55 protein-coding genes and 1 pseudogene (2 of these 56 cut by a window edge) are annotated in these 57,671 nt (G+C 33.5%); 13 read left to right on the top strand and 43 right to left on the bottom strand.

Annotated features, from left to right (window positions below; all coding sequences use genetic code 11):
- Both DQN38_RS02130 and DQN38_RS02125 read right to left on the bottom strand, forming a co-directional pair.
- Positions 1 to 460 carry the 5' portion of a YebC/PmpR family DNA-binding transcriptional regulator gene (locus tag DQN38_RS02130; RefSeq protein ID WP_002848636.1) on the bottom strand. The gene continues 248 nt to the left of window position 1, outside the view, so only the first 460 of its 708 coding nucleotides appear in the window; it begins with the start codon at positions 458 to 460; its stop codon lies off the left edge, out of view.
- A 51-nt stretch (positions 461 to 511) separates the two neighbouring features.
- Positions 512 to 1,708 carry an aromatic amino acid transport family protein gene (locus DQN38_RS02125; RefSeq protein ID WP_197711711.1) on the bottom strand — a complete coding sequence of 399 codons (1,197 nt, stop codon included), beginning with the start codon at positions 1,706 to 1,708 and terminating at the stop codon, positions 512 to 514.
- A gap of 337 nt (positions 1,709 to 2,045) precedes the next feature.
- Here DQN38_RS02125 and DQN38_RS02120 point away from each other — a divergent pair, with 337 nt between their 5' ends.
- The 9 genes from DQN38_RS02120 (at position 2,046) to DQN38_RS02080 (ending at position 11,282) form a co-directional block, all read left to right on the top strand.
- The gene (locus tag DQN38_RS02120) at positions 2,046 to 2,603 is read left to right on the top strand and encodes a GNAT family N-acetyltransferase (RefSeq protein WP_111738148.1); all 558 of its coding nucleotides are present in this window, start codon (positions 2,046 to 2,048) and stop codon (positions 2,601 to 2,603) included.
- Entirely contained in the window at positions 2,600 to 2,803 is a 204-nt protein-coding gene (locus tag DQN38_RS02115) for a heavy metal transport/detoxification protein (protein WP_011731810.1), read from the top strand. The genes DQN38_RS02120 and DQN38_RS02115 overlap by 4 nt, the downstream gene beginning before the upstream one ends.
- Before the next feature lie 8 nt (positions 2,804 to 2,811).
- Positions 2,812 to 4,971 carry a heavy metal translocating P-type ATPase gene (locus DQN38_RS02110; RefSeq protein WP_111738147.1) on the top strand — a complete coding sequence of 720 codons (2,160 nt, stop codon included), beginning with the start codon at positions 2,812 to 2,814 and terminating at the stop codon, positions 4,969 to 4,971.
- A gap of 2 nt (positions 4,972 to 4,973) precedes the next feature.
- Positions 4,974 to 6,116 carry a Y-family DNA polymerase gene (locus tag DQN38_RS02105; protein WP_065844023.1) on the top strand — a complete coding sequence of 381 codons (1,143 nt, stop codon included), beginning with the start codon at positions 4,974 to 4,976 and terminating at the stop codon, positions 6,114 to 6,116.
- Positions 6,117 to 6,173: 57 nt separating this feature from the next.
- Entirely contained in the window at positions 6,174 to 6,725 is a 552-nt protein-coding gene (locus DQN38_RS02100; protein WP_011731808.1) for a hypothetical protein, read from the top strand.
- Complete coding sequence (gene lgt, locus DQN38_RS02095) at positions 6,718 to 7,548, top strand: prolipoprotein diacylglyceryl transferase (protein ID WP_081014975.1); 831 nt, start codon at positions 6,718 to 6,720, stop codon at positions 7,546 to 7,548. Before DQN38_RS02100 ends, lgt begins: the two co-directional genes overlap by 8 nt.
- A 260-nt stretch (positions 7,549 to 7,808) precedes the next feature.
- Positions 7,809 to 8,585 carry a fumarate reductase cytochrome b subunit gene (locus DQN38_RS02090; RefSeq protein ID WP_011731807.1) on the top strand — a complete coding sequence of 259 codons (777 nt, stop codon included), beginning with the start codon at positions 7,809 to 7,811 and terminating at the stop codon, positions 8,583 to 8,585.
- Positions 8,582 to 10,570: a fumarate reductase flavoprotein subunit gene (locus DQN38_RS02085; protein ID WP_002848620.1), complete on the top strand. Its 1,989-nt coding sequence runs from the start codon at positions 8,582 to 8,584 to the stop codon at positions 10,568 to 10,570. Before DQN38_RS02090 ends, DQN38_RS02085 begins: the two co-directional genes overlap by 4 nt.
- Positions 10,563 to 11,282 carry a fumarate reductase iron-sulfur subunit gene (locus DQN38_RS02080; protein ID WP_024305382.1) on the top strand — a complete coding sequence of 240 codons (720 nt, stop codon included), beginning with the start codon at positions 10,563 to 10,565 and terminating at the stop codon, positions 11,280 to 11,282. The genes DQN38_RS02085 and DQN38_RS02080 overlap by 8 nt, the downstream gene beginning before the upstream one ends.
- A 94-nt stretch (positions 11,283 to 11,376) precedes the next feature.
- On the opposite strand, the gene DQN38_RS02075 is transcribed toward DQN38_RS02080, so the two are convergent.
- From DQN38_RS02075 to thiC, 4 genes are all read right to left on the bottom strand, one after another.
- Entirely contained in the window at positions 11,377 to 12,960 is a 1,584-nt protein-coding gene (locus tag DQN38_RS02075; RefSeq protein ID WP_011731806.1) for an ABC-F family ATP-binding cassette domain-containing protein, read from the bottom strand.
- A 12-nt stretch (positions 12,961 to 12,972) separates the two neighbouring features.
- On the bottom strand, positions 12,973 to 14,163 hold the full coding sequence (locus tag DQN38_RS02070) for a 2,3,4,5-tetrahydropyridine-2,6-carboxylate N-succinyltransferase (RefSeq protein ID WP_002848614.1): 1,191 nt from the start codon (positions 14,161 to 14,163) through the stop codon (positions 12,973 to 12,975).
- A 220-nt stretch (positions 14,164 to 14,383) separates the two neighbouring features.
- The gene (locus DQN38_RS02065; protein ID WP_002848612.1) at positions 14,384 to 15,460 is read right to left on the bottom strand and encodes an Mrp/NBP35 family ATP-binding protein; all 1,077 of its coding nucleotides are present in this window, start codon (positions 15,458 to 15,460) and stop codon (positions 14,384 to 14,386) included.
- Positions 15,457 to 16,809 carry a phosphomethylpyrimidine synthase ThiC gene (gene thiC / locus DQN38_RS02060; RefSeq protein ID WP_011731805.1) on the bottom strand — a complete coding sequence of 451 codons (1,353 nt, stop codon included), beginning with the start codon at positions 16,807 to 16,809 and terminating at the stop codon, positions 15,457 to 15,459. Before thiC ends, DQN38_RS02065 begins: the two co-directional genes overlap by 4 nt.
- A 151-nt stretch (positions 16,810 to 16,960) precedes the next feature.
- Between thiC and DQN38_RS02055 the strand changes: the two genes are divergently transcribed.
- From DQN38_RS02055 to DQN38_RS02040, 4 genes are read left to right on the top strand one after another with little or no spacing between them, the layout of a single operon-like run.
- Entirely contained in the window at positions 16,961 to 18,079 is a 1,119-nt protein-coding gene (locus DQN38_RS02055; RefSeq protein WP_038452889.1) for a bifunctional 2-C-methyl-D-erythritol 4-phosphate cytidylyltransferase/2-C-methyl-D-erythritol 2,4-cyclodiphosphate synthase, read from the top strand.
- The gene (locus tag DQN38_RS02050) at positions 18,076 to 18,966 is read left to right on the top strand and encodes a response regulator (protein ID WP_002848607.1); all 891 of its coding nucleotides are present in this window, start codon (positions 18,076 to 18,078) and stop codon (positions 18,964 to 18,966) included. Before DQN38_RS02055 ends, DQN38_RS02050 begins: the two co-directional genes overlap by 4 nt.
- On the top strand, positions 18,944 to 20,122 hold the full coding sequence (locus tag DQN38_RS02045; RefSeq protein ID WP_065843992.1) for a sulfate adenylyltransferase: 1,179 nt from the start codon (positions 18,944 to 18,946) through the stop codon (positions 20,120 to 20,122). Before DQN38_RS02050 ends, DQN38_RS02045 begins: the two co-directional genes overlap by 23 nt.
- Before the next feature lie 20 nt (positions 20,123 to 20,142).
- Entirely contained in the window at positions 20,143 to 20,595 is a 453-nt protein-coding gene (locus DQN38_RS02040) for a phosphatidylglycerophosphatase A family protein (protein WP_002848603.1), read from the top strand.
- On the opposite strand, the gene DQN38_RS02035 is transcribed toward DQN38_RS02040, so the two are convergent.
- From DQN38_RS02035 to DQN38_RS01860, 37 genes and pseudogenes are all read right to left on the bottom strand, one after another.
- Positions 20,585 to 21,025 (bottom strand): hypothetical protein, encoded by a 441-nt coding sequence (locus DQN38_RS02035; RefSeq protein WP_002848601.1) that lies wholly within the window; start codon positions 21,023 to 21,025, stop codon positions 20,585 to 20,587. The genes DQN38_RS02040 and DQN38_RS02035 overlap by 11 nt on opposite strands.
- 66 nt (positions 21,026 to 21,091) lie before the next feature.
- Positions 21,092 to 24,166 (bottom strand): cytochrome c biogenesis protein CcsA, encoded by a 3,075-nt coding sequence (locus DQN38_RS02030; RefSeq protein ID WP_002848599.1) that lies wholly within the window; start codon positions 24,164 to 24,166, stop codon positions 21,092 to 21,094.
- A 70-nt stretch (positions 24,167 to 24,236) separates the two neighbouring features.
- A complete protein-coding gene (locus tag DQN38_RS02025; protein ID WP_002848598.1) occupies positions 24,237 to 24,932 on the bottom strand; it encodes an ABC transporter ATP-binding protein in 696 nt (231 codons plus the stop codon).
- Positions 24,929 to 25,693: an ABC transporter ATP-binding protein gene (locus DQN38_RS02020; RefSeq protein ID WP_002848597.1), complete on the bottom strand. Its 765-nt coding sequence runs from the start codon at positions 25,691 to 25,693 to the stop codon at positions 24,929 to 24,931. The genes DQN38_RS02025 and DQN38_RS02020 overlap by 4 nt, the downstream gene beginning before the upstream one ends.
- Positions 25,690 to 26,748: a branched-chain amino acid ABC transporter permease gene (locus DQN38_RS02015; RefSeq protein ID WP_372682840.1), complete on the bottom strand. Its 1,059-nt coding sequence runs from the start codon at positions 26,746 to 26,748 to the stop codon at positions 25,690 to 25,692. The genes DQN38_RS02020 and DQN38_RS02015 overlap by 4 nt, the downstream gene beginning before the upstream one ends.
- Positions 26,748 to 27,644, bottom strand: a complete 897-nt coding sequence (locus DQN38_RS02010) for a branched-chain amino acid ABC transporter permease (protein WP_065843993.1) — start codon at positions 27,642 to 27,644, stop codon at positions 26,748 to 26,750. The genes DQN38_RS02015 and DQN38_RS02010 overlap by 1 nt, the downstream gene beginning before the upstream one ends.
- A gap of 274 nt (positions 27,645 to 27,918) precedes the next feature.
- Complete coding sequence (locus DQN38_RS02005; RefSeq protein ID WP_002848592.1) at positions 27,919 to 29,037, bottom strand: ABC transporter substrate-binding protein; 1,119 nt, start codon at positions 29,035 to 29,037, stop codon at positions 27,919 to 27,921.
- A 144-nt stretch (positions 29,038 to 29,181) separates the two neighbouring features.
- A complete protein-coding gene (locus DQN38_RS02000; protein WP_002848590.1) occupies positions 29,182 to 29,751 on the bottom strand; it encodes a c-type cytochrome in 570 nt (189 codons plus the stop codon).
- Positions 29,752 to 29,874: 123 nt separating this feature from the next.
- Entirely contained in the window at positions 29,875 to 31,095 is a 1,221-nt protein-coding gene (locus DQN38_RS01995; RefSeq protein ID WP_111738146.1) for a major outer membrane protein, read from the bottom strand.
- 276 nt (positions 31,096 to 31,371) lie between these two features.
- Entirely contained in the window at positions 31,372 to 32,592 is a 1,221-nt protein-coding gene (locus DQN38_RS01990) for a major outer membrane protein (RefSeq protein ID WP_111738145.1), read from the bottom strand.
- 217 nt (positions 32,593 to 32,809) lie between these two features.
- Positions 32,810 to 33,238, bottom strand: a complete 429-nt coding sequence (locus DQN38_RS01985) for a hypothetical protein (protein ID WP_024305331.1) — start codon at positions 33,236 to 33,238, stop codon at positions 32,810 to 32,812.
- Entirely contained in the window at positions 33,225 to 33,836 is a 612-nt protein-coding gene (locus DQN38_RS01980; protein WP_065844130.1) for a hypothetical protein, read from the bottom strand. The genes DQN38_RS01985 and DQN38_RS01980 overlap by 14 nt, the downstream gene beginning before the upstream one ends.
- A gap of 26 nt (positions 33,837 to 33,862) precedes the next feature.
- Positions 33,863 to 34,423, bottom strand: a complete 561-nt coding sequence (locus DQN38_RS01975; RefSeq protein WP_002848580.1) for a DUF5416 family protein — start codon at positions 34,421 to 34,423, stop codon at positions 33,863 to 33,865.
- Positions 34,424 to 34,534: 111 nt separating this feature from the next.
- Positions 34,535 to 38,089, bottom strand: a complete 3,555-nt coding sequence (nifJ, locus tag DQN38_RS01970; RefSeq protein ID WP_011731797.1) for a pyruvate:ferredoxin (flavodoxin) oxidoreductase — start codon at positions 38,087 to 38,089, stop codon at positions 34,535 to 34,537.
- 189 nt (positions 38,090 to 38,278) lie between these two features.
- A complete protein-coding gene (locus DQN38_RS01965; protein ID WP_065844129.1) occupies positions 38,279 to 38,929 on the bottom strand; it encodes an HAD family hydrolase in 651 nt (216 codons plus the stop codon).
- 8 nt (positions 38,930 to 38,937) lie between these two features.
- Positions 38,938 to 39,762: a mechanosensitive ion channel family protein gene (locus DQN38_RS01960; RefSeq protein ID WP_038452872.1), complete on the bottom strand. Its 825-nt coding sequence runs from the start codon at positions 39,760 to 39,762 to the stop codon at positions 38,938 to 38,940.
- Positions 39,763 to 39,767: 5 nt separating this feature from the next.
- On the bottom strand, positions 39,768 to 40,805 hold the full coding sequence (locus tag DQN38_RS01955; RefSeq protein WP_011731796.1) for an OmpA family protein: 1,038 nt from the start codon (positions 40,803 to 40,805) through the stop codon (positions 39,768 to 39,770).
- 299 nt (positions 40,806 to 41,104) lie between these two features.
- Positions 41,105 to 41,494 (bottom strand): 30S ribosomal protein S9, encoded by a 390-nt coding sequence (gene rpsI, locus DQN38_RS01950; protein WP_002848569.1) that lies wholly within the window; start codon positions 41,492 to 41,494, stop codon positions 41,105 to 41,107.
- 2 nt (positions 41,495 to 41,496) lie between these two features.
- Positions 41,497 to 41,922, bottom strand: a complete 426-nt coding sequence (gene rplM / locus DQN38_RS01945) for a 50S ribosomal protein L13 (RefSeq protein ID WP_002848567.1) — start codon at positions 41,920 to 41,922, stop codon at positions 41,497 to 41,499.
- Between the two features lie 78 nt (positions 41,923 to 42,000).
- Positions 42,001 to 44,766 (bottom strand): RecB-like helicase, encoded by a 2,766-nt coding sequence (locus DQN38_RS01940; protein WP_065844107.1) that lies wholly within the window; start codon positions 44,764 to 44,766, stop codon positions 42,001 to 42,003.
- On the bottom strand, positions 44,763 to 47,123 hold the full coding sequence (locus DQN38_RS01935) for a PD-(D/E)XK nuclease family protein (protein ID WP_065844106.1): 2,361 nt from the start codon (positions 47,121 to 47,123) through the stop codon (positions 44,763 to 44,765). The genes DQN38_RS01940 and DQN38_RS01935 overlap by 4 nt, the downstream gene beginning before the upstream one ends.
- Positions 47,104 to 47,637: a FixH family protein gene (locus DQN38_RS01930; protein WP_038452866.1), complete on the bottom strand. Its 534-nt coding sequence runs from the start codon at positions 47,635 to 47,637 to the stop codon at positions 47,104 to 47,106. The genes DQN38_RS01935 and DQN38_RS01930 overlap by 20 nt, the downstream gene beginning before the upstream one ends.
- Before the next feature lie 3 nt (positions 47,638 to 47,640).
- Positions 47,641 to 48,240, bottom strand: coding sequence for a hypothetical protein (locus DQN38_RS09190; RefSeq protein WP_029662426.1), 600 nt, complete (start codon positions 48,238 to 48,240; stop codon positions 47,641 to 47,643).
- On the bottom strand, positions 48,237 to 48,338 hold the full coding sequence (locus DQN38_RS09035) for a hypothetical protein (protein ID WP_002848561.1): 102 nt from the start codon (positions 48,336 to 48,338) through the stop codon (positions 48,237 to 48,239). The genes DQN38_RS09190 and DQN38_RS09035 overlap by 4 nt, the downstream gene beginning before the upstream one ends.
- 2 nt (positions 48,339 to 48,340) lie before the next feature.
- Complete coding sequence (locus DQN38_RS01920; RefSeq protein WP_002848559.1) at positions 48,341 to 48,559, bottom strand: DUF4006 family protein; 219 nt, start codon at positions 48,557 to 48,559, stop codon at positions 48,341 to 48,343.
- Position 48,560: 1 nt separating this feature from the next.
- Positions 48,561 to 49,423, bottom strand: a pseudogene (locus DQN38_RS01915) (cbb3-type cytochrome c oxidase N-terminal domain-containing protein).
- Complete coding sequence (locus tag DQN38_RS01910; protein ID WP_002848554.1) at positions 49,420 to 49,650, bottom strand: cytochrome c oxidase, cbb3-type, CcoQ subunit; 231 nt, start codon at positions 49,648 to 49,650, stop codon at positions 49,420 to 49,422. Before DQN38_RS01910 ends, DQN38_RS01915 begins: the two are co-directional and overlap by 4 nt.
- 10 nt (positions 49,651 to 49,660) lie before the next feature.
- Positions 49,661 to 50,326 carry a cytochrome-c oxidase, cbb3-type subunit II gene (ccoO, locus tag DQN38_RS01905; RefSeq protein ID WP_002848552.1) on the bottom strand — a complete coding sequence of 222 codons (666 nt, stop codon included), beginning with the start codon at positions 50,324 to 50,326 and terminating at the stop codon, positions 49,661 to 49,663.
- Positions 50,327 to 50,336: 10 nt separating this feature from the next.
- Positions 50,337 to 51,803: a cytochrome-c oxidase, cbb3-type subunit I gene (gene ccoN / locus DQN38_RS01900; RefSeq protein ID WP_002848550.1), complete on the bottom strand. Its 1,467-nt coding sequence runs from the start codon at positions 51,801 to 51,803 to the stop codon at positions 50,337 to 50,339.
- A 159-nt stretch (positions 51,804 to 51,962) separates the two neighbouring features.
- Positions 51,963 to 52,643, bottom strand: coding sequence for a response regulator transcription factor (locus DQN38_RS01895; RefSeq protein WP_002848548.1), 681 nt, complete (start codon positions 52,641 to 52,643; stop codon positions 51,963 to 51,965).
- The gene (locus tag DQN38_RS01890) at positions 52,636 to 53,874 is read right to left on the bottom strand and encodes a PAS domain-containing sensor histidine kinase (protein ID WP_011731792.1); all 1,239 of its coding nucleotides are present in this window, start codon (positions 53,872 to 53,874) and stop codon (positions 52,636 to 52,638) included. Before DQN38_RS01890 ends, DQN38_RS01895 begins: the two co-directional genes overlap by 8 nt.
- The gene (locus DQN38_RS01885; RefSeq protein ID WP_038452860.1) at positions 53,871 to 54,536 is read right to left on the bottom strand and encodes a sulfite exporter TauE/SafE family protein; all 666 of its coding nucleotides are present in this window, start codon (positions 54,534 to 54,536) and stop codon (positions 53,871 to 53,873) included. The genes DQN38_RS01890 and DQN38_RS01885 overlap by 4 nt, the downstream gene beginning before the upstream one ends.
- Positions 54,536 to 55,654 carry a glutamine-hydrolyzing carbamoyl-phosphate synthase small subunit gene (gene carA, locus DQN38_RS01880; RefSeq protein WP_002848544.1) on the bottom strand — a complete coding sequence of 373 codons (1,119 nt, stop codon included), beginning with the start codon at positions 55,652 to 55,654 and terminating at the stop codon, positions 54,536 to 54,538. Before carA ends, DQN38_RS01885 begins: the two co-directional genes overlap by 1 nt.
- Positions 55,654 to 56,205: a DUF507 family protein gene (locus tag DQN38_RS01875; protein ID WP_065843873.1), complete on the bottom strand. Its 552-nt coding sequence runs from the start codon at positions 56,203 to 56,205 to the stop codon at positions 55,654 to 55,656. Before DQN38_RS01875 ends, carA begins: the two co-directional genes overlap by 1 nt.
- A gap of 126 nt (positions 56,206 to 56,331) precedes the next feature.
- On the bottom strand, positions 56,332 to 56,865 hold the full coding sequence (locus DQN38_RS01870) for a MotE family protein (protein ID WP_002848540.1): 534 nt from the start codon (positions 56,863 to 56,865) through the stop codon (positions 56,332 to 56,334).
- Complete coding sequence (locus DQN38_RS01865) at positions 56,862 to 57,287, bottom strand: flagellar export protein FliJ (protein WP_002848538.1); 426 nt, start codon at positions 57,285 to 57,287, stop codon at positions 56,862 to 56,864. The genes DQN38_RS01870 and DQN38_RS01865 overlap by 4 nt, the downstream gene beginning before the upstream one ends.
- A protein-coding gene (locus tag DQN38_RS01860) for an adenylosuccinate synthase (protein WP_002848536.1) crosses the window boundary here: on the bottom strand, positions 57,284 to 57,671 show its 3' portion. Its footprint extends 863 nt past the window's final position; 388 of the gene's 1,251 nt are visible here — the last part of the coding sequence; the start codon falls outside the window, past its right edge; it ends in the stop codon at positions 57,284 to 57,286. The genes DQN38_RS01865 and DQN38_RS01860 overlap by 4 nt, the downstream gene beginning before the upstream one ends.

Genomic DNA, 57,671 nt, shown 5'->3' with positions numbered 1-57,671 from the left:
TGAGCTCAAGCTCAAGCTCTTCTATATCGCCGCTTGGTTTAACTACTTCAAAAATAGCTTTCCTAGAAAACATAAAATTCAAACTTCCGCTAGGCAGCATCTCTCCGCCGTTTTTACTAAATATCGACTTTACGTTTGCTACGGTGCGAGTTGGATTATCGGTTGCCGTTTCTACTATAATCTGAACTCCATGAGCTGCTTTTCCGTCATAAAATATAGTTTTTATATCGCTGCTATCTTTTCCGTTTGCTCTTTTTATAGCCGCGTCTATGTTGTCTTTTGGCATATTTTGAGCTTTTGCCGTTGCTATCGCTGTGCGAAGTTTAGGGTTCATATCAGGGTCGATTCCACCTTCTTTTGCCGCTACTGTAATTGCTTTTGATAGCTTTGGAAAAAGCTTACTCATTTTATCCCAACGAGCTTCTTTTGAAGCGCGTCTATATTCAAATGCTCGTCCCATTATAATCCTTAGAAATCTATTTTTTAAGCTTAAAATTATATCCAATAAAATTTAAAATATTTTGAACAAAACAGTTAGTACAGTCGCGCTTCCAAAAAGCACTATAAACAGATCCGCAAATTTACTTCTATATTTTTTAAGAGCAGGCACGTTATATATACCGATCATAGGCAGTAAAAACAGAACCGCCGCGATCACCGGACCTGCTAAAGTATCTATAATACCCAAAATGCTAGGATTTAAATACGATAAAACAAACATAACTATATAAAAAGATATGGCAGTTATCTTGGCGATCTTTTTCTTATTGGGTTCTTTTTTACCGAATTTAACGCAAGTTTTATGTACAAGCCCGTTTAATCCCTCTCTAGCGCCGAAATAATGTCCGAAAAAACTCGTAGCGATAGCTAAAATAGCGATAATAGGACCAAAATAGCTAATTACTGGTTCGTTTAGTTTATTTGCAAAATAACTTACTATAGGTATATTTTGCTGGGCAGCTAATAAGAAATCATTTCTATCTAGGCTCATCACGCAAGAAATCACGAAAAACATTACGAAAAATAACAAAAGTCCGGCGTTGTAAAATAAAATTTGATTGCATTTATAATCTTTATGACTATCTCCGTAATGCCTTTGCATACTAAGAGCAAACGTTGAAATAGCCGGCGTATGCTCAAAAGCAAAAGCTAAAACAGGAAGCGCAAACCATATAGTTATGCCAAAATCCGTTATGCTAGGAACATACGAAAAAACTTCAAATTTCCAGTGTGGTATAAGATACAAAGAAAACATAAGAAGCAAAGCACAAAGTGGATAAACCAGCCATTCGCAAACTTTTATAACCAAATCTTCATTAAAAATCATAACAAACATCATCAAAGTTATGACTACAAAACAGACTAAAAAACGGTTAATCTCACCAAATCCAAGCTGATAAGTCATAAAGCTCATAACCGTATTTGTTATACTCACTCCATACATTATACAAGCCGGAAAAAACGCAAAAAAATATAAAAAAGTGATGATATAACCCCACTTAAAACCAAAATACTCCTCGCAAACATCTGTTATATCACTCTGTTTTTTAGCAGAAGCATTGCAAAATCTAGCCAAAGCCCTATGGCTTAAAAAAGTCATGGGAAAAGCCAAAATAGCCATGATAAAAACAGGCCATATGCCGCCTACTCCGGCTTTTATAGGCAAAAATAAAATTCCAGCTCCGACCGCAGTACCAAAAAGCGACATCGTCCATCTAAGATCATATTTATTAAATTTATCAAACTTATACAAAATTTACCTTTTTAATTAAAAATTGCGCTATTGTATCAAAACAAAACTTTTAAAAATCAAAAATATCTATATGCTAAATTTAGTATCTGTTATATCGTCGTAGAACTCTTATAAAATTATCTTTATATATTTAATATTTTAACCAAACATAAAGCAAGTTTGTATAATTTTAATAAAAATAGCCCAAAAATCGCCTATTTGATGCGATATTAAACCATATTAAATTTAGTAATGTTTTATATTAATCATTAATTTAATCAAAAAAAATATAATACCGAATCAAGGATGAAGAATGATACGAAATGCTACGAAAAATGATGCGAAAAGAGTTATAGAACTACTAAATTTAGCAATGGACAATATAGCATTTACTCTTAGCGGAACTACAGATATTAAAATTTCAAATACTATTTTAGAAGAGTTTTTTAGATCAACAAATAATCGTTTAAGTTATGAAAATATTTTAGTTTTTGAGTTTAAAAATGAAGTTATAGGAGCTATTTGTATATATGAGTCAAAAATGGCAAAAGAACTTGATATCGCATTTATAAATAGATTAAAAAGTCTGGGAATTGAGCCAAATATTAAGGTTGAATGCGATACCCAAAACAATGAGCTGTATATAGATAGTATAGCAGTAGATGAAAATCATAGAGGAAAAGGAGTGGCGAAACAACTTATAGAAGCTAGTTTTTTACGAGCAAAAGAGCTTGGCATAAGTCTGTCTCTTTTAGTAGATGAAGCTAAATCAGATGTCAAAAGCTATTATAAAAGAGTTGGATTTAAACCTTGCGGAAATAAAGAAATTCTAAACCACAAATATATCTATATGATTAAGGAGATAAAATGAAATTTGTAGTGGATAATATAAATTGCGAAAAGTGTGCACAAACAATAAAAAATTCATTAGAAGACGATTTTGGCAAAATAGAAATAGATCTTAGCGTAAATCCGCGAATACTAAGTTGTGATTTGCAAAATAGCGATAAGCAAAAATTTAAATCCGAATTAGAAGACTTAGGATATAAAGTCATCAAAGAAATAGACTAGGAGTTATTTTGGCAAATAGTGTTAAATTAAACATTACTGGAATGACGTGTGTAAATTGTGCTAACGCCATAGAAAAAAGTACAAAAAAATTGGATGGAGTTATAAGTTCTAAAGTTAGCTTTGCAGAATCTAGCGCCGTATTTGAAATAGATGATAATAGCAGATTAGAGACTATAAAATCAAAAATAAAAAAGCTAGGATACGGGATCGTCGCAAATTATGACGAGCTTGAAGCCGTAAAACAAAAAGAAGTTCTAAATTTAAAAAATAAGTTAATTATAGCCGCGATTTTCAGCACAGTTACTATGGCTCTTGAAATGACCGGACAAGATAATTTTTTTAAATCTCTATTTTTGCTACTTTTAACAAGTATTGTTATATTTTACTGCGGAGTTGGCTTTTATAAACATGCGATCTCTTCGCTGAAAAATAGAAACTACGATATGAACGTACTTATATTTTTAGGTACTTTAATGGCTTATTTATACTCTATTTTTACATTTATAATACCCGAGGCAATACCGCAAAATATGAGATATTTATATTTTAGCGGAGCATCAATGATAATAACATTTGTACTGCTCGGTAAATTTTTAGAAGAAAGATCAAAAATCAAAGCCGGAAATTATCTAAAAACACTTATGGATCTTAGCCCAAAAACAGCTCTTATTCTAACAAAAGACGGAAGCAGCGTATCTATACCGACTAGCGAGCTAAAAATAGGAGATATAGTAGTAGTAAAAAACGGATACAATATACCTTGTGATGGAATCATAGTAAACGGAGGTGCAGAGATCGACACGGGAGCGCTAACAGGAGAGAGTTTGCCTGTCTATAAAAGTGTCGGAGATAACGTAAATGCTGGTACTCTCAACACAAACGGTTATATAAATATCAAAGTTACAAAACGAGATAGCGACTCTTTGTTATCGCAAATTTTAAATCTATTAGCAAATGCAAGTAGCCAAAAAATGCCTATATCAAGACTGGCTGATAGAGTAGCAAATATATTTGTTCCTTCGGTTATAAGCATAAGTATAGCGACTTTTTTGATATGGACGATGCTAGATACTCCTACTAGAGGAATTTTAGCCGCTATAAGCGTACTTATCATATCGTGCCCGTGCGCGCTTGGTTTAGCAACGCCTATAGCTATCATTTCTGGAATATCAGTAGGTGCAAAAAATGGAATTTTAATCAAAAATCCAGAAGTTATGGAAGTAATGAAAGATATAAAATACGCAGTATTTGATAAAACAGGAACTCTTACAAAAGGTGAGATTTCAGTGATAAATACAAATTTAAATAGCGATGATCTAAAAATAGCTATAAACGCCGAAGCTTTAAGTGAACATCCTATTTCAAAAGCTATAGTCAGATACGATCCTGATAAGGTAGATAAAAGCTTAAGTTTTGAATTTAAAAATATTCCGGGAATGGGAATAGACGCAAACAATGGGGAAATTTTAATAGGAAATATAAAGCTTTTAAACTCATTTGATATAGATATCAGCAGCGAACATCTAAATGAGATTAACAAGATTTTAGATAGCGGTTTTGGAATAGTATTAGTAGCGATAAACAAACAATACAAAGGTTATATAACTCTTAGCGATACCATAAAAGACGATGCGAAACAGAGTATAAAAGAGATAAAAGATCTTGGCATAATCCCAGTTATGCTAACAGGAGACAATGAAAAAACAGCGCTTGTCGTAGCAAAAGAACTTGAGATAGACAAAGTCATGGCGGGAGTTTTACCAGATGGTAAATTTGAGATTATAAACTCTCTAAAACAAGATGGCTCAAAAGTTATTTTTATAGGAGACGGTATAAACGACGCACCTCCTCTAAAAGCTGCAGATATAGGTATAGCTATGAGTAGCGGAAGCGATATAGCAAAAGACGTAGGCGATATCATACTTATAAAAAACGACTTGAAATCGGTTTTATTTTCTATAAATTTAGCCACAAATACGATGAAAGTAATAAAAGAAAATCTAGCATGGGCGTCTATTTACAACATACTTTGTATCCCAGTAGCCGCAGGAGTTTTATATCCGTTTTTTGGACTACTTTTAACTCCTATGTATGCGGCACTTGCTATGAGTATAAGCTCGGTTAGTGTAGTTTTAAATTCGCTTAGACTAAGAATTATGAAATTCTAATTATGTTTTTACATATAGATTTAGACTGTTTTTTTGTTTCCGCCTCCAGGACTGTAAATCCTGATTTAAACGGTAAAGTCGTAGCAGTAGCAGGAGGAAACAAAACAGATATATTTGGTGATTTTATAGAAAGCGGAGTTATAGTAAGTGCTAGTTATGAAGCTAGAAGACTTGGTATTGGTTGTACTATGCACTCAAGCATAGCTAGAAAAATATACCCAAATATAATTATACTACCTACAAATTTTAATCTATACAAAACTCTTTCAAATAACCTTTTTAAGTTACTTTTAGACTATACGGACGAGATTGAAAAATATAGCATAGACGAATTTTTTCTAAATTTGAAAGGAACTAAATTTGAAAACGATCCATTAAATTTCGCAAAAATTCTACAAAACAGAATAAAAAACGAGCTCAAACTTCCATCTAGCATAGGTATAAGCGAAACTAAATTTATAGCTAAATTTGCAACAAATTTAGCAAAACCGTCTAAAATCAAAATTATCAACGATATTTCTGAGATACAAAACTACGAGATAAAAATGTTTCCGGGAGTTGGCGCAAGTGCTGAAAATTTCTTAAAATCTCACGGCGTCATCTATATAAAAGATGTATTTAACGCCCAAAAAATATTTGCAAAACTAGGCAAAAACGGTTTGATATTATATAGTAGAATTTGCGGAAAAAGCAGAGATCAAATTCATAAAAACCGACCGCGAAAATCACTTTGCATAGCAAGAACTTTTAAAGAGATAAGAGATAGAAATATCATAGAAAAAAGACTAATGGTGCTTTGCAGATATGTTAGTTTTGAAGTATTTATGCTAGGTGTAAATCCGACTAAATTTGAACTCAAAATCAAATATAAAAACAACCGAAACATAAATGCAAGCGTTACAAAGCACACTATTTTCACGCAAAAACTCTTAGAAACAAGTATAAAAGAGTTATTTCTCAAGCATGATAAAACAAGTGATTTTGCTATAACATATCTTAGTGTCGGGGTAGGAGGTTTAAACGAAAAAGCGCAAATGTCTCTTTTTGATATTCAAAATAAAAAAGATAAAGCCATAAGCGATACTCTAGCAAAAATTCGGCTAAAGTACGGAGTAAATGCGATCAAAAGCGGTGGTGAGATTTAAGCAAGGTTTTGTATAATTTCATAAATAGAGTTTTAAATTTATAAAAAGGTGGCAAAAATGAAAGTATCACAAGCTTACTCTATCATAGCTCTTATCTTCGCAAATAATTTCGCAAAAGCTATGAATGAAGAAAATTTAAAAAAACTCACAAATAGCTGGGTTATAAAAACGGAAAATATCGAAAATGAAAAAGGTCTGGAACTTTGGCAAAAAGCACTGCAAACAGATGATGCTAATAGTATAGAAAGTGACCTTGCGTCATTTGGCGGAGCGTGTGTGCTAAAGTTTTTCAAACAAGTTAGCGAAGAAAAAGTAGATGAGTTTTACAAATCCATAAACTTCAACAAACCTTTTAAAGAGCTAAAATCATCTCATATATCAAATATGCTGGCCTTACTAAGCGCTATCTTAAAAAACGATACGAATGACAAATCTCACGCACTTTTAGGACTTTATTTAAGCGAATATCTATTGCCAAGTACTGTTTTATTTGCTAAATTTATAAGATACAACGCAAAAACATATTATTATAAGGCTCTTGGGGAATTTTTGATAGACTATTGCAAAATTTTAAAATCTACATTAGGCTTAAGGATGGAAATTGAATAATTTAAGTAGCTGGAATTTAATCTATCAAAATATGAATCCAGTGGCATTTGAGATATTTGGTCTAAGTGTTCATTGGTATGGCATAATGTACGTTTTAGCTCTCATAGTAGCTCTAATGGCAGCCAAATATTTTGCAAAAAAAGATAAATTAAATATATCAGACTCGCTTCTTGATAATTACTTCTTCTGGGTGGAAATAGGCGTGATACTAGGCGCGAGAATCGGATATATCTTAATTTATGATCCAAACAGCAGCTACTATCTATTTAAACCGTGGGAAATTTTTAATCCATTTCATAATGGCGAGTTTGTAGGAATTCGCGGTATGAGTTATCATGGAGCAGTTGTCGGATTTATCATAGCTACGCTATTATTTTGTAAAAAAAAGAGACAAAACATTTGGATGCTGCTAGATCTTGTGGCTATTTCTGTACCTTTAGGATATGTTTTTGGTCGAATAGGCAACTTTTTAAATCAAGAGTTATTCGGAAGAGTTACGGATGAACCGTGGGGGATAATGGTAGCTGGACAGTTAAGACATCCAAGTCAACTTTATGAAGCATTTTTAGAAGGCGCCATAGTATTTGCTATACTCTATTTTTATAGAAAATTTAAGAAATTTGACGGTGAATTGATAGCTATGTATGCGATGCTTTACACTGTTGCTAGATTTATTAGCGAATTTTATAGAGAACCGGATTTTGGTATAGGATTTGTTGCTTTTGGTATGAGTATGGGTCAAATTTTATCGATTTTTATGTTTGTATTTGGTCTTGTGGTATATTTAAATTTGAAATTAAAAAGAGTAAAAACTGAAAAATAAATTTTAGTTTATAAAATTTATTTTATTATGATACCGATTTTTTAATCTGAATTAATTATTTTCAACATTAAATAATTCTTTAAAATAAAATTAATTAAAATATATTATATTACGGTTTTTAAGCTCAATATAAAATTCAACTAAAAATACTATATAGCGGTAACTTTTAATAGATAAATTAAATAAATATTTAATTTTACTTCAAGTTTGCATAGAGTATAATTATCGCGATTAGATAATTTTTTCCAAAAGGGGAGCTTATGAGTAAGCAAATCGAAGGGTTTCTTGGTATAAGCGAGAGTGGCAAAAAAAGTAGAATTCCTGCCAGACTCGACCTTATCCAAAGTGGCACGGGATTATTTCTTGGGCTTTTTATGTGGTTACATATGCTTTTTGTATCTACAATACTGATTAGTGATAATGCGTTTAACACTATCGTTCACTTATTAGAGCTAAGATTTATCTCTGATTCTCCAAATATGAGCTATGTTACTAGCTTCATAGCAGCTGGTGTATTTGTTATATTTTTTATACACGCTGCACTTGGTATGAGAAAAATGCCGATAAACTTTAGACAGTGGCAAATTTATCGTGCTCATACTGTACGTATGAAACATGAAGATACGACGCTTTGGTGGATACAAGCCTGTACAGGTTTTATAATGTTCTTCCTAGCATCTGCCCACCTTATCATAATCATTACAAACTCTGACAAACTCAGTGCGGATCTTAGCTCACAAAGAGTGTTTAGTCACTTTATGTGGTTGTTTTATTTAGTACTGCTTTTTGCTGTTGAACTTCATGGAAGCATAGGTCTATATAGACTATGTGTAAAATGGGGTTGGTTTGAAGGAAACAACGCAAAAGAGTCTAGAAAAAAACTTAAAAAAGCAAAATGGATCTTAAGCGTATTTTTCATAGTCCTTGGGCTACTTAGTTTAGCAGCTTTCTTAAAAATAGGCTATAACAACTACACAACTGGAAATTGGAAAACAGCGCAAGTTTTTCAAATACCTAGCAACGGAGTAAGAGTATGAATGTAAAATATTATGATGCACTAGTAATCGGCGGCGGTTTAGCTGGTCTTAGAGCTGCTGTTGCAGCCGGAGAAAAAGGACTTAGTACGGTAGTTTTAAGTCTTTGTCCTGTAAAAAGAAGTCACTCGGCAGCCGCTCAAGGCGGTATGCAAGCGAGTCTTGGCAACTCAAAAATGAGTGAGGGAGACAACGAGGATGTTCACTTTGCAGATACCGTAAAAGGTAGCGACTGGGGCTGCGATCAAGAAGTTGCTAGAATGTTTGTTCAAACAGCTCCAAAAGCTATACGTGAACTTGCTAGCTGGGGAGTGCCGTGGACTAGAATCACAAAAGGCAAAAGAAGTGCTATTATAAACGCACAAAAAACAACTATTGATGAAAAAGATGAAGTTCATGGGCTTATCCATAGTCGTGATTTCGGTGGTACTAAAAAATGGAGAACATGTTTTACTGCTGACGCTACCGGACATACAATGTTATTTGGCGTTGCAAATGAAGCTTTAAAACATAATGTTGAAGTTCATGATAGAAAAGAAGCTATAGCTCTGATCCATGAAAACAACCGTTGTTATGGTGCTATAGTTCGCGATCTTGTGACAGGAGAGATAACTGCTTATGTTGCAAAAGGAACTCTTATAGCAACCGGTGGCTACGGTAGAATTTATAAACACACTACAAACGCGGTTATATGCGAAGGTATCGGTGCTGCTATCGCTCTTGAAACAGGTGTTGCAAAACTAGGAAATATGGAAGCAGTTCAGTTCCACCCGACTCCTATCGTCCCATCTGGTATCCTTTTGACTGAAGGTTGTAGAGGCGATGGCGGACTATTAAGAGATGTCGATGGATATCGCTTTATGCCTGATTACGAGCCTGAGAAAAAAGAACTTGCTAGCCGTGACGTTGTTAGCCGCCGTATAATGGAGCACATCAGAAACGGTAAAGGCGTAAAAAGCCCTTATGGTGAACACGTATGGCTAGATATCAGCATACTTGGACGTGAGCATATCGAGAAAAACTTACGTGACGTTCAAGAAATTTGCCAAATTTTCAACGGTATAGATCCTGCCGATGAAGGTCCAAAAGGCTGGGCTCCGATCCTTCCTATGCAACACTACTCTATGGGCGGTATCCGAGTAAAACCAAATGGTGAAAGTCAAACTCTAAAAGGTCTATTTAGTTGCGGTGAAGCGGCTTGCTGGGATATGCACGGATTTAACAGACTTGGCGGAAACAGCGTTGCTGAAACCGTAGTTAGCGGTATGATAGTCGGGGATTATTTTGCTCAGTATTGCGATGAAAATGAGATAGACATACAAACTCAAACATTAGAAAAATTTGTAAACAAAACAGAAAGCTACTTAAAAGAGCTTTTAAATAAAGACGGAAAATACAACGTATTTGAAATCAAAAATAAAATGAAAGATATAATGTGGGAACATGTTGCTATCTTTAGAACAGGCGACGGACTTGCAAAAGCTGTAAAAGAGCTTGAAGAGCTTTACAAAGAATCAACAAACGTAAAACTAAGCAACAAAGAGTTATTTGGCAATCCTGAGCTTGAAGAAGCTTACCGTGTTCCTATGATGCTTAAACTTGCGCTTTGCGTTGCGTACGGCGCACTTCTTAGAACTGAAAGTCGTGGTGCTCATTATAGAGAAGACTATCCAAAACGTGATGATCTTAATTGGTGTAAAAGAACTCTAACTAGTTGGAAAGAAGGCGATACTATGCCTACGGTCGAGTACGAAGAGCTTGATATCATGAAAATGGAGATGCCACCTGCATTCCGTGGATACGGTGCAAAAGGCAATATCATAGAAAATCCGTTATCGGCAAAACGTCAAGAAGAAGTAGATAGCTTAAGAGCAAAACTAGAAGCTGAGGGAAAATCAAGACATGAGATTCAAGAGGCTCTTATGCATTATGAGCTTCAACCAAAATATAAAGCATTAAATGAAAGAGCAGGAATTGGCTATGAGTAGGAAAATAAAAATAAGAGCATTTAAGTATAATCCGCTAAGCAAAGTCAGCAAACCGCACTTTGCTGAGTATGAGCTAGAAGAAACAGACGGTATGACGCTTTTTATCGCGCTAAACCAAATCAGAGAAAAATTTGATCCGGGTCTTAGCTTTGACTTCGTATGTCGTGCAGGTATCTGCGGAAGCTGCGGTATGGTCGTAAACGGTCGACCTCAACTTGCTTGTAGAACTCTTACAAAAGACTATCCAAGCGGCGTTATAGAGCTTATGCCTATGCCGGCATTTAAACTACTAAAAGATCTTAGCGTCGATACTGGAAACTGGATGAATGCTATGAGTAAAAAAGTAGAAAGCTGGATACACACAAACAAAGAAACCGATATCAGCAAAATGGAAGAGAAGGTTGATCCAGAAGCTGCTCAAGAAACTTTTGAACTTGATCGCTGTATAGAGTGCGGTATATGCGTAGCGAGCTGCGGAACTGCACTTATGAGACCTGATTTTATCGGTGCAGTGGGGCTTAACCGCGTAGCTAGATTTAAAGTTGATCCGCTAGACAACAGAAGCGATGATGACTTCTATGAGCTAGTAGGTGATGATAATGGCGTGTTTGGTTGTATGAGCTTACTAGGTTGTGAAGACAACTGTCCTAAGCACCTTCCACTTCAAAGCAAAATAGCATATATGAGACGCAAACTTGCAACTGTAAAATAATTTTCATTTATAAGGCTGGAGTTTCCAGCCTTATCGTATAAAGCTTTTTTAAATTTCCGTTAAATTTAAAAATCTTCACTAAACAAAGGTTTATTTAAGATTCTAAACTTAAGCGATACTCTTCATAAGTCCCTTTAAAATCAACTATATCGCCATTGCCTTTTATATGCAAAATTCTATTTGCAAATGCATCTATAAGCTCTCTATCATGGCTTACACAGATACAAGCTCCACTAAAATTATAAAGTGATTCGCCAAGAGCGATAATGGCTTCAAGATCAAGATGGTTATTTGGTTCATCAAGTACTAATACATTTGCCCTTTGCAACATAAGCTTAGAAAGCATGAGTCTGTGTTTTTCGCCACCGCTTAAACTACCGACTTCCTTTTCTTGTTCTAAACCGCTAAAAAGCATTCTGCCAAGACATTTTCTAATCTCATCAAGATCTTTGTTTTTCGCATCTTGCAGCCACTCGTATAGTTTTAAATTTCCGGTGATCTTATTTGAACTATCTTGAGCAAAATACCCAAGCTCTATAGTAGCGCCAATATGTACTTTGCCGCTTTGGGCAGCAAGTTCTCCCATTATGATTTTACAAAGAGTGGATTTTCCCACACCGTTGCTTCCGATAATGGCTACTTTATCACCTTTATTCATTTTAAAATTAAAATCTTTTAAGATTATCTTATCTTCAAAACTTTTATTTAAATTTGAAAGCTCTATCAGCTCATTTCCTATTTCGCGATTTGTACGAAACAGTATACTAGGGTCTCTTCTACTTGACGTTTTTATCTCGCCTATCTGAAGCTTTTCTAGCTGTTTAGAACGACTAGTTGCTTGTTTTGCCTTGCTGGCATTCGCACTAAAACGAGCGATAAATTTTTCCAACTCTTCTTTTTCTTTAAGCAACTTAGAACGCTCCATCTCTGCTTGTCGACTCATCAAATTTGCAGCAATATACCAATCGTCGTAATTACCTACAAACTCACGAATTTGTTTGAAATCGACATCTAAAATATGTGTACAAACTCTATTTAAAAAGTGTCTATCATGACTGATAACTACAAGTGTTCCTTCATGGTTTATAAGCTCTCGCTCCAACCATGAAATAGCATCCAAATCAAGGTTATTTGTCGGTTCATCAAGAAACAAAATATCTGGCTTAGGAAATAAAACTTGAGCCAAAAGCACTTTAAATTTATCCGAGCTTTCCACTTCGCTCATAAGCTTATCAAAATTATACAGTCCTAATGAACTCAAAATCTTTTCTATCCTCGTTTCATACTCATAAGTAGGATCTTCCTCAGCTGAGATAATTTCAAGTTCACTTAAACGTTCATTTACCTCATCGCTAAATTCCTCGCTCATATAGAGTTTTTCTTTTTCCTTCACTGCATCATAAAGTCTTTTATTACCATATAGTACGGCATCTTTTAGAGTAAAACTCTCAAAAGCAAACTGATCTTGGCCCAGTACGCCTACTTTTTTACCGTTTTCTATAACAATTTCACCGCTTGTATAATCAGTTTCGCCACTTAAAATTTTAAGAAATGTTGATTTTCCGGCACCGTTTGCACCGATAAGTCCGTAACGGTTGTGCGCATTGAACTTTAAATTTACATCTTCAAAAAGTAGTTGTTGACCAAATCTCTGAGTCAAACTTTTAACTTCCAACATATTCGCCTCGCTTTAATGCAAGTCAGCATTTAGCTTGATAGCTCTTTTGCTGATACTTGCTGTGATCTGACCGTTTTGGCTATTTTGACGATAATGAAGCCCATTTAAACCGGATAACTCTAACGCTTTATAAATTTCTTTTTCAAATTTAAAATCAGGGTTTATTTTAGCCAACTCGTATCTGTTTTTCTCGTCTATAAATACCTTAGTTCCTTCTAAAATAGCAACTCCGGCGTCCACTATACAATCATCGCCAAGTGGTACTCCAGTAACTGAATTTGCACCGAGCAGACATTTTTTACCGACGCTTATAGCATTTCCGTTTGTTCCGCTTAACACGCCTAAAATAGACGCGCCGCCGCCGACATCGCTTCCCTCACCTACGCTAACGCAGCTACTAACCCTGCCTTCAACCATAACTGCTCCAGTCGTTCCTGAGTTAAAATTTATATACGCAGCTCCTGGCATAACCGTTGTTCCTGGTGCTAACTGAGCTCCCATACGTACTTTTGCACTATCTAAAATCCTAGTGTTATCCGCCGGGATAATATGGCTTAAGTAGCGAGGAAATTTATCTACGCTTATTATATTTGGATACCAACCTTTCATCTTTAACCAAATTTCATTTTCTCTTAAATAGTCTAATTCATAAGGCTGAGAATGCGCGTCCCAAGCTAAATTTGGAAGTATTCCAAATGCACCGTTTAAATTTATACTTCTAATTTCAACCTTGTTTAGAGATAAAAGATACAGTTTTAAATATACACTTTCTACGCTTTTTGGCGCCGCATCCTCATATATAAACGTTACTACAAACTCGCTTTCTGAGCCGTTTTCTTCATTTAAAATTTCATCTAAAACTAGTAAATTTTGGATATTTCTATGTTTATCGCCCTCGCTCTGCGGCACTAAAAAGTCAAAAACTTCTAATGCATCGCTGATAGCAGGAGCTGTAAGTGGCACAGTAAACTCGGTATCGCTAAAGTCTATTTTAAGACCATTTTTTTCTATAGCCCATGTTAAAACTGCGGCACTTCCGTAATTTTCTTTGAAATTTACAACAGAGTAATTTACGCTTATTGTCTTGCCGCCCTTGCCTTTTTGTACTCTACCGATGGCAAAAGCAAACGGATCTTTATAGCCACTTTTAGAGCGAATCTCATCTGTAAATTTTTTAAGCTCATCTTGATTTTTGATACTCATAATGCCCCTTTAAATTTGTAATTTTTGGCTGATTATAGCTAAAAGTATATTAGAACTAAATTTAATAAATTATTTTGATTTTTTAACTGTCGTGGTCGGTATTTACAATATAAATAAATTTGAATAGTACTTTCAAAGTATCATTATAGGTAATTTTAAGGATTTTGAACCAAATTTATAATTTACAATTTCCTTAAAATTACTCAAAATAAAATGCCGTTTAATGACAAGCTGCTTTACCGCTATTATCTGGTTGAATAGCAGAATTATCGGCTCCACCATCTGCATTTATGGACTCGATTTTTTCCCAAAGTTTTGCGGCTGCTTCTTCATATCTTTTTGCGCAAACTGAGTTTGGCTCATAAAAACTTACCGGTTTTCCGCTATCTCCGCCTACTCTTATCGATGGCTCTATAGGTATCTGAGCTAAAATCTCAGTATCATACTGACTAGCCAACTCACTAGTTCCGCCTTTACCAAATATATCATACTCTTTACCGTTATCAGGGCAGATAAATCCGCTCATATTTTCAACAATTCCCGCTACTGGTATATGAAGCTTTTCAAACATATCAAGACTTCTTGCTGAGTCGTCAAGAGCAACGGTTTGCGGAGTACTTACGCATATTCCAGCAGTTACAGGAACACTTTGAGCTAAAGTTATCTGCGCATCTCCCGTTCCTGGAGGCATATCCAAAAACAAAACATCAAGATCGCTCCACATAACTTCATTTAGAAGCTGAGTTATAGCTTTCATTATCATAGCTCCACGCCACATAAGTCCTTGCCCAGCCTCAATAAGAATTCCCATACTCATCATCTCTATACCGTGAGTCAGTATAGGTTTTAATCTTTGGCCAACTACACTTGGCTGTTCATTTTGACATCCAAGCATTCTAGGTATATTTGGACCATAAATATCTGCATCTAAAAGTCCTACTTTTTTACCTTGTTTAGCTAAAGAGATAGCTAAATTTAAAGTTGTTGTTGATTTACCTACACCGCCTTTACCGCTGCTTACCATAACAAAATTTTTAATCTGAGGCGCTATATTTTTACCGCTTCTAGAATTACTTTTTTCTTCTTCTAGTTTTGGTGTTTGAATAATAATTTTTCTATCTAAATTTAAAGATTCTATATCTTGCTTTACTTTAGTTGCGATTTCTGGCTTAGCAGAAACTATCTCAACTACGATATCCGGATCAACTTCTTTTACAAAGCCAAACTCAACTATACTTTTTTTAAATCCAGGATATATTACTTTTTTTAACTCTTCTAAAATTTGTTCATTTGTCATTTTTTCTCCTTTGGATAGTCACTGCACTCTATTTTTGCTATTTCTTGACTAATTTTATAAGCACAAAACTTAGGTCCACACATAGAGCAAAACTCAGCTTCTTTAAATACGTCTTGAGGCAAACTCTCATCATGAAGTTCTCTTGCTTTATCAGGATCAAGAGCAAGCTCAAACTGCTTGTTCCAATCAAATTTATATCTAGCATCACTCATAGCATGATCTCGCTCTATAGCTCCTACTCTACCAAGAGCAATATCTGCTGCGTGAGCTGCTATTTTATGTGATATTATACCATCTCTTACATCTTTTGCATTCGGCAATCCAAGATGCTCTTTTGGAGTAACATAACAAAGCATACTAGCTCCATGAAATGCAGCCATCGTTCCGCCTATCGCACTCGTGATATGATCATAACCTGCTCCGATATCAGTAGGAAGCGGTCCAAGTATATAAAACGGCGCGTCGTGACAAAGGCGTTTCTCTTCTTTCATATTAAACTCGATCTGATTAAATGGAACATGACCTGGGCCTTCTACCATAACTTGAACGTTTTTCTCCCATGCTCGTTTAGTAAGTTCGCCTAAAACAGCAAGCTCACTCATCTGAGCTTCATCGCTAGCATCATGCAAACAGCCGGGTCTTAAACTATCTCCAAGACTTAGCGAAGCGTCATATTTAGCACAAATATCGCATATCTCATCGAAAGCTTCGTAAAATGGGTTTTCTTTATGATGCTTCATCATCCAACTAGCCATAAGACTTCCACCGCGACTAACTATCCCCATTTTTCTTTTTGCTACTAAAGGCATAAATTTAAGTAAAAATCCGGCATGGATAGTAAAATAACTAACGCCTTGCTTAGCTTGTTTTTCTATACATTCAAGCATAATTTGAGGAGTTAGATTATCAAGATCTTTTATATCATGAATTATCTGATATATAGGCACGGTTCCGATAGGCACGGTTGAGTTTGCTATAATAGCGCGTCTTATCTCATCTAAATCTCCGCCGGTGCTTAGATCCATAACAGTATCCGCTCCGTATTTTAAACATACTTTAAGCTTTTCTATCTCCTCGTTTATATCGCTAGCAAGTGCGCTTGAGCCGATATTTGCATTAATTTTACATTTTACGGCTCTACCTATTGCCATTGGAATTTGATTTGTATGATTTATATTAGCAGGGATAATGAGTTTTCCTTCTGCAACTAATTGTCTAATATACTCAGGTTTTAGCATCTCTACTTTTGCTACATACTCCATCTCAGGAGTTATAACTCCATTTTTAGCATAATACATTTGAGTTGGCGTAGGGTCGTTTTTACGGGCTTCGCACCAATCTTTTCTCATATTTTTTCCTTGCTTATTTTTAGATTTTGCTATTGTACTGAAATATAATTGAAAAGCAATTTAACTTACAATTTTAAATTTGAAAATAAAATAATTGCAATGTAAGATAAAAAAGTGTATAATTTCGTAACACTTTACTAAAGGAAAAGCTTTGCTTGATCTCTCTTTGATTATGCTTGGCGCCGGAAATTCCACTCGTTTTGGTTTGCAATCAAAAAAACAGTGGCTAAGAACCGGCGATGATCCACTTTGGCTTTATGCCACAAAAAATATTAGTTCAAACTACTTATTTAAAGATGTCATAGTTGTCTCAAATGAATGTGAATATATGTGCAAATTCAGTAGTCATTTTAAATTTATAAAAGGCGGAGAAACAAGGCAAGATAGCCTTAGAAATGCTATTTCCAATATAAATAGCGAGTTCGTAATGGTAAGCGATATAGCAAGAGCGGATATACCAAAAGAGCTTATAACTAAACTTATAGAATCGGCTCATAATGCAGATTGCATAGTTCCGGCCCTTAAAATTTCTGATAGCGTAATATATCAAAACGAATACATAAACAGAGATGAATTAAAACTGATTCAGACTCCTCAACTATCACGCACAAATATGCTTAAAAAAGCATTAAAAACAGATAATATTTTTACAGATGACAGCTCTGCTATAAAAGCTATAGGGGGAACAGTCTGGTATATAGAAGGTGATGAAAGAGCAAAAAAACTTACTTATAAAGATGACTTAAAACGCCTAAACTTGAATTCTCCATCAAATGACATATTTTGCGGAAACGGTTTTGACGTGCATGCTTTTAAAGAAGGTGATTTTATAACTCTTTGCGGTGTCAAAATACCGTATTCAAAAGCTTTTATAGCTCACAGCGATGGAGACGTTGCTTTACACGCGCTTTGTGATGCGCTTCTTGGAGCTGCTAGCGCTCCTGATATAGGTGAGCTTTATCCAGATAACGACTCTAAATTTAAAGACATAGATTCAAAAATACTTTTGCAAAATAGCGTAAATTTAATAAGAAGCATAGGTTTTGATATCATAAACGCAGATATCACCATAATAGCACAAAGTCCGAAAATATCACCATACAAAGATGCTATGGCAAAAATAGTTGCCGATATATTAGGCATTCCTTTGCATAAAGTAAATATAAAAGCTACAACAACAGAACATCTTGGATTTATAGGAAGAAACGAGGGAATCGCTGCAAATGCGATTGTAAATTTAAAATACTTTAACTGGCGGAACGTTTTATGAAAGTTTTAATCATAGAAAACGAAATATACCTAGCTCAAAGCATATCTAGCAAACTAGCCGACTTTGGATATAGCTGTGAGATTGCGTCTTGCACAACAGATGCGCTAAAAGACGATAAATTCGATGTTGTGTTACTCTCTACGGGACTTATCGGACAAGATTTTTATCAAGTTATTAAAAAACACTCAAGATCTATAATAATACTTCTTATAAGTTACATTAGCAACGATACAGTATCTAATCCGATAAAAGCCGGGGCTGATGATTATATACAAAAACCATTTATGATAGAAGAGTTAGTAAGAAAAATAAAGCTATTTGAATCATACAAAAAATATGAAATACTAAACAAAACATATCAAAGTCTTATAGAGTCGTTTGTTAAAACATACAAAACACCAAAATACGACTTCAAAAAGCTAAGAATGCCGTTTTTGATAGTAACGGACAAAAATCAATATGCGGATAGCTTTGTTTTTAATTATGCAAAAGAGTTAAATTTGGCTTATGAAATCATAGACTTAGATAGTGAAAATACTGCAGATATAATAAAAAATTTAAAACCGAACTCATTTATATATATAACGGAATTTGATAAATTAAAAGCAGATAGTAGAGACGAGTTTTTAAACTTAATATCAAATCAAAATGTAGTCATATCTTCAAACGTGGATCTGAATATTTTAAATTTAGATAAAGTTATCATAAATACAAACGATAAAGGTTTGCAAGCCGATGAGATTTTGACAATAGATGAATATGTAAAACATATGATACTTTGCTATCAAGACACATTTCCAGATACCGAACTTTCTAAAAGACTTGGTATTTCTAGAAAATCACTCTGGGAGAAGAGAAAAAAGCATGATCTCACAAAGAAAAAATAGTACGATTTTAATAAATCAAGAAGCGTATGGAACGCTGGTATTAATCCAAAATCAAATTCTAAGTAAATTTACAAGACTTATGAATGAAAAAGAAGCAAAAATATCTGAAGAAAGCGGATACTTTGAAGGCGAACCGATGCCTTACGCATATACGTTTGCGCCATATGGAAAAAGAAATCAAGAAACCATAAAAAATGCCAAAAAAGGCGATAGAATAGATATTTTAAAAGATAACCAAATAATAGGCCATATCATTGTTTCATCGATATTTAAACTGAGCAATATTACTCACAGCATATTTAGAGCAAGAGATATCGAACTACCAGAAAACCAAAGAGCCGGTGAGTTTGCGGTAAGTGGCGAATTTGTGATATACAAAGATGATTTAAGACAGATAAAAAAGAACATTCATAATATAATCAAACAAAAAAATATCAAAAAAGTAACCGCTCTTATGCTCACAGCAGATCCATTTCACAGACTTCATGAAAGACTTGTGAGAATGACCATAGACAAAGCAGATATCACAATTTTATTTCTTATACGAACATTTGGAAGCGATAGACGACTCAGTTTCGATCTTAGAAAAAGAACACTTGAACTATTTAGAGATAATTTTTTACCCAGAGAAAGAGTTATTATAGTTCCTTTTGAAAATACATATCTGTTTAGTGATCATATAAATCCTGTTTTAGAGTGCTTGGCTGCACATAATTTCGGTGCTACAAAACTTGTAGTAGGACAAAATCACGGCGGAATAGGAATGTTTTATAATGATAATCAAGCAAACACGGTATTAGACAAATATGCAAAAGATCTAAATATCGATATTATCATTATGCCTGAGCTAGTTTATTGTAATCAGTGCCGCACTATAGTGAGCATTAAAACCTGCCCTCACGGACAGCATCATCATATAAAATATCATCCTCAAACTCTTAAAGAACTACTATTTGAAGGTATCATACCTCCTGCTATTCTTATGAGAAAAGAGATTTCATCTATGATTTTAAGCGAACTTTTTCCAAATAAATTTAAAAACCTACAAAAAATTTATGATGATCTGTTTCCAAATTCCGGTATATTAGAGAGTCATAGCCAAAGAGAGTTTTATGAAGAGCTTATGAGGCTCTATCAAACAACATCTTTAACTTAAATTAAAATAAGGATATTTTAGTGCAAAAGCTATTTTTAACATTTTTTTACGTTGGACTTATGAAGCCGGCTCCAGGAACTTGGGGAAGTATAGCAGGCGCGGTTATTGCAGTTTTAATACTGAAATATTTAGGCGCACAAACTCTATTTTTAGCTTCTATTTTACTATTTTTAGCTTCTATAAATATAATAAATAAATACGAAGAAACAACCAAAGAGCACGATCAAAGCCATATAGTTATAGATGAAGTAGCAGGTGTTTGGTTAGCTATCAGCATAAGTTCTGCTAGTTGGTTGGCCATAATTTTATCGGTTATATTTTTTAGAATACTTGACATAACAAAGCCTAGCATAATAGGAAGAGTCGATAAAAACGTAAAAGGCGGTCTTGGCGTTATGGGTGATGATATGATAGCAGGAGCGTTTGCCGGATTAATGAGCGCCATTTGCTACTGGGTATTACTTAAAATCTAGTTCGCCTTGCTATACCGTTTCTTTCATATTTATCAATCTCATTTCCGTATTTAGAGTTTGATTTTTTAATCTCGTTGTCTATATATGCTATTATTTTAGCATCTGAGTTTTTATGTGCTGCAACAAGTGCTATAAAACGCAGATATATCTTTGATTCTGGAGGAGCTTTGCCGTCTAGCTTAGGAGGTATTTTAAAGTTTTTAATGAAGTATTGAGACGCTTTGAAAATATCCTCTTTTGTAGATTTTTTATCTGAAACAATAGATATAAGATCTTCTATATCAAGACCTTTGCTATCTTTATTTATAGCTATATGTACAGTTTTTGCTTTTGGTTTGTTTTTTGCAACCATAACTATAACTAATATAAAAATAATAATTAAAGCAATGATAATTAAAGCTATAATTCCAGATATCAATTTTTCATTCAAGCTAATACCTTTTTTGTAAAATTTTAAAAAAGCCCAAAATGGGCTTCAAGTAAGATAGTAAGAACTTTATAAATTCTTACTATACTTTTTATTTCTATAAGCTAATAAACTTATAACTATCATTACAGCAAATGCTACCCAAACAAAATTTGGAACTGGAACTGGATCTCCTGCAGCATAACTATGCATACCAGACAAATAGAAATTTACGCCAAAATAAGTCATAATAATAGACAAATATCCAAACATAGATGCCACTGCAAATGCATACTGAGAGTTTACTTTAGGGACAAATCTCATATGAACGATGGCAGCGTAAACTAATATACTAACCAAAGCCCAAGTCTCTTTACTATCCCAACCCCAATATCTACCCCAGCTTTCATTTGCCCAAACTCCGCCTAAAAAGTTACCAAACACAAGAAGGCTTAATCCAAGTATCATCGCCATCTCATTTATCCTAGTAGCCTCTAAGATATTTCTTGAAAGTTCACTATTTTCTTTTTTACCTTGTAAGGCAAATAGAACAAGAGTAAATAATCCAAGAAGCGAACAAAGACCTAAAAATCCATAACTAGCAGTTATAACGCTAACATGTATAGTAAGCCAGTAGCTTTGAAGCACAGGAACTAAAGTAGTGATCTGAGGATCTATCCAGCTTAAGTGAGCAACAAATAGAGTCACACCCGCTAAAATAGAAGTCAAAGCCAAAGATATAGCAGAACTTCTAGCAAAAACCATACCGCTAAATGCTAATGACCAAGCTATAAACACCATACTTTCATAGCTATCGCTCCATGGAGCATGCTCAGCTATATACCATCTAAGTCCAAGACCTATAGTATGAGCCGCAAAAGCTAAAATATTTATAATATAAACTATCTTGAATACTGAATTTATCTTAATTTTTGGTCTTATCATTCTTGTGAATACAACTATAAGAAGAGCAAAACCGGCTAAAAGATATACGGGCGTTAAATTTTGGAATATCTTGTATTTATTGAAAGCAAGTTCAAGTTCTATTTTCTTCTGATTCGGCATAACAGCCGCGCCATACTTCTTTTGATAATCTTTTATATCGTTTAAAGTTTTATCCGCTTTTTCCCAATTTCCGCTATCTTGAGCTATAGCCACTCCATCAAAGTAATTTTGCAATAAAGTAGTCACTTCCCTTGCTTCGCTAGGAGAGAAACTCATTATAGCTCCAGCCGGAGAAAACCATGTATTATTTACATCATCTTTTTTAGGTATTACTCTAAATAACTCGCCCATAAATACCATATAAAGTATATTTAATTTTTCATCCGCTTTTATAACATCTTTATCAAACTGATTTCTAGCTCCAGGAGATTTTCTATTTGCTAGTTCGCTGTATTTTATCAGCTTATACTCCATATTGTCACTGCTATCTTTAGTAAAGAAATCGTTAAAACTTGCATATTTTTGATTTATAGGCATTTCTAATACTTTTTTCAGCTCTTTATCTGTTATTTTGATAATAGGTACATTTCTCCAATAAGACGAATTTACCATCATAGACAAAAAAACAGAATTTGCGTTCATAGAATTGTAATTATCACTTCTGTATAGTTTATTTAATACTTCATGACTAACCGTATCAAAAGGTTTCATTCTACCATCGGCACTTTGAACAACTATAGTTGAGATATTTTGTGCATGTTCTTTAGATATAGTAGGAAGCGAATTATAAGCTTGCAGATCACTAACTCCAAATATTACGCTACAGGCTATCAAGAATACAGCGGCATTTTTAATATTTGCTTCATTAACTAATTTAGCTAATTTTCTAAATCTTGAATACGGATTTAAAATATTTAAAAATAATCCTAAACCTAGTAAAAAATATCCTATGTAAGTTGGAATTTTACCCGGGTCTTTATTTACTGAAAGAATAGTTCCTAACTCATCCATATCATAACTGCTTTGAAAAAATCTATACCCACTATGATCTAAAACGTGGTTCATATAAATTTTATAATCCATATTTAAATCCCCATCTTTAACTATAACATCGCTACTATAACTCATAGGAGAGTTTGAACCTGGATATCTTTTTAATTCAAAATCTTTAAGATAAAGAGAAAACGGAAGTTTTATCATCATAGGAGACCAAGTAGCCTCAAAATTCTTACCGCCTACAACTACGGTATCGCCTGGCATAAAATTAAGCATAGATATTTCTTTACTATCTCCATTATAACTTAAAGTAGCTATGATAGCGTCTGAGCCGCGCTCATTATCACTTACTTGTCTAACTCCTTTTATGGCTGAAGCAAGCATGGTTTTAGGAGCAAAATTTATACCGTCGATACTATACAATCTTAATCCCTCAAAAGGTACTATTTTATCTTTTGGTATAGAGCCTCTACTCATATCGCTCATTTGCATATAATCTATATTTTGATTTGTTTTAATAAAAAACTTACCGTCTTTTAAAACTATATTTATAAATTTAGATTGCTTTGGAGTATCATTAAATGTAAAACTGATATCGCCTACTTCGATACTTTCATTTTCTTTTAAAGTAACTGATCTACTATTTGTATCATTAGAAAATATAAGCTCCAAAACAGGCTCACCTTTATCACTTTGAACCCATGCCGAGGTAGCATTTGGCATAAAACTTTTATAGGTTAAAATAGCCGGTTTATTATCTACATCAAGAGATAATTTAAAACTATTTCCCCAAGCGCTTGAGATATATTTTGGCTCTGAAGCTATATAAGTTTTTCCCTCATCAAAACTTTTTAGCTGAATATAGCTTTGAGAAGTTGAAATTTCATTACTCTCGCCGCTTTCTCTTATATGCATTTGGCCTTCAAAACCGATATATCTAGTAAGAGCAGCGCCTAAAAGTATAAAAATAAAACTAACATGGAATATAAGCGCAGGTAGTTTTTTTAAATTTAAAAGTTTGTATCTAACTATATTGTATGCAAGATTTGCGCCAAGCAAAAGCTGAACTAAAGCAAACCACCCAGCACCATAAACTATAGCCCATGCAGTTTGAGTATTATAAACACTTTCTATAATAGTTGCTACACCGCTACTAATAGCAAATATTAAAAAAAGTATAACAGCGGAGCCCATACTTAAAAATAATTTTTTAAAAATATCCATTAAAATCCTTAAAATTTTGTCACGTCTGGCTAAATTCTATTACCAAAAAATAAATATTTTGCTAATACTTTCAAGCACCTAAATATTTTTTCTTAATTTCATCATTGCCTATCATATCTTTTGAGTTACCTTCCATAACTATATGACCATTTTCAAGCACATATGTATAATCACTAATTTTAAGTGCCAAAAAAGCATTTTGTTCAACTAAAAGTATAGTTATACCTTCTTCTTTTAGCTTTAAAATTATGTCAAAAACTTCGCCGACTATCTTTGGAGCTAGTCCTAAACTTGGCTCATCTAGCATAAGAAGTTTTGGCTCGCTCATTAAAGCTCGCGATATAGCCAACATCTGAGCCTCACCACCGCTTAAAGTACCGGCTAATTGATCTTTTTTCTGCCTAAGACGCGGAAAAAACTCATACATCGCATCTCTTAAGTGTTCATAATTTTCTGAATTATTAAAAGCTCCCATTTTTAAATTTTCTTCTACTGTTAAATTTATAAAAACTCTTCTTCCTTCAGGAACTAACGATATTCCTTGTCTTACTATGGTGTGCGTTTGGTGGCGTCTTGTTTCATAACCCAAAAAACTTATTTCTCCGGTTCTTTTAACTGAGTTTATAAGGGCGTTTAAAGTAGATGTTTTACCAGCTCCGTTTGAGCCTATCAAACTTACTATTTGACCGGTTTCAACGCTGAAATTTATACCTTTGACTGCTTCTATAACACCGTAATATACGTGTAAATTTTTAACATTTATCATTCTAAAAAATCTCCCAAATAAGCAGTTATAACATCTTTATTTTGTACGGCATCACTAGGAAGCCCTTCAAATATCACTTTACCATAATCCAAAACTAAAACTTTATCACATAGTCTATTTACAAATTTCATATCATGCTCAATCAATAAAATACTAAGCTTATTTTTATTTCTTAAACTAAATATCAACTCTGCTAATTCGTCCGTTTCGCTAGGATTCATACCGGCGGCTGGCTCATCTAATAATAACAGCTTAGGATTCGTAGCTAAAGCTCTTGCTATTTCGACTTTACGCTGCTGACCGTAGCTAAGGCTATTTGCAAATTCATTTCTAAATTTGAAAATACCAAGTTCTTCAAGAATCTCCGAAGCTCTTTGTTTGGCTAAATTTTCAGACTTTCTAAAACGTCCTATATGAGAAATTGCTTCTAAAAAGCTGTATTTTGTAGAGTTGTTTAAACCTATCAAAACATTGTCTAAAACACTAAGAGAGCTAAAAAGTCTGATATTTTGAAATGTTCTTGCTATACCTAAACTAACTATTTTATGAGGTTTAACACTATTTAATAAAATAGAATTAAATCTTATTTCACCGCTAGTTGGAGTGTATGCTCCGGTTATTATATTAAACATAGTGGTTTTTCCGGCGCCATTTGGTCCTATAAGACCGAAAATTTCACCTTCTGAAACACCAAAACTTGTCTTTGCGATAGCTTGAACTCCACCAAAACTCTTACTGATATCTTTTAGTTCAAGTATCATTTACCGACCTTTTTAAATTTATTAAATAATTCTCCAAGCTCCATTTGTCCCATAATTCCTCGTCTAGCAAACAGCATTACAAATATTAGCACTACTGAAAATACCACCATTCTAAGACCCGGAAAAGCAGGAGTTTCATAGCCAAATATATTCATAGGTTCATCTAAAAATCTCAACCACTCGCTTCCTCCTATAACCAAAATCGTTCCTAGTATTGCTCCGGTCGTACTTCCAAGACCTCCAAGAACTATAATGATAAGAAGTTGGAACGTAAACATAAATGTAAATTGATCCGGGCTTACGCTGCCTAAAAGCCCGACCAAAAGAGCACCCCCTACACCTTCAAAAAACGCGCTCACACAAAAAGCCAATGTTTTGACTCTGAATGTATTTATACCCATAGCAGTTGCGGCGTCCTCATCATCTCTTACTGCTTTCATAGCTCTTCCGAATTTTGAGTATATTAAATTTAAAATAGCGACAACAGCTATTATCGCCACCGATCCGCTATAAAATATATTTGTGTATCTGCTAATATTTCCATCCCCATCTACTCTTAAAACTTCATTTAAGCCAAGAGAGCCATTTGTATAAGCAGGAAAATTTACAGCTAAAAGCTGGATAATAAAACCAAATCCAAGCGTAACTATAGCAAGATAATCCCCTCTTACCCGAAAAACAGGCATAGCTAGGATTAACGCTAAGATAGTAGCGCATATACCACTAACTAGCATAGCAAAAATAAAATTTGTAGTATGAATAGCTAAAATGATACTTGAAGGTTCAGTTACGTCAAACTGATATAGTTTTGAATCTGAGTTTAAAAGCAAAAGAGCTGCCGCATAAGCTCCGATCGCAACAAAACCATTTGGCTCAAGACTAAATTGACCAGTTACTCCATTTATGAGGTTATAACTTATAGCTAGGATTATAAAAATAGCGATATTATTTACTATTCTTAGGGAATATTCACTAAAATAACTATTGCTTAGAAAAAGAAAACCGACTGCCAAAGCTACAAATAAAACATATCTAAATTTACAAATACACATTATTAAAACCTACTTTTTTCAAAATTATATCCAAGAATTCCAGTTGGTTTAAAAAGTAAAACTAATATCAAAAATATAAACGCAAACGCATCTTTAAATCCAGCTAAATCAGGAAATAAAGCAACCGCTACGACCTCTGTAAATCCTATGATAAATCCACCCAGCACTGCTCCTCCAACACTTCCTATACCGCCTAACACAGCAGCCGCAAACGCCTTTAGTCCTATCAAAACTCCCATAAGCGGATCTATACTAGGGTAATTTAAAGCCCAAAATACACCGCCTATGGCAGCCAAAGACGAACCAAGAGCAAATACTATAGATATAATCATATTTGCATCGATTCCCATAAGATTAACCGTGCTTATATCAAACGCAAGAGCTCTAATTGCCATTCCGTATTTTGTTCTATAAAGTATAAAAAGTACGACAGAGAGTAAAAAAAGTGTGATAATCGGTACTAAAATAGCAGTCATAGCTAAGTTAACAGATCCTATAGTAACTAATTGTTCAAAATAAGACGGTACCGGAAATGATCGAGGAGTTCCGCCAAATATCACTTGAAAAACATTTTCCAGTAAAAAACTAATACCGATAGCCGTGATAAGAAGTGAGATTCTAGGAGCTTTTCTAAGCGGTTTATAAGCTACTCTATCTGTAAATACTCCTAAAATAATAGCAACTGTTATAGCAAACAAAAGCGCAAATCCAAAAGGAAGGCTAAGACTAGTCATAGAAAAAAGAGCGGCATACGCTCCAACCATCATTATATCCCCATGAGCAAAATTTATAAGTCTTAAAACTCCATAAACCATAGTATAACCTATCGCTATAAGAGCATACATAGAGCCTAAACTAAAACCATTTACCATCTGTTGGAGAAAAAGTGAGCTATCCATAATTTTCCTACTTTTATTTAAAACTTCAAATTTAATTTACTTTTTTAAATACCAAATTTGATAATTAAAAAAGTAAATTTCATATGCTTTTACCACTAAAAAATTTATCGTTATAAATGCCACAAAAGAAACCTAAACTAAATTATTAACAGAAGTATCTTGAGATTATTTTAGCAGCTATAAAGTAAAAATCTATACTAGAAGGCTTACTTCTAGTACATAAACTTATTATATGAATTTTCACTAAAATAACTCAAGAAACAATATGTGAAAATTAAGGATTCACGGTATCTTTATATACAGCTCTCCCATCCTTTACCTCTTTTATAACGACTGAACGGATAGCATTTCCTTTAGAATCTATGTTTATAATACCAGAAACACCTTCAAAATTTTTGGTCTCTTTGATCTTTTTATTAACACATTCTCTATCTTCTGGATTCTCGCATCTATTCATGGCATCCACCATCAAAAAATATGAATCAGCACCTAAAGCAGTAAATCCAGGAACATTTCCATCGCCTTTTTCTTTAGTATAAGCAGCCACAAACTCTTTGCTTTTATCTGTTGGGGGATTTGAACTATCAAACGCATCCGTATAAAAGTATCCATTCGAAGCATCTCCAGCAAGCTCTATAAACGTATCATTTGATACGCCATCGCCGCTTGCAAATTGAGTTTTTAAGCCTATTTGTCTTGCTTGGCGCACTACCAAAGCTGCCTCAGGATGGTAAAACGGCATATACACTATACTTGGATTTAAACTTCCTATTTGAGATACTATAGCTTTGAAATCTTTATCTCCGCTACTTATCTTAAGTTCTTTTAAAACTTTTCCGCCATCTTTTTCATACTGTTTTTTAAATGCTTTTGCAAGTCCGATCGAATAAGAAGTCGATTGATCTACTACAACCACTGCAGTTTTTAAGCCTAAACTTTTAGCAGCGTAAGTAGCAAAGCTAGTACCTTGAAAAGAGTCCATAAAAGTAACTCGAGCACCGTATTTTGCGCGGTCAAGCAGTTTATCGGCAGTTGCTGCTGGAGCTATCATAGGTACTTTTTTCTCATCTGCTATTTGAAGCACTTGCTGAGTATTTCCAGTGACCATGGCTCCTATTAAGCCAGTAACTTTATCATCACTTACTAGTCTTGTAGTAGCTGTTGTGGTTTCTACCTTATCACCTTTATTATCTACCAAAATTAACTTTAGCGTATCTCCATTTTTTAAAGTTGGCTCTAATTTATTCGCCATCTCTATACCTGCCCACGCTGTTTGACCATATGCTGCAACAGCTCCTGTGATAGGCATAACAACGCCTATTTTAATCTCTTTTGCCATCAACGAAGTAGCAGCTACTAAAGCAATAGATGCTACAAGTGAAATTTTCTTCATATATACTCCTTGTTTTGCTATAATTTTAGATAATACATAAATTTATCTTAATATAACAGATAATTAGATATAAATTTTAAAAAAATTTAAAGCAGTGTAACAATTCGAAATACAGAACCGAATTATGGTCAATTGACCATAATGCTACTCAAGATAACTTCCTTGTTGAGTAGGCTTTGTACTTATATTGCTATTTTTTATATTATCTTCAATGGCAAATGCGTCATTTCCTTTTATATAGGCTATTATATCTCCGACTTGAGAAAAATTTACATTTTTTGCCATAGGCTGCATAATATATTTTAATTTACCGCCAAAAGTAGGATCTGAATTATAACCAGACATAGATGCAGAAATATCTTCTGCACTCATGTCGGCTAAACGCTGAGATACTCCCATAGCCCTACTTGTTCCTTTGTCTCCATGGCAATGCTTGCAATTTGCATTATAAAGCTCTTCACCTTTACTAGCATTGTAAGCTCTATTTTTATCTACTCCTATATTTATAAATCCACCGCTATTATCTTGTGGAGATTTTTTATAGACATTTATCGATACGTTTTCATCTTTTGCGTACTTTTCCACAAGAGCCTTAAGCTCTTTGCCAAAATCACCTTTAGCTTCTATAACATAGCTACTATCATCAGCTAGATCAGCAGCATACATAAAACATGCGAGACAGATGAAAAGTAACGGTTTTTTAAGAAAATTCATAATATTCCTTATGGATTAAATTTATTTAATTATACAGAATATTTTTTTAATAGTTGATAAAAAGAGTATTTAAATTTAAAAAGATTTAAGGATAATAGACCCGAACAAGTCGGGTCATAGAGATTAGAATACGTATTTAGCTTCAAATCTGAAGTGATCGTTTTTGAAATCGTTTTTGCCATCTATCTCATCTATTTGGTAATGAGACCAGAAAGCTTGGAATTTAAGTTTTTTGCTGTATGCATAGCTAACTCTAGGAACTACTTCGTAAGCATTAACTTTACCGTTTGAAGTAGCTTTAGTAATTTTACCATTTACATAATCAATACCAACTCTGAATTTATCAAAAGTATATCCAAGAGCTCCAAACCAGTAGTGGTTGTCGCCGTAAAAGAATGAGTAAGTATCAAATAGATCTTCACCAGCCTCTATAAATGAACCTTGATCTTCAAAAGACACAACAGAAACTTTTTTATCATCAGCTGATAAATCAACATAACCAGCTCTGAAATCTACACCATAAGCTTTAGCCATAGCTTCGATAGCCCAGAAAGTAGCGTCATCAGCTAAATTATTTGTGCCTTTTTTGAAATCGCTATCTATGCTTGAGCCAGCGAATTGTCCGTGCAATCCAAGATTTAAATCAGCAGTTGCATCAAAATTTATTGCAACGTCTATAGCGTATAGATCAGTAACATTTTCAAGCATAGCATACCATAGTTGGAAGCTAACTGGATCATAAGAACCGATAGCAGCTACGCCATAAAGGTTATTTTGGTAAGTATGTGAGCCATTTACTACTAGACCTTTAGTTCCTATGTTTGTATCAAGTTGCAAATCATCAAAAGCAATAGCAGCAAGAGTTAAACCTGTGATATCTGTATTAAGTACTTTAATACCTGTTCCTACCATATCATCAGTAAAGAATGTTCCAAGAACTTGGCGACCAGCTTGGATAGTTGTATTACCGGCTTTGTATCCTAATAGGAATTGTCTAACATTGAAAGTTTGACCATAGTTATCAAAACCTACATCTTGTTGTCCAACATTTGTTTGTCCGCCTGTTATATGATCACCTGAAACATCTCTACTATCATATCTAAAGCCTACTACACCAAAGAAGTTATCATCTAGTGCAGCTTTAAAGTTGAAGTCAGATTTAAATCTATGGTATGCTTTTGTATCTTTACCATTCATATCAGATTGAGCACTATCAAATCTGTACATTGCAAAACCAGATACATCAACATTTTTTATAGCTTCCTCAAGTGGAGTTGCAGATGCAACGGTAGATAAAGCACATGTAGCTACAACGGCAGCTAAACTCATTTTAACTAATTTCATTTTTTCTCCTTCTAAAAAGTTGTCAAGGCAATTTTAGTTGTAATTAACTTAAGAATAGATAAATTTTTAAAAAATAGTTACCGATTATTTACCAAATGAGAAATTTCGAGACATTTTGTACTATATTTTAGTATATAAATTTAAAAATCAGTTAAATATAATAAAGTAAAGCTATATGTAATTTGTACAAATACTATAATAAAAGAGTTACTTTTTAATAAAAATAAGTTTAAATTTAAATATTAAGAAAGACCCGAACAAGTCGGGTCATAGAAATTAGAATGAGTATTTAGCTTCAAATCTGAAGTGATCAGTTTTATCTTTACCAGCATTGTCTGGCTCTTCAGTTATATGTGACCACCAAGCTTTAAAATTAAGTTTTTTGCTATATGCATAGCTAACTCTACCGACTAACTCTGTTTTGTCTGTTTTAAGAATATTTGTTTTATTTTCACCATCGATGTAATCAACACCTACTCTATATTTCTCTAAGAAAGTATATCCTGCAGTAATGAACCAGTATTTGTTCTCACCATTGAATAATGTATAGTCTAATAGATCCTCGCCTGGTTTTATAAATGAACCAGCATCCTCATAAGATACAACAGAAACTTTATCTTTATCAGCTGAGAAGTCTATATAACCAGCGCTAAAGTCTATACCAAATCCTTCAGCAGTTGCTTCGATAGCCCATAAATTAGCATCATCTGCTGCGTTGTTTGTACCTCTTTTGAAATCGCTATCTATGCTTGAGCCAGCGAATTGTCCGTGCAATCCAAGATTTAAATCAGCAGTTGCATCAAAATTTATTGCAACGTCTATAGCGTATAGATCAGTAACATTTTCAAGCATAGCATACCATAGTTGGAAGCTAACTGGATCATAAGAACCGATAGCAGCTACGCCATAAAGGTTATTTTGGTAAGTATGTGAGCCATTTACTACTAGACCTCTACTTCCGATATCTGGATCATTTTGTAAATCATCAAAAGCAACGGCAGCAAGAGTTAAACCTGTGATATCTGTATTAAGTACTTTAATACCTGTTCCTACCATATCATCAGTAAAGAATGTTCCAAGAACTTGGCGACCAGCTTGGATAGTTGTATTACCGGCTTTGTATCCTAATAGGAATTGTCTAACATTGAAAGTTTGACCAAAATCCTCAGCACCTGCGTCATTAACACCAACTTGTGTTTGTCCGCCTGTTATATGATCACCTGAAACATCTTTGCTATCATATCTAAGACCTAAAACAGCGAAAAAATTGTCATCTAAAGCAGTTTTGAAATCTACGTAAGATGTAAATCTATGGCTAGCTTTTGTATCACTGCCTTGATTACCATTTGCATCAACTTTTGTGCTATCAAATCTATATCTAGCAAAACCAGATACATCAACATTTTTTATAGCTTCCTCAAGTGGAGTTGCAGACGCAACACTTGTAAGAGCACCGGCAGCTACTATAGCGGCTAAGCTCATTTTAACTAATTTCATTTTTTCTCCTTCTAAAATGTGTTATGGGTAATTTTAATTGTAATTTGCTTAAAAAAAGATAAATTTCATACATTTTATTGATAATATCTACCAAAATATATATTTAGGTGAGATTTGTTACTAATCTCACCTAGAAATTTTAGAAAGGAGTTAAAATTCGGATTGCTTCTGAAATTATAAATAAATTTAGTAAATGCTCGGTAATTATATAGATAAATCAGAAATTTAGTTTTTCCGCCACAGGAGCTGCGATTTTAGACTGTTTGCTTTTATCTCTTTTATGTACTTTTAAAATTTGTTTTGATTTTTCAGGATTTGCATAATTTTGTATGATAAGACTTATGTAGGTAATCTTGCTGCCTTCTATCTGAGCATACACCAAATCACCTACTTTAAACCCGTTTTCACTAGAAATAGCACTTGCAAATTTAAGCTTTGAATTTGATGTTTCAATACCGCGTATATCATACTTCCAACCTCCTTCGGCTTGTTCAATTTTAGCAATAGTTCCTTTTATATATTTCGGAATTACTTTTGCGACCGGAGGTTTTGGCGTTGGTTTTGGTTTTGGTGCGGAAGTAACTCCGCACCCAGAAAAAGCAAACATACTTAAAACTGAAATTACAAGCATATTACGCAGTGACATTTAAGGTGTTACCTCCTAATTCGGATATGCGTTGATTTATCTGAGAAATTGCCTTAGACATAGTTTCTTGCGATATATCAGGAAGTTTTGAACCCCATAGTTTCTCGGCTTCGGTAAAACCTCTTTTAACTCCTTCTAATCCACTTTGAAGCTTTTCAAGATTATCTACAGCACCGCTTATAACAAAACCTGCTATTCTATCAGCAGTATTTGTAACTCCAAAATACCCATTTTCTGATATCAAAGCTTTAGCTTCACCTTCACTTAAACTAGATATAGGTTTTCCGGTATAGCCTGTTTGTGATATATTTTTAGATATTAAATCACTTAAACCACTGCTAAGCCCGCTAGAATTATTGCTATTGCCCGGCATAAATGGCTCTGGAAGGCTAAATGACATAAGTCCAACTTGAACATTTATATTTCCTGAAGTATTACTGAAAGTGTTATTCTGAAACTGTAAAAAATAATTTTGGGTAATATTTTTTGCATCTATTTTTGAAGCACTTTCTTTAATTTTCTCTATATTTTCCGGTGAATCCGGTTTTATGTTTAAAAAACCGAACATACTATTGGAATTAAAATCACCTATTTGCATATTCTCTCCTTTTTATATTTAAAATATTATAATATCTCATATCTATAAATTTCATTTATTATAACAGATATTTTCTTATTTTCAAATCCATAATCGCTACTAAAAGCAAAAGATTCTATAAAGTTTTTAGCCAATCTTTGATCTAAATTCAGACTCATATGAGCATGAAACTCATCTTTTGAGATCCTATACTTATAAACAGCATTGCGTGGAAATTTATTTGGATCAAATAAAAAGCTATCTTTGGTCTCATCAAAACCAAAAATATAGACTTTGATATCTGAAATATTACCATTATCTATAGTCAAACTATTGGAAAATCGTACTTTGTTTTTAGGATTTGATTCTAAATTTAAAATCAACTCATCAAAACTTTTCACACAATCTTTGAAAACAAACATTTTTATAGAATTATCAAAAATATTTGTCTCATCTCTATTTTTAACAATATCTGAAATGATATAAAACCCTTGCATATGCTTTGAAGCGGTGATTTTATACTCATTAAAATTTCCGCTATAAGCGGCAGTTGTAGCGTCTGTTGCGCTATCATCTAAAATTTCTTCTATGATAAATGCTTTGTCCATATTTATCTCTTTTCATAGATTAGTTTAACTTAAGCATTTTGTATATCGGTAAAATTTGGATTTTTTTAAATTTGAAAGGAGTAGCTTCCAAGATAAGGAAGCTACTAAATATTATGCTAATTCATCGCTGAAATCAGCATTTGCAAGACGTCTTAACTGACGATATCTTCTTTGCGAATCTGCTTTATTTTGACTAAATAATTCAGCTGCATGTTCTGGATTTAGCTTTTTAAGCGAATTATAGCGAACTTCATTTAGTAAAAACTCTTCATATCTATCCCACTCTGGTTCTTTAGACGTGATCTTAAGAGGATTTTTTCCTTCTTTTACTAAACGCGGATCATAGATAAATGTAGGCCAATAACCGCATTTTGTAGCAAGTTCTGCTTGATCTCCAGATAAAGATAAGCCGCCTTTAATACCGTGAGCTATACAAGGGGAATACGCTATAACAAGGCTTGGCCCATTATAAGCTTCTGCCGCAGCTATAGCTTTTACTACATTTGCTTGACTTGCGTTTGAATTGATTTGTGCTACGAAAATATTTCCGTATGTCATAGCGATTTGTCCTAAATCTTTCTTTTGAACCGCTTTACCGCTAGATGTAAATTGTGCGACAGAACCACTACGGCTAGATTTTGAGCTTTGTCCTCCAGTGTTTGAATAAACTTCAGTATCAAGAACTAAAACATTGACATTCTCACCGCTTGCTAAAACATGATCAAGTCCGCCATATCCTATATCATAAGCCCAACCATCGCCGCCTATTATCCATTGAGATTTGCGAGATATATATTTTTTCAAGCTAAGAAGATCTTTTACTCCATCAACTTTTTTATTCGCTTCAAGAAGCGGCACTAACATATCTCTTATTTGAGCTGTTTTTGTGATATCTCCTTTAAACTCAATCCAATCTTTATAAAGAGCTGCAAGTGCATTTGGCACTTTATCCATGGTATCTCGCATAATATTTTCTATGCGGTGGCGTATAGTTTCAGTTGCTACTTCCATGCCCATACCGAACTCAGCATTATCTTCAAAAAGCGAATTTGCCCAAGCTACGCCATGACCGTTTTTATTTGACTTACGATAAGGCATAGATGGTGCAGAACCTCCGTAAATCGAGCTGCATCCAGTAGCGTTTGCTACCATCATATGCTCTCCGAATAATCTTGTGACCAAAGTTATATAAGGAGTCTCTCCACATCCAGGGCATGCACCGTGAAATTCAAACAACGGCTGAGCAAATGTAGCTCCTTTCACGCTGTCTTTACTCATCAAGTCATCTTTATATTTTACATTTTTAAATAGATAATCGGCATTTTCTTGCTCACCTTTATCCATCTCTTCACCAAGTGGAACCATAACAAGAGATTTCTCTTTGCTAGGGCAGTTTTGAGCACAAAGTTCGCAACCTGTACAATCAAGAGGACTTACTTGAATTTTATACTTGAACTCTTTTATCTCTTTCCCTTTTGCATCTAAAACATGAGATTTTACACCTTTAGGAGCAGCGCTTAGCTCTTTTTCATCTATAAGAAAAGGTCTAATAACTGCGTGAGGACACACAAAAGCGCATTGATTACACTGGATACAATTTTCCTCTATCCATTTTGGAACCATAACACCTACGCCGCGCTTTTCATATTCTGTCGTACCAGCTTCGAATCCACCGTCTTCATAACCCAAAAATACCGAAACAGGAAGATCGTCTCCGCGTGCTGCGTTCATAGGTTTTACTACTTTTTCTATAAAATCGTCACCTATATATTTATTTTCACTTATAACTTCATCTTTTAATTTTGCCCATTTTGGATCTACTTTAATTTCAACTAATTTATCAGCGCCTTGATCTATGGCTGCATAGTTCATCTCAACTATCTTATCGCCTTTTTTAGCATATGTTTTTTTAGCATACTCTTTCATATAGTTTTGAGCATCTTTAAAGTCGATAATATTTGCAAGTTTAAAAAACGCCGATTGCATAATTGTATTTGTACGATTACCAAGACCTATATCATAAGCCAATTTTGTAGCATTAAGTATATAGAAATTTGCTTTTTTCTGAGCTAATAAACGTTTTACTTTATTTGGAATTCTTTTTACTGTTTCATCGGCATCCCAGATTGAGTTAAGTAAAAACGTTCCTCCATCTCTTAATCCATCTACAACATCATAAATATCAAGATATGCAGCAACGGAGCACGCTACAAAATGAGGATTTGATACTAGATAAGTTGAGCGGATAGGTTTTTTACCGAATCTTAAGTGACTTCTTGTATAGCCGCCTGATTTTTTACTATCATATGCAAAGTAAGCTTGTGCATAAAGATCGGTTTTATCGCCTATAATTTTGATTGAGTTTTTATTTGCTCCGACAGTTCCATCTGCGCCAAGTCCATAAAATAAGCACTCTATACAGTCATCGTCGCTAAGTGATATTTTATCTCCAACTTCTAAAGATAAATTTGTTACATCATCATTTATACCTACTGTGAAGTTGTTTTTTGGCTCATCTTGTTTTAAATTTTCAAATACTGCCACCATCTGAGCAGGATCTACGTCTTTTGAGCTAAGTCCATATCTACCTCCGACTATAGTTGGGGATTTTTTACTTCCATAATACGCTGCTTTTATATCAAGATATAGCGGCTCTCCAAGACTTCCTGGCTCTTTTGTTCTATCTAAAACAGCTATTTTTTTAACAGATTTTGGAATCACATCAAAGAAATATTTCAAACTAAAAGGTCTATATAGATGTACTTTTACTATACCTACTTTCTCGCCTTTGCTTCTTAAATAATCAACAACTTCTTCTAAAGTTTGCGTAACCGAACCCATAGCTATAACAACACGATCAGGCTTTTTATCTCCATAATATACAAATGGTTTATACTCTCGTTTTGTCTCTTTTGAAATTTCATCCATATAGTGAGCTACCACATCTGGAAGATCATCATAAAATTTATTTACCAACTCTCTTGTCTGAAAGTATATATCATCATTTTGAGCAGTTCCTCTTGTTTTTGGACTCTCTGGATTCATACTTTCGTCGCGAAATTTTTGAATAGCTTCTTTATCTACTAACTTATCAAAAACAGAGTAATCAATAACTTCAACTTTCTGAATTTCATGGCTTGTTCTAAATCCATCAAAGAAATGTAAAAACGGTACGCGACCTTTAATAGCAGCCAAGTGGGCAACTCCTGCTAGATCCATCACCTCTTGAACCGAACCTGTTGCAAGCATGGCAAAACCTGTTTGTCTACAGGCATAAACATCTTGATGATCGCCAAATATAGAAAGAGCCTGAGCAGCTATAGAACGTGCAGCCACATGAATAACGCCCGGAAGCATCTGTCCTGCTATTTTATACATATTTGGAATTTTTAATAATAAACCTTGAGCAGCAGTATAAGTAGTAGTAAGGGCACCGACTTGCAAGCTTCCATGCACAGTTCCAGCAGCTCCTGCTTCACTTTGCATCTCCACAACTTTAACAGGCATACCAAAAATATTTTTTTTACCTTGAGAAGCCCAAATATCAGTATAATCAGCCATAGGGGAACTAGGCGTTATAGGATAAATACCTGCTACTTCAGTGAAAGCATAAGCCGCGTATGCAGCAGCCTCATTACCGTCCATTGTCTTCATAACTTTATCCATTAGGTTACCTTCCTTTCAATCGTGTAACTTGATTTTATAATTCTACATATATATAACTTAAAGTTTGGCTCCTATTACAATTTAAATTGCTTTTTAAATTTAATTCTTACTTATTTATCGTTAGAGTTATTGTAATTATATATAAAAATACTGAAATAAAAATTAATATAAAAATGGCTTTAAATAATATTATAAATTTGAAATGATATTTACGCGCTCGACCACTTCTTTTGGATTTTTTTCTACCCAATCACAAATTTTAAATAAATTATCGATCTTCTCGTATCCGCAGCTAACTCCTATACTAATTATATTTGCGCCTTTAGCTGCCATAGCGTCCATAGAAGTATCTCCTATCATATAAGCATTTTGATTTGATTTATTTAAATTTGAAAGAGCTTTTAATATAGGTTCTGGATGAGGTTTTGGATTTATAACATCATCTTTGCCTACTACTGTTTGAAAGTATTTTCCTATACCAAGATGCTCTAATAAACAAATAGAGTATTTTGAAGTTTTAGTAGTTACAACGCCGATATCAGCTATATTGCTAGCTAATTCTACGGCTTCTTTAGCACCGTCTAAAAGCTTTGTTTGCTCTAAATACGTTTTTCTATATGCTTCTTTATAGGTATCTGCAAAATTCAAAACAAGGCTATTTGGAACTCCGAGAGAGCAAAACATATAATCAAGAGGATGACCAATTAAAGAGCAAATTTGCTCATCATTTGGCTGAGCAAATCCAAATTTAGAAAACGCAGAGTGGAATCCATTTAAAATAGAACTTGTAGAGTCTATCAAAGTACCGTCTAAATCAAACAATATAGTGGTTTTTGGCAAATTATATCCTATTGTTTTTCATAAACGTGATGCGTAACAACCTGAGGAAAAGGTATAGAAATGCCATTTTCATCAAATGCAAGCTTAACTTCTTCTAACATCTGATGATAAACGCTCCAGTAATTCTCATTGTTTGTCCAAAACTTTGCAGTTAAATTTACACTATTATCGCCTAAACTAAGTACGCCGACAAATGGTGCCGGATCTTTTAAAATAGTATCTTTCTTTTCTGCTATATCTAAAATAATATCTCTTGCCAACTTTAAATCGTCTTTATAATCTATCCCAAAAACAAGATCAACTCTCCTAGTAGGACTCAAAGAATAATTTATAATGCGCGAAGATATAACTTGCGAGTTTGGGATAATTATTATTTTATTATCTCCGGTTCTAAGGCATGTGCTAAATAAATTTAGATCACTAGCAACTCCAACCGAACCGCCTATTTCGATGTTGTCGCCTAATTTGAACGGCTTAAAAAAGATAATAAGAACTCCTGCTCCTACATTTCCAAATGTATCTTTAAACGCCATACCTATAGCCAAACCCACAGCACCCAAAACAGCCACAAAAGACGTAGTTTCTATGCCTAAATTTGAAAGAGCCGCTAAGATAACAAATATAAACAACATAGTTCTAGCACTATTTATTACAAAATTACCAAGCATAGGGTCTATTTTTGTTCGTCTGATTATTTTTTCAAGAACAATGGCAAGTTTGGATATGATCCACTTGCCGATAAAAAAGATAAGAATGGATACTATAAATTTAATAGCGTACTTACTACTAAGTGCAAGTACGCTCATATAGTCAATGTTTTGTATAAAATCCATAGAAACTATTTATTTCTAAATTTAGCTTCAACGCGGCGATTTTCAGCACGTCCTTCTTTTGTAGCGTTTGACGCTATAGGTTGTTCTTCGCCAAATCCAACTGTTGTAATTTTATTTTTACTAACACCCATTTTTTCTAAAGTTGCCGCTACTGCATCTGCTCTTTTGACAGATAGTTTTTTATTATAATCTTCAGGTCCAGTGCTATCTGTGTGACCTTCTAAAATCACTCTATATTCTGGATTTGCTACCATAACATCTGCAACTTCTTTAATTTTTGCTTCATATTCAGGAGTAACTTTTGCACTATCGAATGCAAAATTTGCTTTTAAACTTAAACGGATCACTTTCTCACATCCATATTCATCTACAACAACTCCTTTTGGAGTTCCAGGACATCTATCTACGTTATCTAAAACGCCATCGCCGTCTTCATCACCTATGGCAGGAACTATTTTAGTAGGCGCTGGAGCTGGTTGCTCTTCTACCAAAACAGGAGCCGGAGCTGCCGATCTAGACTCGCCAAATCCAACTGCAAAACCTAAAGTGTATAAAAACGTATTTGATCCATTATTCCAATCAAGTGCATCTCTGGCCTCTGCTTTTAAAGCAAAATTATCTGTAATTTTGTATTTTAGGCCCAAACCAGCTTGAGCAAATCCACCATCTTCTACATCATTGGCTTCTCTAGTAAAATCTTGATAACCAACACCAATTAGTCCATAAACAGAGATAGTATCGGTAATAGCAAAATCTTTTACTAAATTTAAATAATATCTTGTAACATCAGTTTCAAAGCCTACGGGCACACCATTTTTATGCTCAAAACTAACATTTTTTGCATAATCAAAACCAAGCTCAATTTGACTTAGTAAAAACTCATCAAGGTTTCTTGCGATTCTAAGACCTACAAAATTTTGATCGTCTATGCCCTGAGTACCTTCTGGATGAGCATACCCAACAACTGGAGTAAATTCATAGTTATAAGCGTTGGCACCAAAAAGAGCTGACGCGACACATATAGCTAAAGCAATCTTTTTCATTTTCATTTCCTTCTTAAAATTTTTTTGATATTTTAGCACGAATTTCATAAAAAATAGATTTTATTTTTAAAAATTTAAAAAATTATTTGAAATATAAGCGGGAGTAGAGCCGCCAGACAAGCGACTCTATAAATTATTACAAAAAGGAGGTTTTATCTGTTGGACAAAAGAATTATACTTAGTTCTTTTTAACTTAATTATAATTTATTATAAACTATTGCTAAATATATGAATAAATTTGAAAAGATGGTTTGGAAGCCAAAAAAGCTTCCAAATTTGAGAATATTGCGAAATAAAAATTATCTTTTTGAGAATTGTGGACTACGTCTTGCTTTTCTACGTCCGCATTTTTTACGCTCAACAACACGACTATCTCTAGTAAGAAGACCTTGTGGTTTAAGTGCGGCTCTAAAATCAGCATCAATAGCAGCTAAAGCTCTTGAAATTCCGTGTCTTAAAGCTTCTGCTTGAGCAGAGTAACCTCCGCCAATAGTTGTAGCAGTAATATCTATAGACGTCTCTTGTTTAGTAACAAGAAGAGGTTGAACAACTTTTAGCTTAATAGCTTCGTGTCCGCCAAGCCAAGTATTTAGATCCATACCATTTATTATGATTTTGCCACTACCTGGTTTTACCCAAACTTTAGCAACTGCTGTTTTTCTTTTACCTGTTGCGTATGTTGTTGCCATTGTTATTTTCCTTCTTTAGCTATTTGTGCAGTATGTGGGTGTTCATTGCCCGCATAAACTTTAAGTTTTTTAAGCATTTCTTTTCCGAGTTTTGTCTTTGGAAGCATACCGCGAACCGCTAATTTATAAAGTTTTTCTGGTTTATTTACTAATAAATCACCGAATTTTTCACTTTTAACACTGCCGAAATAGCCCGAATGTCTGTGATACAATTTAGCTTCAGCTTTGTTTGCACCCGTGAACTCGGCTTTACTTGCATTGATGATAATCACATAATCACCGCAATCAACGTTTGGCGTAAATCCCGGTTTATGTTTGCCACGGAGGTAAGTTGCAGCTTCTGTTAGTAATCTACCAAATCTCTTTCCAGCAGCATCAAGAACGATCCAATCGCGTTTAACTTCGCTTGGCTTAGTTATATTTGTCATAATCTTGCCTTTTATTCTTTAATTAGAGTTGGAATTATATCAAGATTTACTTAAATTTTACTGAATTTAAGAATAATTTTAGATTAAATCTACATTTAAAAACTCTACTTTATCGTTTAGAAGATAAATAATTTTCCCGACAACTCTTTTTTGAGGATAAATTTGAGATAAGATGCTCATATATTCTCTAACTTGATCTTCATTTTGAGTTATGAATTTCTTTGAACTTTTATAGTCCATTACTACTATTTCATCATCTCCTATGCAAAGCAGATCAAGTCTTTTGATAACTTGGTTAAATGCGATATCTTGCTCTTTTAAAATATTTTTATCTTTTATTATATTTTTAAACTCAACGCTATTTATCAAATTTAGAACCCTATTTATAATATCTTCTATGCTATTTTTGGATAAAATGGCTCCAAATTGATTTATCAGAGCTGTTTTTGCGTTTTTTAAATTTTCTTCTTCAAAATCAAAAATCATTTCAAGACAGTAATGCAGCGCTTCTCCAAAGTATATAGATTCTAAATTCAGCTCATATTCATCATTTTGTTTATCGCTAACAGCTTGTTTTTTTATAGTTTCAAACTCTTCTAGGCGCTCAAGTCCTCCATAAAAACTCATACTTGTTTTACTAGGCTCGATCTTGCCGACGCTAAATGGCTTTAGATCAAGGTAACAAATTTGCTCTTTGGAGCTGGTAAATGCTTTAAAATATGACGGTTTTAAGCCGTTTGAATCCAACTTCGACATAACAATCAAACTATTTTTAGCTCTTGTTAACGCTACATAAAGTTTGTTGATATCCTCTTCATAATCAAGATCTTTGCACTTCTGTTTTAAATTTATAAACTCGCTATCTCCGAGATTTTGGAGTGCACTATCATTTAGCTTTATATCCCATTTTTGCTCTGAATTATTGTATTCGGTTATAAATACGTCTATGTTTGAGCCGGCTCTACTAAGTCTATCGGCTACTATAACGTGATCGAACTCAAGCCCTTTACTCTTATGCACAGTAAGCAAAGTAATACCGCAATGGCTAGTGTCGGCACTTGGAGTTTGATCGTTTTGTATATTAAATATAAAATCAAATATATCCGCATATCCCAAGCTAATCTCATAAAGTTTAAGTAAATTCTTATCAAAACACTCTAAATTCAGATAACTTGCTACAAATTTAAGCGTACTAGCAAGCTCTGCTGTGGCATTTAAGCTCAGCTTGGATTTTTTCTCCCCTATAAACTCGTGAACACTATAAATATATATCTCATCACCGAATAAACAGTATTTAATAAAATCCAAAACGACTCTAACATTAGCTGAGTTTATAAGTAAATTTGAGCCTCCAGTAGCCACCGGTACGCCGGACTTTTCTAACTTATCTTTGATATTTATGATATCGCTATTTTTCCAGCAAAGTATAGCTATATCGTCATATCTAACACCGTTTTTGACAAAAAATTCTATCTTTTGAAAAAGAGTATCATAAAACTCATCGCTAACAAACTCACAAACTTCGACGTAACCTTCATTTTCTAAGCACGATAATTGAGTTTTATAATCTTTTATTTTATTACTAAATGTTTGATTTACAAAATTTACTATATTTTTAGCGCTTCTATAGTTACTCTCAAGACTTAAAGTCTCTATTTGTTTATAGCTGTTTCTTAGTCTAGAAAATAGCTCTTTCCTGCCTCCTCTAAACCTATAAATACTCTGTTTAATATCTCCGACATAAAAAAAGCTTCCTATATCATTTTGCCCACTTCCGCTAAGAGTCTCTTCAATAAGGGGTAAAAGTATATCATACTGAATTATATTTGTATCTTGGAATTCATCTATAAGTATATGTTTTATTCTATCATCAAGTCTAAAATATAGCATATCACTATCTATATTGCCTAATAACTCGTAAACCAGCCTTGTAACATCTATAAAATCAAGCGCATTTTCTTTTTTTATCGCTTCAAATCTACTATATTTATATAGATAAATAAACTTCAAAAGCTCATTGATTTTAAACTGCTCATACTCCAAATAATATTTTTTTAAATTTGAAATAAGCTCATCCCTAATCATCATAAATTTTGCATTTAAAGCGGCTTTTTCAAAATATTTTTTTGAATCAAACTCTTTAATAAGCGGTTTACCGGCGATCTGAGAAACGGTGTTAGCTTCAAAATTTTTCAAGAAATTTTTATCCGATGAAATCTCTAAAGCTAAATTTTTTAACTCACTAAATTTAGCAAAAACATAAGATTCATCAGGAATCTTTGAATTCTCACCAAAACTAGGCAAACTAATGTTTTCATACAGAAGCTCTAGCGTTTCGAATACTCTATTTTTATTGCTATTTGTCTCTTTTATGTAAAATGCAAAGCTTTCTAAAAGATGATTTTGTTTTAAATTTTTTATAAATTCAGACCTTGTTAAACCATTTAAACTAGTTCCCGCTTTGAAATCTGGCATGATACCGAGATTTAAACTAAACTGCCGTAAAATCATCGTAAAAAACGAATCAAACGTAGAAATTTTAAGTTCATTTTTTAAAAAATTGCCCATATATTTATCTCTTAAACTCAAAATATCTACAGCACTAAGCTCTAAAATCTTTTCAAGTTCGTTTAATTCGTTTTTTTTACTACTTTCGTGCAAATTGCAAAAAGCATCTATAATACGACTTTTCATCTCATTTGCCGCTTTTTTTGTAAATGTTAGAGCAAGAATTTTTGCTATATCGTTGCCTTGCAAAATAAGAGCTATAAATCTAACGGACAAAGCAAATGTTTTTCCACTTCCTGCGCTAGCCTCTAAAGCCAAATAACGCGAAAAACTCATTTTAGTTCCTTTTTGCAAAAAACAAAATACGCACAGTATTGGCACGCTTTTTCATTTCTATCAAAACAAACTTCATTTTTGAACTCATCTTTAAGACCGTTTATACACTGTGCTAGCTCATCCGTATTAGTATCATTTGGTATAAATTTATACTCATTTTTTATATCATAGTAAAATGATATACTATTGTGTCCGAATAAAGCTTCATAAAATGATAGTTGAAAAGATTTTTTAGGCACTGTTCCGCTTTTATAATCTATAAGCATAAAAGTATCTGCACTTTTATCTATTCTGTCTATTTTACCGGTGATCTTAACACCGCAAAACTCGTTTTTAAGCTCTTTCTCACACTCAAAAACGCTAAATCCGGAGTTAAAATGAGTATTTTGACTCTCTTCAAATTTCGCTAATCCGGCTTTGAAAATTTCACTATCTAGCGTATCTATTGTATTTTCATACTTTTTAAATAACTCTAAAAACTCTTTTTTCACGAATTTAGTTTTAAATTTAGAAAAATATTCTTGCAAAGCAGAGTGAATTGTACTTCCTAAATGACTTGAAATATCTTTATCAAATCCACGATATTCCTTAATGCCCAAAATATAACGGTAATAATACTTTCTTTTACAAGCAAGATAAGTATTAAGGCGGCTAAATGATAACTCCGTAGCGAAAAAATCATGTCTTAAATAGATATCTTTTTTTTCTAAACTAAGCTTTATTCCGCCTGATTTAAGTGAGTTTAGATACGCATTTTGAGTATATTTTTCATCGATTCTAAAAGAAAAATCCCTAGCAAAACGCGACAATATAGACTCTTCGTCGCTAAGATATGATATGCTTACTTTTTTTGCACGATTTATGAGGCTTTCATAATAAAATCTCTGTAAATTTTCTCTATCTTGATGGCTGATGAGTCCCGCTTTTTTTCTCACAGATGAGCTTAAAAACATCTCCTTTTGGCTACGTTTTGGAACAATATCATCATTAAAATCTATAATAATTACCCCATCATAATTTCCGCTTCTACTTTCTAAAACACCCATTACAGTGACTTCTGCGCCACCTACAATACTTAATTTTGCTTCTTTTAAATTCATCAAAAATATCTCAAATAAATTTCCAAATCTAAGAGATGTATTTTGTAAAAGCACGCCTATTAAAAACGCTTCATTTAACAAAATAGTTTTTACTTCAATACTCAATGTAAATTTAGAAATAATACTAGAAATAGCGGAATTAAACCTATCAAAATCACAACTTTGATTATATATTTTATTCAAATTTGAATAAAGATCCGTATCAAATTTAAAATAATTTAAAGCCGAAATCAAGCTATCAAGACTACTATTTTTTGATAGATAACTTTCATCGTATTCATAAACTAAATCTTGATCCAAGGCAGATTTTAGCGTATTTAAAAGAACAAATACCGGCTCAGTCGTAAAACTTTTTCCCATAGCGTAATTTAGCATATTACGCTCATCTGCATTTTTTAAAATCTCATAAAAACTCTCATCTGGTAAAACCACGGCTATCTTTTTTGGATCTATTCCGCAGCGTACAAAATTAGAAATCTCGTCAAAAACATAAGCACACTGCAAACTTCTTATAGAAAAACTTTTTAGCTTTATGTCTGTATTTTTTTCTATTTTCACCTTAGAAATAACTGTTTTTCGGCTCAAATTTAAAACATAATCAAAGCCGATCTCAAAACTAGTTTCACAAATTTCGCTTATGCTTTCGATAGTTTTTTGATTAAATTTACTTGAACTAAACTCTATAATAACACTTACGTATTTTGAAATCTCGCAAAGTATATACCAGTCTAATTTTGAAAATATACCGTCTAGTTTTATTTTGATCTCATCGTAATTCTTTATAAAATCATAATTTATTTGATACTCGTCAGGAAGAGAGATATCATCGTAAAATCCGGCTTCTTTAAGCATAATAAGATAAAGTTTTAAAAGCTCCTCAAGTATGCTTAGATGCTCATCATAATTCGCATACGTATCGCTCCTAACAAGATCTTTTATGCTCACAAATTCCCTTTTTAACTCTTTAAAAAAGGAAAATAAATAATCGCTATTTTTTAAAAATGCAAAAAACTGCGATCCTACATTTATCACGCTGGAGATATTTTGTACGCTTTTTGCAGCCTTTTGCATTATTAAAAGTCTATCTATTTGACTAGCTTTTTTTAAATTTGGAACTATAACAATTTGTTGTTCAAACCGAGCGATAGTTATAGCTTTGGAGACTAAAGAGTTTGAGCGTGAATTTATAATGTAAAACTCACGAACATTTCTTGATGAGCTAAGGACGTTTAAAATCCTATTTGGCGTATAATTCAAATTTAAAAAATCCTACACTATCGTCATTCGCAGCTAGTTTCATCATAACTTGCCATCTGCCTGGCATAGTTAAATTTAGATCACTAATTCTAAATTTATTATCTTCTAACTTAAAATTTAAACTCTTATTAAATTGATTAGTATCTGGTCTAGAAAGCAGAAGTTCGGCTTTTAAATTTGTAGCATTTGTATCAAAAACTAGCTCAACATTTTTATTTTTATCTACTACCGGAACTATTTTGTTACGCCTTAGTTTTTGAGGTTCATTTTGATTTAGAAGTCCGTCTATATAAATAGTAGCATTTTGATTAAATTTAAAATCTTGATCAAATTTAGCCTGCTTGATCTGGATCTCGTTGTATCCGTTTTCTACATTTTGGTATTTATCAAAATAGAAATTATCCAAATGAACCGGATAATCCAGTGAATAATAGACAGTATAAATACAAGCACATACTATAGCAAATATAGATAGCAAAATCCCATATGGCCAAAAAGTTTTTCTATTTTGCATAAATTACCTTTTTATTTTTCTTATTGCAAATACGACTATGACAAGTATAATCGAACCATAAATTAAATATCTAAAGATATTAATAGTGTTTCTATTTGAGTTTCCAATGGAGCTTTTTAAAACTACACCTTTGGAGTCTGCTATCCTATCTGCTATATCGGCGTAGCCATTTAACATAGCTGCGTTGTATATATCTTTGCCTTTATTTGAAACTAGTATCGGAAGGATAGATCCACTTTCTGGATAAGGACTAAGAACAGCTTCTTTATCAAAAAGCGAATTGGCATCGTTTGAAGTGTAGATATCTACTTTGCCAGTTGTAGCTCCGGCTTCTTTAGGAACTAATACAAGAATAACATATGGAGGCTTTAAATTACTTTTAAAAGGCTTAATAGCTTCATCGATACTTGCAGCGTTCAAATTTGAAAAAGTAATCAAATCCAAAGTGACACCTGTTGTCTCTTTTAACTCTGCGCCCATCTCATTTAGTTTAGATTTTATAGGCTCGCTTAAAACTCCAGCATTATCTATGGTAGCAGCATTAAGACCAAAGCTACAAAGAGCGGCTAAAAAACCGCTCTTTAACAAAGTTATTAACTTCATCCTAAAAATAGGCTATTTGGAGTTAAAACCGACCAAGCAGTTATAGCCGCTGTGATTATAAGACCAACAACTATCAATGATTCTAATACATTTGACATTTTTACTCCTTTATAACCATTACTTCTGAGGCTTGCTTAGTACTGCTTTTCATCTGTACAGATGCAGGATCGACTAACTTATACGGTTTTTGCATAACATTTTGTTGTGATAAAATACCAAGATATGTTAAAACCACTAAAATAGTTAGCAAAAGCACAGTAGCGATCAGCATTCCAGATACTCCGCTTATTCCAAAAACGGATCTATTTGTATTTTCCATGCTACTCCCCTTTCGAAAGCGAAATTACATATTCGCCGACAGCTTTTTCTTGAGTCTCATTAAGTATTCCTGAGCCGGTGAATTTTGGCATATGTCCTATATTTCCTATTTTACCGCGATTAAGAACATCTACGACAAATGATCCCGAACCGTATTTAGTAAGATCTGGAGCTTGTCCGTCCATACCCTTACCATCATCTCCATGGCAAGCTGCACAAGTAGGCCATGCTTCTCGTCCGGCTGCTACTAAATTTTCATTATAAGTAGATTTTATAGCTGAAATCTCTTTAGCAACAAAAGCTGCTACAGCCTTAGCAGTAGGTTCATCTACCATACCGCCTGGCATCTCTCCTAGAGGATAGTCAAGCCCTTTTGAGCCATTTACGACAACATCATAAATAGCTTTTTCGCTTCCCCATATATTTAAATCTGCAGCTTTGCCGTTTATACCATCACCTGTGATACCATGACAGCTAGAACATTGCACTAAAAAAACTTGTTCTCCTATAGCTTTTAGCTCCTCAGCGCTAGCACCTTCAAATTTAGCTTGAAAACTCTTATTATAAGCTTTCACTTCTTCATTGTACTCCCCGATTTGAGAGTATGAATTTAAAGGATAACCTAATAAAAAATACCATATTGCCCAAACTATAGTAAGAACAAATACAATAGCCCAGCCAATCGGTAGTGGATTTTTATATTCGCCTATTCCATCCCAATTATCTTCACTAAGCTCGCCGCCTTCTTTTTTTCTTTCATCAGCTTAAATAGCCTACCAACGACAATAAGTGTCAATAAAATGATAGCTATAGCGCCAAGAATAGAAAGCGAATTTACACTATCTTCAAGATTAAACCATTTCATTTTTCAACGCTCCTCTTAGCATTATTGTTATTAGTAGAAACATTTTCTAAGATATCATCACGTAACTCATCTTTAAGAGCTAAATTCGAATACTTTTCATAATCTCTTCTACCTGACTTTTCAGATTTTTTCAGATGAAACCAATAGCCATAAAGTAATACAACCATAGCGACCAATAAGACAAAATAGCCATATGCTTGAAGCTCTCTTATAGTTTCTACACTCATAACATAAACCTTATTTTAAGCTATTCAAGTATGCTATAAGTGCTACAATTTCGCGAATTTCGCCTCTTGCAAATGCATCTTTAACATCTTGATCTTTCATTTGTCCAACTATAGCCGCCGCTTCTTCTTTTACCATAGCTTGAGTTGCTTCCCAAGTGCCAAGTTTTGGCATATCTTCAGCATCATATGGTACGTTAAATACTTTTTTGATAGTAAATGCCTCAGCATAAGCAGTCTCTATATCAGCATTTTTATTAAACATATGTTTATATGCCGGCATAATAGATCCCGGCACTACGCTTGTTGGATCTTTCATATGGTTTTCATGCCAATCTGTACTTCTATAGTTACCTATACGCCATAGATCAGGACCTGTTCTTTTAGAACCCCAAAGAAACGGTCTATCATAAGCGTATTCGCCACTGATTGAGTACATTCCGTATCTATCTGTTTCTGATTTGAATGGTCTAATTAACTGTGAGTGACATGCGTTACAACTATCTTTTATATATATATGACGACCTGCTAATTGTAAAACGGTATAAGGTTTTCTACCTTCTACAGGTCTAGCACGATCAGCAAAATCTGGTAATATCTCTATAATACCAGCGTAAGCTATAAATATAAATACAAATACCGCAAAAAAGAATGGATTTTTTTCTAACCAACTAAACATTCATTCCTCCTTACGCAGCCATAGGTGAAGCACTAACTGGTTCACGCTCAACTGGTTTGCTTGATGAAATTGATTTGATTATGTTATAACTAAACATAAAGAAGCCTATTAAGTATAGCAATCCGCCTATAGCTCTTATCCAGTAATATGGGATTAGAACCGTAACGGTATCTATAAATGAATACGCAAGATTACCGTACTCATCAGTAGCTCTCCACATCATGCCTTGAGTGATACCTGCGATCCACATTGAAGCAAAATATAGAACTATACCTGTTGTTTGAATCCAAAATTGTGCTTCCATTAAAGATTTGCTATAAAGCTCTCTTTTAAACACACGCGGAGTCATATGATAAAGTGCCGCCATAGTCATAAATCCGACCCAACCAAGAGTTCCATCATGGACGTGTCCAGGTATCCAGTCAGTAAAGTGAGCTAGAGCATTTACAGATTTTATAGAAAGTATAGGTCCTTCAAGAGTAGAGAACATATAGAATGTACTCGCTAGAACCATAAATTTAATTAGAGGATTCTCTCTTAATTGTCCCCACTCGCCCTTCATAGTAAGAAGCATATTTATAGCAGAACCCCAACTAGGAAGTATCAAAACTACTGAGAATATCGATCCCATAGTTTGCATCCAATCTGGAACTGTAGAATAAATAAGGTGGTGACCGCCGGCCCAAAGATAAACAAACATTAAACCCCAAAATGAAAATAATGAAAGCTTATAACTGAATATCGGCTGTCCACTCTCTTTTGGTAAAAAGTAATAAATTTGAGCTATTATAGCTACGGTAAATACGAACGCAACGGCGTTGTGTCCCCACCACCATTGTACTAAAGCATCGTTACTTCCTGCATACATAGATACCGAATGAAGCCAACTACCCATGCCAGAAACTAGACGAGTAGGAACCTCCATGTTATTAAATAGATAAAGCATAGCAACACCTAAAAAGGTAGCTATATAATACCAAAGAGAGATGTAAAGAGTTTTTTCACGACGAATTCCGATAAGTCCAAATATCGAAACCCCCCATAATACCCACACTATAACAACTAGTATATCTATAGGCCATTCTAGCTCGGCATACTCTTTTGAAGTAGATAATCCGGCAAATAGACTAACTACTGCTAAAGCGATTACTATAACATATAACCAAAAATGCAATTTTCCTATAAACATTAGGAATTTCGACTCGTTCATTGAGACTTTTAGCACTCTTTGACCGATATAATACCAGGTAGCAAATATACCTGACAACATGAATCCATAGACCACGCCATTTGTATGAAGCGGTCTTAAACGGCTAAATGTTCCGTATTCACCAGCTAGGTAGTTTAGATCTGGGTATGCCATTTGAAAAGCTATCAAAGTTCCTATACCCATACCTACTATACCAAATATAATAGTGGTAAACATGAAGTACTTAGCGACTGTATAGTCATAATTTAATGCATTACTTGGCTGCATCAAAAAGTTCCTCCTGTCATTTTTTTATGTTATCCTGAAAAAAACATAACTTTGCAATTATAAGGTAAATAAAATATAAATTTTCTTAAAAAGATTAATTTTGTATAAATTATAACTCTATAATTACCCTTAAAAGCGCACTTTTACCTTATAAATTTTTTACAAATTTGTTTCTATTTTATATCCGAGTCCCGGAATATTTTTTATTAAATTTGCTCCTACTTTATCACGGATACGTTTTATAAACGTTCTAATCGCAGCGTCACTCACCTTTTCTCCAACCCAAACACTATTTTTTATCTCCTCATGAAGCACTAATGTACCCAATCTTTTTACTAAAATAGAGATAAATGCCAACTCTTTTTTTGTAAGAGCTATCTCTTCTTGATTTCTTACTAAAACTCTTTTTGTCTTATTAAATGAATAACCACCGCCTATTTCTACTATATTTGTAGTGCTGATCTTATCTTGAGCCAAAACTGATATAGCTTCAAACAACTCTTCCATATCTATAGGTTTTATTATGTATTTATCTATGCCGATTTCTATAGCTTTTAGTAGTTTTTCTTTTTCACTAAATGCACTTAAAATCACTATAGGAGTATCTTTTGATATATCTCTAATCTCTTTTGACATATCAAGACCGTCCATTATAGGCATAGAAATATCGGTTACTATAACATCTGGATTAAATTTTTTGAATTTCTTAAGTCCTTCATCTCCGTTGCCAGCTAGGATGACTTTTGCAAAAATTCCCTCCATAGCACTGCCCATACTAGTTCTTATCTTGTCTTCGTCTTCTACAAATAGAACCGTAAGACTCTTTAATATATCACTCATCATTATCTCCTTTTTCTACTAAAGTCGGTATTTTTATCTCAAAACAAGTTCCAAATTTAACGTTATGCACACTTATATCGCCATTAAATTTTTCTATAATCTTTTTGTTCATATAAAGCCCAAGCCCAGTTCCTACTATAGGATGCTTTGTAGTAAAGTACGGCTCAAAAATTTTATCTTTAATATCTTCTTTTATACCTCCAGCATTATCTTGTATTTTTAATATCACAAAGCCTTTGCTCTGTTTTACTGAAACTTTTATCAATTTATTATCTATATTTATCTCTCTAAAAGCATCTCTAGCATTTGTAAAAAGATTTACAAAAACTTGAGCAAGTTCATTTTTATATCCGGTTAAAAAAATATTCTTATCATAGCTAAAATCAAGTTTTATACCATCTTTTTCAAGCGTTCTTTGAAGCATTATGGCAGCGTCTTCTACTGCGCTAGAAACTAAAAAACTCTCTTTTTTAGTATTAGAATTAAAAAAATTACGAAAATCTTCTATAGTGTTACTCATACCTTTTATAACTGTTTTTGAGTGATCATATATATCTAAAAATTCGCTATTAGGAGTATTTACGGCTTGCTTTAATCTAAATAAATCTATACTCAACTCATTTAACGGTTGTCTCCACTGATGAGCTATATTTGCTAGCATTTCACCCATATTTGCAAGTCGGCTTTGCTGAAACATAAGCTTGGTTTTTTCCTCATTTTTTGCTACTTCTTGAAGAACTCTTTGTTCGAGATTTTTATTTAGATCTATGAGTTTTTTGGTCTGTTCTGCTACTTTTTGCTCTAGTAACGAGTTTAAATCCGTCAATTCGTTTTGTGTTTTTAAAAGTCTCTCATTGAGGAGAACGACCTCAGTTACGTTATGACGTATAGCAACAAACTCTTCTATATTTCCTTTCTCATCTAGTATAGGAATAATAGTTGTATTTAGATAAAATGCGCTGCCGTCTTTAGCTTTATTTTTTACTATGGCTCTATGGACTTTTTTTGCTAAGATCGTTTCCCAAAGAATTTTAAAATTTTCGCTTGGAACATCTGGATGGCGGACTATACTATGAGGTTTTCCGATAAGCTCTTCCCTTGTATAGCCGCTGATTTTACAGAATTCGTCATTTACAAAAGTAATGTAACCCTCAATATCTGTTTTAGAAACGATATTACTTGTATCGATAGCAGCTTGATACTGTTTTAATCTTTCACTTAAATCAATCATTTTATAGCCATAAATCCTAAATATGATAAATATACACCATAAATCGCTATGATAACAGAAGTAGCTATTGTCATTGTGTGTTTGAATTTAGCACTTACAAGACCAACCGTACCGCTAAAAATCAACATAACAGGTAGAGTACTAAGACCAAATATAAACATCACAAGAAAACCGTTAAAAATACTTCCGCTACTAAGAGATAACGCCAAAAAATAATAAACAACCCCACAAGGCAATAAACCATTTAAAAAACCTAATATCATGAAAGACAGAGCGTCATTTCTTTTGCTAAACTTTTTAAAAAAACGCATTATTAAATTTCCTATTTTATCATTTTCTATAAAAGCTAACAGCTTTCCGCGCTTTATCAAAGCTATAGATAAAATAACTAGAAAAACACCGACGATAAAAAACACAAATCCTTTGGTTTTTAAATTTAATATCACGATAGAACCAAAAAAACCAAATAAAATCCCCAAGCAAACATAAGCAAAAACTCTACTTAAATGATAACTGATACTAAGAAAAACTATCTCTTTTCTGGTTTTATTTGATAATTTAGCATTATATGCCATTACAAATCCGCCGCACATTCCTATACAGTGCGATATACTAAACATAAGAGCAATGCTGATAATGCTAAATACCGTACTTATATCCATTATAGTATTTCAATAAAGTTTTTAAATATATATTTGCTCTCGTTAGGACCACTACTGGCTTCTGGATGGTGTTGCACCGAAAATACTTTACCGCCGTTATATCTAACACCTTCTATAGTGTTGTCAAAAAGATTTCTATGAGTAACAGTTGCTACTTCACTTATGGTTTCAGGAACATTATAATTATGATTTTGAGCAGTTATCTCTATACTTTTTGTTTCTAAATTTAAAACCGGATGATTTGCGCCGTGTTGTCCGAATTTAAGCTTATAAGTCTCATACCCATAAGCATTTGAAAGTAATTGATGTCCAAGACAAATTCCGAAAATAGGAAGATCTGCGGCTATAAGTTTTTTTATCTCGCCTATCTCATTTACAAGCATTTTTGGCTCGCCTGGACCATTGCTTAGAAATACTCCATTTATCTCGCCTTTTTTAAATTTGTCTATCAAAAAATCAGCTTTAACATTATGCGGATAAACTTCTACCTCAAGTCCCGCTTCACACAATTCATTTAAAATATTTCTTTTTACGCCATAATCTATGACCGCAACTTTTTTACCGATAGAACTCAAATTTCCATAGCTTTGTTTTTGATGTTTCCATGAGTTTTTAGAGTGAATATATGGCTTTTTAGTACTTACTATACTAACATAGTTTATCTCGTCTATACGCGCACTATTTTCTAATTCATGTTTTAAAATCTCTTTATCGCTTATCTCAGTCGATACAAAAGCTCTTAAATTTCCACTGTCTCTTAACATTTTTGTAAGATATCTTGTATCTAAATCATAAATTCCAAATTTACCTTGATCATAAAAAAATTTCTCTAAGCTTTTTTCACTTCTAAAATTACTTGGGGTTTGATTAAAATTACGCATAAAAACTCCGCTAGCGTGGATTTTTGCACTCTCTTCATCATTTTCATTTACTCCCACTATACCTATTTCTGGCATAGTAAAAATTATAAATTGTCCGGCGTAGCTAGGATCGGTTATTATCTCTTCATAACCTGTTAAAGAGGTATTAAATACAAGCTCGCCAAAAGCACTTCCGCCTTTTCCGAACGCTTTTGCTTCTAAATAAACTCCATTTTCTATATAAACATAAGCTTTCATTATATCATTCCTTTTTTGTGTAGCTCTTCTTCATAAAGCTTTTCAAATATCAAATCATACTCATCGGTACCAGCAATGAGCTTTCTTTTGTAATTTGCAAGCCTGTCTACTACAATATCTTCTATATCTTCATATAATTTTAAATAATTTTCTATTGCGCCATAAATTATGTTTTTAACACGGTTATCAGATACGCTATAGTCTATGAGATCTTTTTTCCATAAAAGCTCTAAAATTTCATGAGAAACGCTACTATATCTATCCTCGTAAGATAAAATTACGCCAAAATCCTTTGCAAGTTTTTTCTTTATAAGCCAAAACATATTTTTTCTATCAACTTGCATAAAATCCATCTCGTTTTCATTTTGATCTAGCACCTCTTTTACTTTATCTTCAAGTGCTCTTTCTTTATTAATATCATTTTCCAATATGCTTTGTACTACGCTGGCAACTGGCTCGATGCCGCTTTTAAAACTAACAAAACCACAATTAAAAAGGTCTAATCCAACTTTTCTTGCTATATAAGGTGCGTGTGGTAATTTGATTCGCATAAACAGCCTTTCATTATTTTGTAACAATTTTATCTAAAAAAACGTAAAAGTTAGTTAAAGGTATATGACATTACTCAAAGCTATATGAATTTTTGTATATTTTTTTATAAATTTAAAAGTTAAAGTTCATTTAACAGAACTATTATTGTCCGTAAATAGATCGTCTTTTTTTAGAATTTCGGTAAGTTCCGCCGCTGTCGCCGGATCCATTTTTGAGAGTATAGACGATATTTTTTTTGGCTCAAGCGCATAAAGTATTTTAGCTGCTTCGTCTCTAGGAAGTGAGCTTATAATATTTGCAGCAGGAGAATCTTTCATTTTTGCATATACTTCTAAAACTTTATCGGAAGTCATTGTTTTCAACTCTTCTAAAATTTTTTCATTTTTTGCAAGCATATTTTTTATATTTTCCTCTTTTTTTGAAATTTCATCTAGCGTTCTATTTACATCAAGCTCTTTTTTTGAAATTTCAGCCTCTCTTTTATCAAACAAGGATTTTGTAGCGGCTCTGTAAGCTTCTAACTCTTGTCTTGCACTGTCTATGCGTTCAAACTCGCGTGTTATCTCAGCTTTTTTAGCTTCATATATAGCATCCCAGTCATCTGCGGCTATTAAATTTAAACTTACAAATAAAAAACAGAAAACTAAGGCAAATTTCATTTTGCGTCTTTCATAAAAGAGTATCTTTGAACGGCAATTTCATCAAGATCTTTTGCTTCTTGTTTTTTTATCTTAGCTATCTCTTTTGCGGTTTCTTCTTTTTCTAAATATTTCATCTTTTCTAACTCTATATATGCTTTTTTATGTTGAAATTCGTAATGAACGATCTCTTTTTGATTTAAGATTATTTTCTCTTTTATTCTCTCTTTTTGTTCTCTCAAAAGCTTCTGCTCTTCTAAATTTATCTTTATATCCGCAGAACTACCGCCACGTGGGAATCTATGCAAATTTAACTCATCTATAATGGCGCCCATAGACTTTTTTAGCTCTTTGTCTAAAGCCCTGCATTTAGCAAGGCTTAGCTCTATTTTATTAACGTTTTCTTCTTTTACTTTTACTACTTGCGTAAATTTGTTATTCATCTTACGATAGTATCATTTCTCTCTGGACTTGTTGATATAAATCCGATTTTTACACCGGTTAATTCTTCTATTCTCTCTATATACTTTCTAGCATTCAAAGGTAAATCCTCATATTTTTTGATGCCATTTATACTATCCCAACCTTCTAATTCCTCATAAATAGGAGTTGCATTTTGGAGATCTGAAGGAAAATAATCTATAACTTCGCCTTTATACTCATATGCTTTACAAATTTTAACATTTTTAAATCCATCTAAAACATCAAGCTTCATCAAAGCGTAAGTATCTACTCCATTTAGCCTTGAAGAGTATTTTATACCGACAACATCAAGCCAGCCGCAACGTCTTTTTCTACCTGTTGTAGTACCAAACTCTTTACCTATC

Origin of the sequence: Campylobacter fetus subsp. fetus (assembly GCF_900475935.1) — a bacterium.
GTDB lineage: Bacteria > Campylobacterota > Campylobacteria > Campylobacterales > Campylobacteraceae > Campylobacter > Campylobacter fetus.
This window is presented reverse-complemented; position numbering and strand designations above follow the sequence as displayed.

Bases quoted from the DNA above. Each gene is read 5' to 3' on its own strand.
- DQN38_RS09035 (WP_002848561.1), bottom strand. From the start codon at position 48,338: ATGTCAAATGTATTAGAATCATTGATAGTTGTTGGTCTTATAATCACA.
- DQN38_RS01885 (WP_038452860.1), bottom strand. From the start codon at position 54,536: ATGGATATAAGTACGGTATTTAGCATTATCAGCATTGCTCTTATGTTT.
- DQN38_RS02105 (WP_065844023.1), top strand. From the start codon at position 4,974: ATGTTTTTACATATAGATTTAGACTGTTTTTTTGTTTCCGCCTCCAGG.
- ccoO (WP_002848552.1), bottom strand. From the start codon at position 50,326: ATGTTTAGTTGGTTAGAAAAAAATCCATTCTTTTTTGCGGTATTTGTA.
- DQN38_RS02005 (WP_002848592.1), bottom strand. From the start codon at position 29,037: ATGAAGAAAATTTCACTTGTAGCATCTATTGCTTTAGTAGCTGCTACT.
- DQN38_RS02125 (WP_197711711.1), bottom strand. From the start codon at position 1,708: ATGTCGCTTTTTGGTACTGCGGTCGGAGCTGGAATTTTATTTTTGCCT.
- DQN38_RS01895 (WP_002848548.1), bottom strand. From the start codon at position 52,643: ATGAGTGATATATTAAAGAGTCTTACGGTTCTATTTGTAGAAGACGAA.
- DQN38_RS02070 (WP_002848614.1), bottom strand. From the start codon at position 14,163: ATGAGTATCAAAAATCAAGATGAGCTTAAAAAATTTACAGATGAGATT.
- DQN38_RS09190 (WP_029662426.1), bottom strand. From the start codon at position 48,240: ATGAAGTTAATAACTTTGTTAAAGAGCGGTTTTTTAGCCGCTCTTTGT.
- DQN38_RS01955 (WP_011731796.1), bottom strand. From the start codon at position 40,805: ATGAAAAAGATTGCTTTAGCTATATGTGTCGCGTCAGCTCTTTTTGGT.
- DQN38_RS02080 (WP_024305382.1), top strand. From the start codon at position 10,563: ATGAGTAGGAAAATAAAAATAAGAGCATTTAAGTATAATCCGCTAAGC.
- DQN38_RS01870 (WP_002848540.1), bottom strand. From the start codon at position 56,865: ATGAAATTTGCCTTAGTTTTCTGTTTTTTATTTGTAAGTTTAAATTTA.
- DQN38_RS01890 (WP_011731792.1), bottom strand. From the start codon at position 53,874: ATGATTGATTTAAGTGAAAGATTAAAACAGTATCAAGCTGCTATCGAT.
- DQN38_RS02065 (WP_002848612.1), bottom strand. From the start codon at position 15,460: ATGACAAATGAACAAATTTTAGAAGAGTTAAAAAAAGTAATATATCCT.
- DQN38_RS02025 (WP_002848598.1), bottom strand. From the start codon at position 24,932: ATGATAAATGTTAAAAATTTACACGTATATTACGGTGTTATAGAAGCA.
- rpsI (WP_002848569.1), bottom strand. From the start codon at position 41,494: ATGGCAACAACATACGCAACAGGTAAAAGAAAAACAGCAGTTGCTAAA.
- DQN38_RS02085 (WP_002848620.1), top strand. From the start codon at position 8,582: ATGAATGTAAAATATTATGATGCACTAGTAATCGGCGGCGGTTTAGCT.
- DQN38_RS02030 (WP_002848599.1), bottom strand. From the start codon at position 24,166: ATGGATATTTTTAAAAAATTATTTTTAAGTATGGGCTCCGCTGTTATA.
- DQN38_RS01980 (WP_065844130.1), bottom strand. From the start codon at position 33,836: ATGCAAATAGGTGATTTTAATTCCAATAGTATGTTCGGTTTTTTAAAC.
- DQN38_RS01975 (WP_002848580.1), bottom strand. From the start codon at position 34,423: ATGGACAAAGCATTTATCATAGAAGAAATTTTAGATGATAGCGCAACA.
- DQN38_RS02100 (WP_011731808.1), top strand. From the start codon at position 6,174: ATGAAAGTATCACAAGCTTACTCTATCATAGCTCTTATCTTCGCAAAT.
- DQN38_RS01910 (WP_002848554.1), bottom strand. From the start codon at position 49,650: ATGAGTGTAGAAACTATAAGAGAGCTTCAAGCATATGGCTATTTTGTC.
- DQN38_RS02000 (WP_002848590.1), bottom strand. From the start codon at position 29,751: ATGAATTTTCTTAAAAAACCGTTACTTTTCATCTGTCTCGCATGTTTT.
- DQN38_RS02115 (WP_011731810.1), top strand. From the start codon at position 2,600: ATGAAATTTGTAGTGGATAATATAAATTGCGAAAAGTGTGCACAAACA.
- DQN38_RS01995 (WP_111738146.1), bottom strand. From the start codon at position 31,095: ATGAAATTAGTTAAAATGAGTTTAGCTGCCGTTGTAGCTACATGTGCT.
- DQN38_RS02020 (WP_002848597.1), bottom strand. From the start codon at position 25,693: ATGATACTTGAACTAAAAGATATCAGTAAGAGTTTTGGTGGAGTTCAA.
- DQN38_RS01940 (WP_065844107.1), bottom strand. From the start codon at position 44,766: ATGAGTTTTTCGCGTTATTTGGCTTTAGAGGCTAGCGCAGGAAGTGGA.
- DQN38_RS02010 (WP_065843993.1), bottom strand. From the start codon at position 27,644: ATGGATAGCTCACTTTTTCTCCAACAGATGGTAAATGGTTTTAGTTTA.
- DQN38_RS01960 (WP_038452872.1), bottom strand. From the start codon at position 39,762: ATGGATTTTATACAAAACATTGACTATATGAGCGTACTTGCACTTAGT.
- DQN38_RS01930 (WP_038452866.1), bottom strand. From the start codon at position 47,637: ATGCAAAATAGAAAAACTTTTTGGCCATATGGGATTTTGCTATCTATA.
- DQN38_RS02045 (WP_065843992.1), top strand. From the start codon at position 18,944: ATGATCTCACAAAGAAAAAATAGTACGATTTTAATAAATCAAGAAGCG.
- DQN38_RS01990 (WP_111738145.1), bottom strand. From the start codon at position 32,592: ATGAAATTAGTTAAAATGAGCTTAGCCGCTATAGTAGCTGCCGGTGCT.
- DQN38_RS01865 (WP_002848538.1), bottom strand. From the start codon at position 57,287: ATGAATAACAAATTTACGCAAGTAGTAAAAGTAAAAGAAGAAAACGTT.
- DQN38_RS02090 (WP_011731807.1), top strand. From the start codon at position 7,809: ATGAGTAAGCAAATCGAAGGGTTTCTTGGTATAAGCGAGAGTGGCAAA.
- DQN38_RS01875 (WP_065843873.1), bottom strand. From the start codon at position 56,205: ATGCGAATCAAATTACCACACGCACCTTATATAGCAAGAAAAGTTGGA.
- DQN38_RS01985 (WP_024305331.1), bottom strand. From the start codon at position 33,238: ATGTCACTGCGTAATATGCTTGTAATTTCAGTTTTAAGTATGTTTGCT.
- thiC (WP_011731805.1), bottom strand. From the start codon at position 16,809: ATGAGAAAAGATTGGTGCGAAGCCCGTAAAAACGACCCTACGCCAACT.
- nifJ (WP_011731797.1), bottom strand. From the start codon at position 38,089: ATGGATAAAGTTATGAAGACAATGGACGGTAATGAGGCTGCTGCATAC.
- carA (WP_002848544.1), bottom strand. From the start codon at position 55,654: ATGAAAGCTTATGTTTATATAGAAAATGGAGTTTATTTAGAAGCAAAA.
- DQN38_RS02120 (WP_111738148.1), top strand. From the start codon at position 2,046: ATGATACGAAATGCTACGAAAAATGATGCGAAAAGAGTTATAGAACTA.
- DQN38_RS01920 (WP_002848559.1), bottom strand. From the start codon at position 48,559: ATGGAAAATACAAATAGATCCGTTTTTGGAATAAGCGGAGTATCTGGA.
- DQN38_RS02050 (WP_002848607.1), top strand. From the start codon at position 18,076: ATGAAAGTTTTAATCATAGAAAACGAAATATACCTAGCTCAAAGCATA.
- DQN38_RS02075 (WP_011731806.1), bottom strand. From the start codon at position 12,960: ATGTTGGAAGTTAAAAGTTTGACTCAGAGATTTGGTCAACAACTACTT.
- ccoN (WP_002848550.1), bottom strand. From the start codon at position 51,803: ATGCAGCCAAGTAATGCATTAAATTATGACTATACAGTCGCTAAGTAC.
- rplM (WP_002848567.1), bottom strand. From the start codon at position 41,922: ATGACAAATATAACTAAGCCAAGCGAAGTTAAACGCGATTGGATCGTT.